Here is a 54,832-nt window from a genome sequence, read left to right as displayed (position 1 = left end):
TCTACGTTGCCGCTTTCTTTTCGTCGCCACTCTTTCCTCTTTGACCTGGACCGGTATCCGGGCGCTGCCCAGCTCCACAACCGCGCGCAAAACAGCAGAGTAAGCAGTATGAGCAGGCAGGCAAACATCAGCCCCTGCATACATAGCACGCTCACTGGACAAGGGGGACTCATCGGCCAGAAACAAAATTCCGACATTATCCAGCTGCCGCATCGCGGAAATAACGGCGTACACATCAAACGCGCTCTCGCCCTCCCCGTCAATAATCAGAATGCGCAAGCGCTTTCCGAAAGTGGCAAGGTCTGTAGGACTGGTTGCTACCGTCGTGCACACCCCGGAGCCGGCCAAATAATCATGCAGGGCCAGCATATCGCCCACACGCGATGATGCAGGCTGTGCAATCAGGAGAAAAACCACATCAAAATCATACATAGGGCGCGATACGCAGTCCTGTTATCACCGACCACCCTGCATCAATTTGATAATGGCCTGTGTATGCTGGGCGTTCTGGGTTCCGATCAGCAAACGTCCGTCGGAAATCGTTTCACTGATACGAGCCACACTGACCAACTGCCCCTGCACACTCAAGAGCAGATAATGCCCTCTTGCCTGAGCCGTGACACTGCGCAGTTTGCTAATGCCGTTCTGGTTCATCTCCAGTAGCAAAAACGTACCTTGATCCTGAGTGGTTACTGGCGTGACGCGGTGCAGATCGGATTGCGTCAAAACAGGCTGGGGCAGCGCATACAGCGAGGTCCCCCCCACATCCACGGCCACCAAGGGCGCTTCTGCTTTCTCTTGCGCCAAATGCAGGGTAATAACAGTTTGAGCTTGGGCACGTGAGGCCGTCGGTGCCGCCGTGCTGGCATTGGTCGAACCACCCGCGCCTTGCATGACAGGCGGTGCTGGATCTACAGGTTCGGAAATATGACGAGGCATTGTTTGCTGACAAGCAGCCAGGCCACCAGCCAGAATCAACACCGCTAATTTGTGCAGAATATTCATTGTTTTCTCGATCAAGGCACACACCCGGCCAAGACGGGTGTGTGCCTGGTTGCCGCATCCAACTTAACGTTGGCCTTGAACTTCGATATCGACCCGACGATTCGGTGCCAGGCAGGCAATCAAATCACTGCGATTGGGCTGATCACACTGCACAAGGGGGCGGTCCTGACCAAAGCCTTGCGTCACAATTGCGGCTGCTGGAATGCCCTGGGCGGACAAGGCCTGTCGTACCGTCTGGGCACGTTGTTGCGACAAACGCTGATTCGATGCCGCACTTCCAATCCGATCCGTATGGCCGGAAACCGTCACCCGTTCGATGTTGGACATTTGCTTGAGCTGGCCGGCAATATCACGAATCGTGCTCAGGCCTGCGCTGGTCAAGGTCGCGCTGCCAAACGCAAAGGCCACGTCCCCGGAAAGCGAAAACGGCTGAATGGTTGCAGTTTTCGGTGCCGCATCCAGAACAGAAGCACACTCACTGGGCTTCCAGTAAAAGCTGCGACCCAACTTGTCCTGATCAAACAGCACCTTGAACTGACAAGTCTTGATGCCCTGTGCCGTGTTGAAGTGAAACAGATAATCCCACTCGCGAACCTTGAAGCCTTCAGCAAAGTGCGGACGACCCAGCAAGTCATACAACTGATCGCGTGTCACGCCTTCCCGGACCTGACGCAGATTGTCGATATTCGGGTAAGAGCCCGTGTGAAAAGTTGCTTTGTCCACTTCTGGAAACACCGGGTTTTCCGTGTGGCCCTCCGAGTCCACCTGACTCAAGGTTCCGCAACCAGCAAGCACCAGACTGCCCAGCAAAGCAGCCCCAAACCAATTTTTCTTCATGATCTGAATTCCTTCAAAAGTGTGTGCTGTGCATCGGCGCCAATGCGCCGATGCACCATAGAGTCAGGGCCGACTTACCATTGATAACCAATGCCCACGGCACCACCGTAATCACCGCGCGAAGTGGTATTGCCCGAGAGCTTGTAAACCCACTTACCGTTATCGGTGATTCCGGAGAAGCCAATAGCCATACCGGACTCTCCACGCCAGGTACCGCCGGCCATGGACATCATGTGCTTGCCCGGCAAGTAAGCCTGAGGCAGAGACGCTGTTGCCATCGCGGCCGCCACACCTGCACTTAAGCGGTTATCCAGACGATTGATATCGTGGCGAATATTGTTGATCTGGCCTTGCAGATTGCCCGCCACCTGATTCAACTGGCTTACGTTGACCGCATCGGTATCATTGACGCCCGCGGCCACATTGGTGATGTGCTTGCCGGACATATTGATGCCGTTCTCGTTGATGATCGGACCACCGTTATTGATCTGAATTTCATCGGCCTGAACATTCACTGCCGTAATGGAATTGACCTTCAGATCCTGGGACACCGACACCTTGATATCAGCGCCAACGGTCTGGCCTGCATCATTGACCCGGTCCGTCTTGGAGATCACGATGTTGTCGCCTTCAACAAAGCCCACGGTGTTGCCATTGTGGATAGGCGTGCCGTCACCGGAGCCATTATTGCCACCACCTGTGGAGCCAGAGCCATTGCCATTGGAACCACCGTTATTGCCACCTTCCTTGCCATCCGTCGGTGCTTCAACATTCCAGTGCATGCTGTCCAGAACATCTTTCAGGGATGTGTGCTGGCCGCCGTTGTAGGCAAACGAGCCGTTTCCATCCAGACCAATGAAGGACTCGATAGGCTGGAGCTGACCATAATTGACGGCATCCGTCGGATTGCGACCGGCGGCAACATTGGTGATGCGCATATCACCTGCGTTGATGCCAGCCAGGGTGATGCTCGGGCCATTATTGATGGTCAGGCCGGTGTTACCCAGGTGTACGTCGTTTCCTACCGCAACCCCTGCGTTGTTGATGACGGTATCGCCGGTCTTCAGGCTGCCATCTGCTCCCAGATCAATGTCCTTGTTCAGCTTGACTTCAACCTTGCCGTCATTGCCGTCACCCGTTTGCGCAACCGTGATGTTCTCATCACCCACAAACGTCACGAATCCGTTCGGGCCAATATTGGCGCTATTGCCATCCGCATCAGTCACATTCCAGCCTGCGCTGGCGACATCACTGACTTGCTTAAGCTGATCTTCGGTGGCCGCCTGGCCACTGGTAAATTTGTTTGGATCAAAAGTCTTGTTAGCCAAGCCCCCAATCGTGCCATTCGCACCATTGATCGTGACCGGGTTCGCTCCGCCCACAACTACCTGCGTGCTGCTGATAGCCGTGTTGTAACCGTCCGCATCTACCACTGTGATCGAACCTGCGCCAACTGTGGTCTTGTCACCGGCGGCATTCGTCACCGTGGTGCCTGCAGCCGTCGTGGTGGTCTTGTTGCCAGCATCATCATCCACCGTCAGACCGTCATTGTTAACGACCGTGTTTCCAGCCTTCAGACTACCGTCTGCGCCCAGATCAATGTCTTTGGACAAGGCCACACGAATCACGCTGTTGCCAGACGCATCCTGCTCAATCTGAGTCATGATGTTCTGACCAGCGTCAAACTTCGTCCAATCGGTATTAGTCTGAGCCCCAGCAACCGTCACGGTAGAGCCCAGCTTAGAAGTAAATGGACCGCCATCATTGGCAACAAATACTAAGCCTTTATCCGTTAGGCCACCAGTTGCCGCTTGTAAGTCACCTACGTTTGTTACGTTCAGTAAGTCATCACCTGTGATATCAGCTAAGTTTTGACCACCTAAACCACTCGCCACATTCGTGATTTGTACGGCATTACCAGTTGGGTTTAACGTGAGGTTACCCGCCGCATCACCACCAAGCACCGGACCTGTGTCGCCACCAACTTGAACTGTGTTCAGACCTTTGACGTTTTCGGCCAACTGAATGCCCAAGCTACCATCGTCTTTCTGAACCACACCGATGTTGTTCTCGGTCAGAGCTGCCACATCAGCACCGCCAACCAGGCCCAAGGTCTCGTTCAGCTTGCGCTCAACCACCTTGCCGTCATCACCCACGAAGCGCAAACCGTCATTCAAGGTCGCCACTTCTTCGATGCTGCCATCGGACTTCTCGTACACGAGACGGGTCTTGCTCTTGCCATCAGCCCCATCATTACCGGCCAGGCCCGGGGCACCCATCGCCACCGTCAGATCGGCACCTGTACCGTCTTTACCGGTTATACCGATGGAGCCGTCCTTACCATTAAGACCCACGCCAGGCTGACCGTTCTCACCGTCTTTACCCGGTGTCCCGTTCTCACCCAGGATAATGGTTTCCAGACCCGTGATGTCCTTGGACAAGGCCACACGAATCGCACTGTTGCCATCAGCATCCTGCTCAATCTGAGTCATGATGTTCTGACCAGCATCAAACTTCGTCCAGTCGGTATTGCTCTGGGCACCCGCAACCGTCACGGTAGAACCCAGCTTGGAGGTCAAGGGGCCTCCATCATTAGCACTGAAATTTAAACCCTTAGCTGTCAGGTCACCACTTACTTTAGCCAGTTGATCTTCCGTTGCGGCTTGACCACTAGTAAAGCTATTCGGATCAAAGGTCTTGTTGGTTAATCCGCCAATCGTACCGGTATCGCCATTAACTACGACAGAGTTCGTGCCACCAACCGTCATCTGATTGCCCGCAATCACTGTCGTACCGGCATCATCCTTCACGCTAATATTGCCTGCACCCACAGTGCTGCTGTTGCTGCCGTCAACCACATTAAAACCGTCATTATTCATCACGGCATGACCAGTAGTCACGCTAGTCAGGTCTAGATCTTCTTGGGTCTTTACCGTAAAAATTGTCTGACCTTCGGTGCCTTTTGACTCCTCTACACCGATATTTTTACCTGCTTTAACAACAGTGCGAGCGGCCAAAAGGGCATCACCAACATTGTTGTAATTCGTATCACCAATATTGTAGGTGGGATTGCTAACCTCCCCTGTTTTCGGATCATAGGTTGAACCCCCGCCCAGGTTTTCAGCAAGATCACCACCAGTTTTATCGGTAATTGCTTTATGCATCTTCAGCTGAGATACATTTACGGCATCAGTGTCTGCACCACCAGCCGCTACATTTTGCAAACGCCTTTCATTTCCTGCGCCTGCAACAACGCTGCCCGCACCATTACCAATAGAAACGGCGCCTGTGGCGATTGCACCAGCAGCCCCGGACTCATACAAAAAGGCCTCGTGAGTTGTATAGTCATTGGTAGTAGACTCTGTACCGATTGCAATACTGTTTTTATGATCCACCGAAGATTTTGAACCAAGTGCGACACTATCGGCAAAATTAGCTTTAGCACCAACACCAACTGCAATCGAGTTCTTTTCATGAGCTTCCGACAAACTCCCTAAAGCCAATGCATTTTCACCAATAGCTTTAGCGTTTGGCCCCATAGCAAACGAACGGTCACCCAGACCTTCGGAATGCGCACCTAAAGCAAATGCATCCTTACCAGAGGCAATAGAACCTGCCCCCGAAGCAAAAGTATTCTCACCCGTTGCTTTTGCCTGATAGCCCATTGCCGTCGAATTCAAACCGCTGGCTTCAGAATGAGCACCAATTGCAAGCGAATAATTATTCTTGGCATTCGCGGCTGCCCCAAAAGCTATGGCATCTTGCCCTGTCGCCAGAGTCTGCTCACCCTCCATGTAGACAGTGCCATTTTGGGCTCCCGTACTACCTGCATTATCAATGTCTGCAGCACCAATAGCGATAGAACGCTTACCCGTAGCTGTTGCAGAGTGTCCTACAGCAAGAGACCCAAGACCAGTTGCTGCAGCAACATTCCCAATTGCTTGCGCAAAATCTGCTGTAGCAGCAGTCTGACGCCCCATCGCTAACGCTGTATTACCAGTAGCCAATGCTGCGGGGCCGATTGCCAACGAAGCAACATTTTGTGCCTTTGCTTGCGACCCAATAGCGACTGCAAGAGCGCTCTCACCATCCGCTGCTTGAGCGCCATGCCCTAAAGCAACAGAACCTTGTTTAGCTTTAGCGCCCGTTCCTATAGCAACAGACTGATATGTTCCTGATGTATCTAGATTCTTATTGTGTGGATTCTCTCTGTCAAAAAAGTGTGTGTTGCTATCATCTTTATCATCAGCTAAAGAGTTGCAGCCAATCGCAATTGAATTCTTCTTGCCTGCTTGAGCTTGGGTGCCGCCCTTACACTCCGAAATAGCAGTCCCAGCGCCCGTACCACCGCTAATGCCAGTGGCCGCCAAAGCGCTGCCCATGGCCAACGCACCAGTCGCCAAGACTGCGCCCGCAACCGCCGCCTTGACCGAGCCAGAACGCTTACCCCTGGCCCTTTTGTGTTCAGAAACGGCAACAAATGTTCCCGTTTGCTCATTCCAGATGGTTTTGTAGACGTGATTCATCTCTGTTCCTGATCCTTTAAAGAATACGTGTTGAGTGCTACGTGGGTGTGAGTAGGGTTGAAACTGTCTCGAACGCACAAAGGCTCCGCCCCCTCCCAAGGGGGCAGGACGCAGGGAGGTTCTATGAAGTAGCCTTGGACGGCGTGCGCGCCGGCATCGACGCTCAACTGGAAATCCAGGGCAGTCTCAATTCCTTCGGCGATGACGTATTGGCTGATGCCACTCGCGGCATGAACCCAAGAATGAAGGGTGGCAAGGCCATCCCTGTCCCGTGCCTGATGCACCAGGGACTTATCAATTTTTATGACCTGGGGACGGATCTGCCGAGCCAGATCCAAGGTGTTAAATCCGGTCCCAATATCATCAATGGCAACGTTGCAGCCCAGGCCGCGCAAGGTGCGCAGCAGGCTAATGGCGGCTTTCTGATCAAAGACAGAAGCCGTTTCGGTAATTTCCAGGGTCAAACGGCTGGCCAGCTGTGGCGCACCGCGCAGCACCGCAATCAGCAGCCGCCACCACGGCCCCTGTTGCAAAGACAAGGGGGAAATATTGCAGGCAAGGTGAACATCCGGATAACGCTCCAGCACCTGTACCACCGACCAAAGAACGCTGGCATCCAGGCGTTCGGTCACATGCAAGCGCTCTATGGCCTGAACAACCAGCGCACAAGAAACGGGCTCAGTACTGTTCTGCGCGTCATCCCAGCGCAACAGTACTTCGTAGTACAGAACCTGCTCACGATCCTGCACAAAGACCACAGGCTGAAATGACAGGGCAACCTTCTCGTCCCGCATATCTGCAAAGAAACGAGTCGCCAAAGCCATGTCGCGCCGAGTCTGCTCGCAAACGGGAGGCTGAAGCTCGGAGAAGGCAATGGTGCTGGCCAGAGACTGCAAATGAGACAGGCAAACCGGGCGGTCGCCCGATGCTTCAACCCAGGCCGGAACAACATTGACCAGGATGCGGTCCGAGCCGCAGCGAATGGGCTCATAGCACAGCGCCGCTTTGACTCGTTCCAGAAACAGGTCCTTGTCAAGCTGGGTGGGCAGACGACAATTCGTCAAGCCAATCAACACCACTTGATCAAGCACCAGGATGTCGCTGCGTGTTATGCCGTAGGGACGCAGACGCGCCGAAATAGCGGACAAGAAGGCTTGCTGGAACAGGCGTGCATCATAGGCCTGGGCAAGCGTTGCCAGTCTTCGCAAGCCTAAAAGCAAATAGCTGCTTGAAGGAGTAACTTGCTGCAACCAGCAGGACAATGACTCTACCGACTGGACGCCCATTACGCGCCCCGCATTGTCAGTTGGCACTTTGGACACTGAGCTTGGATCAGCGCCTGACTTTCAACCGGGCAGCGGTCAAAAAGCCTCCTTTATGTCAACATCCATTCCATAACAAATAGACACGTTTGTATGTGGAAATTACGCTGAAAAGGATCATTTCGATGCGCTATTCGGTTGGGACTAAAAGGAGGCTTCTTGTCAAAATCGCAAGCCTATTTACGCCTTTTCTTAACCATTGTTGACGCTTGCCTATGGCTGGCTACAACGTTCTTCAGAAAGTGCATCGGCCAGACCTGCTTCGTGTTGACACACATGTGGCCGCCGCTAACACTTAATCAGTATCTGCATCTGAAACACAGCGTTAATAAAAAATTACGTAATAGTTTTTATTGCAGTACGAGCTACCTCAATCGCCGTTTACGTGGCAGCAGGTTTGCATGCGGTTAGTAAAACTTGACATCGCGTGGCCAACATTCCACTAGACCATCTTGGGTTTACTAACATCGATTGCACTGGGATGCGGTCGGAGGGGGGGGAGAGAGGCTGCGCTTTGCGCTAGGAAGATGGGTACTATGAGTAAGAAATATGGATATGCACGCGTTTCAACACAGGATCAAAACCTGGACCTACAGATCGCGGCTTTAAAAAAGGTGAATTGTGATCATATCTATACGGATAGAGGGATATCCGGGGCTAAAGCAACACGTCCAGGATTGAATCATCTGCAGCGAAAACTGAAATCGGGTGACACGCTTATTGTCTGGCGTCTGGATAGGCTGGGCCGATCACTACGCTATTTGGTCGACACGATCGATCGTTTAGGCAAAGAGAATATCCATTTCATTTCCTTGACGGAAAATATAGACACGACAACATCGGGTGGTAGATTGCTGTTTCATATGATGGCCGCCCTGGCTGAGTTTGAGCGCTCGCTGATTAGCGAACGCACTCGCGCAGGAATGGCAGCAGCGCGTGCCAATGGCAGGCCACTAGGCAGACGTCCTGCCTTATCACCCGCCCAACATAAAGAAGCCCTTATTGCGTTGACCAATCAAGTTCCGCTGGACATCGTTGCCAAAAAATATGACGTGCATCCCAGGACGATACGCCGCATCAAGGCCATGGCCTCGACATAGCGGGCTCAACGCAAGTGACTTTATTAGTCAGCATTGCCGCCAGACAACTAGGTGGCGGCAATGATCTGTAGGGGAACAGGGCAAGCACCCTACCGCCTTTTACTGCACCAGCTGATTCATCTCGATAATTGGCAGCATCACGGCCAGAACAATCAACAGCACCAAACCACCCATCAGCAAAATCATCAAAGGTTCCAGCAAGGCGGTCATGGTCAGGGCTTTGCGCTCCAGCTCGGTTGATAAGGTCGTCGCGGCCCGATCCAGCATGGGTGCCAGTTCCCCGGTTTTTTCACCGCTGGCAATCAGTTGGACTAATAGCGGCGGGAACAAGGCACTGCGCTGCAAGGCGGTCGCCAAAGGCAGACCCTCGCGCACATGAATAGCGGCCTGATTCACGGCATCGCGCAAGGCCAGATTGGACACAGTACGCCCGGCCGCTTCCAATGCCGTTAGCAAGACCACATTGCTGCCAGCCAGAATGGCCAGCGTGGCGGCGAAGCGAGCGGTATCGACACCCAGCAAGTAGCCCCCCAGAACGGGTACGCTTAACAGACGCCGATGAAAGGCCAGCTTCAAGGTCGGCTGTCGCAGCAAAAAAGCCACCAGGCCAGCCGCCAGTAAGAACACAACAAATAACACCAGGCCCCATTCACGCAGCAGATCACTGGCGCTGATCATGACCCGAGTCAGCATGGGCAGTTGCTGTTTGGCTTGGGTGAAGGCCCCTACCACTTGCGGGACGACGTAGCTCAGCAAGAACACCACCATCGCCACCGAAATCAGACTGACAATGGCAGGGTAAATAAAGGCCGTCAGCACCTTGCCACGAAGGGCGCCGCTATCCTCGATAAAGCTGGCTAAACGATCCAGCACTTGCTCCAGCTCGCCCGACTGCTCCCCTGCTCGTACCAATGCCCGATAGATTTCCGGGAAGTCACGCGGGTGATTGGCCAAGGCATCACTCAAGCTTTGCCCTGCCCGAATATCCGCACGCAGGGCTGCCAGCAATTGCACCAGAGGCCGACGCGTCGCCTGCTCAATCACCACGCCCAGGCTGGCCTCCAGAGACAAACCCGCCGCCACCAGACTGGCTAACTGACGAGTCAGCCAGGATAACTCGGTACGACGCAGACCCGCACTGCGAGCACGGGCAGCGGCTCGGCTACGGCCAGCCTTCAAGGAAACCGTCAGCAGACCTCGGGACAGTAATTGCTGACGCGCCAGCCGTTCACTCTCGGCCTCCAGCACACCCCGCTCGCTGCGTCCGGCCTGATCCACCGCCTCATAGTGATAGGTACCCATGCTGTTTCACCCCTCTATAACTCGCGCGTGACGCGCAATACTTCTTCAGGGGTACTGATGCCCTGCTCTACCCAACGCTGGGCGTCCTCGCGCAAGCTGCGCATGCCCGACTCACGCGCGGCCTGACGCAAGGCAGGTTCGGCCCCGGCAGCATTCAACAAGTGCTGGGCACGTTCGTCGATGCGATACAGCTCGTGAATCCCGGTACGGCCTTGATAACCCGTGTGAGCGCATTGCTCGCAACCATCAGGACTGGCCCGGTACTGCCCGTGCTCGGCAGGCTGACGACAATGTCGGCACAGCTTGCGTATCAGCCGCTGGGCCAGCACGCCACGCAAGGTAGACGCCAGCAAAAAAGGCTCCACACCCATATCGACCAAGCGAGTCGCGGCGGACACGGCATCGTTGGTGTGCAAGGTGGCCAGCACCAGGTGACCTGTCAAAGAAGCCTGCACCGCAATCTGTGCGGTTTCCAGATCCCGAATTTCCCCGATCATGATGATGTCCGGGTCCTGTCGCAATATGGCACGCAAGGCACGTGCAAAGCTCAACTCAATACGGGGATTGACCTGCGTCTGGCCTACGCCGGGCAAGTCATATTCAATCGGATCTTCCACCGTCAGCACATTGCTGCGGGCTGTATCGACACGGCCCAGAGCGGCATACAAGGTGGTGGTTTTACCGCTGCCGGTAGGCCCGGTAACCAGCACAATGCCGTGTGGTTGATGAATCAGCTCATCGAGCTGAGCCAGGATGTCCGGGGCCATGCCCAGACGCTCCAGCTCCAGTTGCCCGGCTGACTTGTCCAGCAAACGCATCACGGCACGTTCGCCATGTCCGGTAGGCAGAATCGAGACACGCAGGTCCAAGGCCCTGCCCCCCACTTTCAGGGCAATACGGCCATCTTGGGGCAAGCGTTTTTCGGCAATATCCAGGCTGGCCATAATCTTGATGCGGGACACTAAAGCACCATGCAAGGCTCGACGCGGGCTGACGATATCGCGCAAACGGCCATCCACCCGGTAACGCACGACCGAATGGGTTTCATAAGGCTCCAGGTGTATATCACTGGCACCATCCCGCACCGCCTGGGTGAACAAGGCGTTGATCATGCGGATGACCGGCGCATCGTCCTGGTTTTCCAGCAAGTCGGTGACAGCGGGCAGTTCCTGCATCAGGCGATCCAGGTCCACCTCATTGGCAGCCGCATCCACCACGCTGGCGGCATCGTCGCCCTGTGCGTAACTGGCATCAATCAAGGTATCCAGTTCCGCATCAGGCACTTGGCGCTCGTCCAGCTCGGGGTAGCGTCGCCGCAATTCCACCAAGGCCCAATCCGGTGTGCGTTCGCTAATGACCAGCGTACCCACACCTTGCTGCTGCGTCAGCACCGCACGGTGCTGACGTGCCCAGGAGTACGGCAGGCGGGTCATAAGGTCTCTCGCAAGTCCACGGTTCCGGACGAGCCTGCGGCCTGCGGCAAGACCATGTGTCCCGCATCCGGGTGGAACCAGGTGGAGCGATCCGGCAAGCCTGTCTGCACGGCACGCATGTAGTTGTAGCGGTCCAAAGACAGGCTTTGGCTATCTTGGGCATTACGCACAATATGAGGGCGCAGGAACACCATCAAATTAGTTTTGGTACGCTTGCGTTTCTCGTATTTGAAGAGGTTGCCCACCAGCGGAATGTCGCCCAACAAAGGCACGGACTGTGTGCCGTCCTCGATCGAATCTTCCAGCAAACCACCCAGCACAATGATCTGGCCATCGTCCACCAGCACATTGGTACTTAGCGCACGTTTGCGCGTAACAGGCGAGTTGGCCGAGACCGACATGGCGGTATCAATGCTGCTGACCTCCTGGTACAGCGCCATCTTGACGGTGCCGCCTTCGGAAATCTGCGGGCGCACCTTCAGGGTCAAGCCCACGTCCTCACGCTGAATGGTCTGGAAGGGATTGCTGGCCCCATCACCCGTGGTGGTGTATTGCCCTGTCACAAAGGGGACGGTGCGGCCCACCATGATGCTGGCCTCTTCGTTATCCAGTGTCATCAGGTTTGGCGTGGATAGAATATTGGTGCCCCCTTGGCGTTCCAGCGCACGCGCCAGAACACCCAGATTGACCACCTGCTGGCCCAGCACATTCACCGTGCCTTTCACCACACCCAAACTTAAACCGGCGGCCAGCGAATCCAGTGTGGTTGCCCCGGCCTTGGTGATGCCGCTGCCGCCCAGATTGGCACCGCCCACAAAGCCCGAACCACCGTCCGCGATATTGCCGCCGCCCGTCATCCACTGAATACCGAACTCGGCAGCATCCTCCGCGTTCACTTCCACGATCAGGCTTTCCACCAGCACCTGAGCACGACGTTGATCCAGCTGATCAATCACTTCACGCAAGCTGCGGTAGACCGGATCGGGAGCGGAAATAATCAAAGTATTGGTGGATGGGTCGGCTTGCACGGTCGCACCACCCGCGCTGAAGGCCACAGTGCCGCTGGCATTGTTCGCAGCGCTCAAACCCAACTCCCCTTGGGGCTGCTGGCCCGTTGTCGCCGAGGTCGTCATGGCCTTGGCACCGCCCGTGGTGTTGGTATTGGTGTCAGGAGCCAGACTATTGTTGTTTTGCTGCTGATTCCCTGTGGACGCATTCCCCGAACCCGATTGCCCGGTCAAGGCCGCTCGCAACACTTCGGCCAGCTGCACGGCCTGGGCATTACGCAAATAGACCACATGCAAATTGCCCTTATTGCTTTCCGGGCTGTCGATACGGCGTATCAGATCGCGCGCCAGATCCAGACGGGCCGGACTGCCTGCCCGCACCAGCACGGAATTACTGCGCGGATCAGCCACTACGGTAATGCGCTGCGCCACATCGTTGCCGGGCGTGTCCAGCATTTGCGAAGCCAGTGCCGCCACGTCCAGAGCTACTCCGTAATCAATCGGGATGATGTCGGTATTCAAGCCTGCGGGGGTATCAATCCCGGCGATCACCTGGGCAATACGGTCCAGATTGTCGCCATAGTCCGTCACGACCAAGGTGTTATTGGAGGGGTAGGCATTGATAGGGTTGTTGGGCGAAATCATGGGACGCAACACAGGCACCAAGGCCGTGGCGTTTTCATAACGCAGGGTGAACACACGGGTTTCCAGCTCGCCACTGCCGCTGGCCCCCGCACCGGCGGCACGCACGGCACCACCTTGTTGACGCGCTTCGGCTTCGGGCACCACGCGGCTGACCTTGCCATTACGCAACACGGCAAACCCTTGCATGCGCAGGGCAGACAACAGCATCTCGTAGGCGGTACGGGCATCGACCGGTACTTCGGACACCAAAGTCAGTTGTCCTTTTACGCGAGGGTCCACGATGAAGTTCTGGCCGGTAAAACGGGCCAAGGCAGCCACAACCCCATCCAGCTCGGCATCCACAAAATTCAGCGTGATGTCGTTGCCTTGCGGGAACTCGGCCGGGTCGGGCAAGTCGATCGGGGCGGCACTGCCCCCGACACGTTGTGGAACCCGACGTGTCACGGCCGGAGGCGAGGTATTGCTATTGGCAAAGCGCGGGTCAGCCTGAGTGCTACGAACAGGCGTCTTGCCTACCGAGGCAAAAAACGAAGAAGGATCGGGGCCGGGCTCAGGTTTCTGACCATTGCTCGCACAGGCGCTCAACAGCACGGCTGCACCCAGGCCTAAAAGGAAGCGAGGCCGCAGCCCAGGAAGTCGTTTAGTCAAGGTACTCATAGTCAAAATATCGTTATTCCTGCTTGCTAGTCGTTGTGGCTATTCGCCATTGGGTCACACCCTGACGCTGAGGCCCCAAGGCCTCCAGTAACTCTTTGAATCGTTGATCGTCGGCTTGTCTGGCTTGGGCGCGTCCTTCAAACAGCCCGCCATCCGGCCCCCACTGACCTTGACCTGCCAAGGTCAAATCCCCCGCCAAGGTACGCAGGCTTAACTGCACGCCCTGACCCTTGCGGCTGACTGCCAATTGGTAATCACCCAACTCGGCCTGGGCCGCCAGCACGGAGCGTGCATTACGCCAATCCAGTTCCAGCAACGGCCCGTTTTCAGCGGCCAGAGCCTGACTGGGCCAGCGCAGCTGCAATTGCCCTTGCGGTTGCACGGTCTGCAACAAAGGATGCAAACGTCCTAACAGCGCGGCGGGAGCGGTCAGGCTTTGGCCCGAAACACGCCAACCTTGCAGGCTGGCTTGCAGGCGCACAGGCTGATCCAGCCAGCCATGGCTCAACTCCATTTGCGGCCAGGGTGCCAAACGCCAACGCCAGCTGACAGGGCCGGGAACAGTGCGGGCCAACAGACCCGAGCCCACGACCAGCAAGCCTTGACCGGAGGCCAGGCTGCCATGGGCGGTTTCCAGCCGTAGCGGCAACTGCTCGGGCTGCCAGGCCAGCATCATGCGGGCAGGCAGAAAGGGCACGGCGGCCAGCAGCAGACACAGCGCCAGCAAAACCCACCCCATGATCTTGGCCAGCTTTTTCATGAAGGCTCTCCTGCACGCAGCACAATGCGGCCATCCAGCAGACCGGCGCGTTCACGGCTATCGACCACAGAGCGACTCATGCTGACTTCCTGCACGGCAAAGCCCAGCACGCGGGGGGCGTGCATCAGCCAATCCATCAAGGCGGGAGCGGCCACAGCCTGACAGACCAGAACACGTTGCTCGGCCTGTGACTGCTCTGTCTGACACTGGGTACCCAAGGTCTGCAAGCTGCGCTGCAAGGCCTTGTCTTGCCCTTGTCCATCCACAGGCGCGACCAGCTCTTTATCCAGCACCTGAATTTGCGACAGCACGGTTTGCAGTTGCGCCATCTCGTACTGCAGACGAGGCAGCTCCTGTTTTGCCAAGGCCAGATCACGAATGGCAGGACGTAAAAGCAACAACCACAGAAACATCAAACCCAGCAAAGCGCCCAATACCGACAAGGCCAATTGATCCCGACGGCCCAAGGCTTGCCAGTACTGTCTTGCCAGGGCGAGCTTGCTTTGTACGGTCAGCCATACAGGCTGGAGTGCGGTGAATTTGCTCATTGCGGCACCCCCTTCTGGCTGGCTGCTTGCGCTGCTTTGCTGAAACCAATTTCCCATTGGCGGGCAGACTCGCCCTGCTTCCACTCCAGATCCGATTCAGCCGGCAAAGGCTGCGCGGCCAGTTCGCTGGCCAGCGTCAAATGCAATTGCTGATCTTTGAAACTCAATGCCCGCACCTGTCCTTGCAAAGCAGGCCACTGCACGGCGCTGGCCATCAATAAACGATCAAAGGGAGCCGAGGCCGGGCTTTTCTCGGTCAGCAAACCATCACGATGCTGTCTGGCCTGCGTCAAGGGTGCAACGATAACGGGCAGGTGTGGCAAGGCTTGCCGAACCGCCTGCTCCATCTGGGTCTGTACCTGTTTCATCTGTGATCGCAACGATTGCGCCTGCTGCTGCAAGACCAAGGTCCAGCTCAAGATGGCGGCCAAAGTCCACCACAGGCTTTGTCGTAGCACGCTGCTACCACCATTCGACGCCATCTCTGGCATCAGCAAGGAGCAGGCCGGCACCGTCAAGTTTTGGCCCTGGCCCTGCCTGTCTTGTTCATGGCCATCGGACCAGGCGTAAACCCCGCTCAAAGGCAGTCCCAACTGACGCGCCTGCTCCCCCAAAGCCAGCAAAGGCTGGCGCTCCGTCCAGGCCAATTGACTCATCCCGGACGGCCCCGGTGCCGAACAGGCCACCCACACCTGTTCGATAGGGCTCAAGCACATAGGCTCGACCGCACTACACGCCACAGCCTGCCGCCGCGAGGCGCTGACCGAGGGAATACGCGCTTCCGTCACCGTCGCCATCCCTGCAGGCAGGACCAGTTCCAAAGAGCGGGCCAGGCCCTTGAACTCCTGCACCTCTCCCCGTCCACGGCGCAATACCCTGGCGCGCTTGTCCCGCAGCACAAAGTCCACCGGCTGATCCAGCCTTGGCGGAGAGTCCAAATAAATACGCAGCACTTTGCTCATCACTTCAACGAATCCAGACAATCCGGCTGCGGTCCGCAGCCCTGTTGATCAGGGCCTGGGTTGCCACCCGGCTATGGTCAAGTCGTAACTCGCCACTTAATAAAAACCATTCACTGCGCACGCTCAGCGTTTGCCCCTCCAGCGCCTCCTGACGTTGGAGGCGGGCCTGCACATCGGCCTGATCCCGAAACCACTGGCCCCGGTCGCGCTGCTCCAAGAGGCCACGCCATTCCACCAGGCTGACGGAAGGCTGCACGGCCGCCAGCACCTGGGCACTGGCGGTATTCACATTCACGGATTTGGCTTGCGGCAAATAGCTCAGATATGGCTCCAGCTGCTTGGCCTGTTGCTCTGCATTGGGAAAGAAGTCCTGCAAATGAGAGGGCCAAGGCGCTTGCCCGGCCTGTGCCCGCTCCAATCGCTGGGCCAGCTCCAAAGCCAAAGAGGGTTCCTGCTGCACACTGCCCAGCAATTGCTCCAATGCCTGCACATAGCGGGCCTGAATGCGGCCATCGCGCAGCAATAAAGCCAGATTGAATTTGCCCTGCTCATCCTGGATATAGCCGGAGAAGTAAGCCGCACGGGTCTTGTCCGGAGTCTCTATCTTCAGCTCGCTCAGGGCCTGCGCCCACAGTCCACCTTTGTGCGTCACAGCGGAGCGCTGCGAGTCCAGACGCAAGACCAGCACAGCCCAATCCAGCGCGCCGCGCAGCAACCAGTTGGCCTGCATGTAATCGCGCTCGCTGGCCAACTGGGTTGCCAGCCCACTTTGACGCTGGACGATGCCCATGGTGGCAATGGACACCGCCATCACGACCACCAGCGCATTGATCACCGCCATGCCTTGTTGAGATGCCCGTTTCATAGCAGCATCACCACTTTGCGATACGGGTGCTCCTGCCCTTCCAACTGCACTGTCAGTTCTATGCCTGTAGCGGCTGCCCCGGCTTGATCGGGCCACGGCCAGCTTTGCCAGCCACGCGCCGGAATCCAGATACGCAAGTTCCAGGCGGTGACCTGCTCCAGCACATCTTGCAAGGGGCCCAACTCGGGCAAGGGGTAAACCGTTCCTGCCTGGGCAATAGCCCGTTGCAATACGCCTTGCTGCAAACGCCATTGAATCTGCTGGGTTCCCGCTCTGGCTTCGGCGCGACGTTCAATCATCAGGATGGCCGGGCCTTCGCCCTTGGCTTGCCAGCGAATACTGGCGGGCAACACCGCCATCGCCCCCGTCGGATCCACAGGACCTGGCGCGGTGGGCAGATGCAACTCCAGATCCCGGCCCATTTGGGATAAGACATTGAACAAGGCCTGGGTCTGACGCGCCTGTCGGCCAAGCTGCTCATCCGCGTGCAAGACCGCATCCAGGCCACGCCAGGACATCAGACTGATCAAGGCCATGATGGTCAGGGCCACCAACATTTCCACCAAAGTGAAGCCTTCCTGGCTCGCGTCTGTCATGGCAAGGACGCCAAGGTCGCGTGCAACTCGGCCAGCACGGGGCCTTGGGGCAAGAAAGCTTGTACCGTTACCTGACGAAAGAAGCGATTGGCCGTGGCCTGTACGGTTTGCTTGCACTGCAAGTTCAAGGAACCCTGACGACAAGGCACAACGGTTTCACCCGGATCGGGAAACAGGCGGCGCAGCCGCATCTCGGCCACCACACCATCGGCTGCCAACAGAGCCAGGCTGCGTTCATGCATGGCCTGGCTACCAGAGGCGCTAAGGCCCAGTGCGTGCAATCCGGCGGTCAAGGCCACCGAGACGATCGCCAGCGCAATCAATACTTCAATCAAACTCATCCCACGCTCTGTCATGACTGCACATCAAAACGGCCCGTCGGGTCGCTGCGTAAATGCAGGACCTCGTGACCATCATCCAGCTCCAGCTGACGCGGCGCGGACAACCATTCATTCACAAAAACCCACGGTCCCGCCGGCTCCAGGCGCACACGCACTGATTCCAAAGTCCAGGATCGTTGAGGAAACAACTGGGCAAAGCGGGCCTGATCGCGCAGCCAGCCCGGTGTGGGGCTGGCACCATCCGTAGCGTTCGGGATCAAGCTGAAGCGATAGCCCTGCTGATCCGCACTCCAGGCGACGCTACGCCCGCTTTCACGCACATAGCTTTGCAGTTCGGCCAGACGCAGAGCCAGTTGACGGGCTTCTCGCTGTATCCCCTGATCCCGGTCCAGCACCAGCACGCTTAAACCCGCACTGCTGACAATGCCCACGATCAGCAAGACCACCAAGGTCTCGATCAAGGAAAAGCCCCGCTGAGCCACATCAGTCCCAGTTGCCTATGTCGGCATCACTGCCCGACCCACCGGCCTGCCCATCCGCCCCCAGCGAGAACACATCAATCTCGCCATGAACGCCGGGTTGCAGATACTGGTACGGATTGCCCCAAGGGTCGTTGGGCAGGCGGTCCATATAAGGACGCCAGTTGCGTGGCTCGGGAGGCTGGGTGGGACGCTGGTGCAGTGCCGCCAAACCTTGAGCGGTACTGGGGTAACGGCCGTTATCCAGGCGATACAGCTTCAGGGCCTGTGTCAGGGCAGCTATGTCCTGACGAGCGGCGACGGCACGTGCCTGATCGGGACGGTCCATCAGACTGGGGACGACCAGGGCCGCCATAATGCCCATGATGACCACCACCACCATGACCTCAATCAGAGAAAAACCTTGTTGAGCGCGGGACTGAACAGAGCCGGCCAAACGGCGTGCCGGACGGCGAGATAAAGTAGATCGAGACATGAAGGAAATAAGCTACCCAAAAAAACCCAAGCTCTTGTCATACGGGCTTCATGCAGCACACGCACACTAAGAGCCCTTAAGACAGCCATCTCGGCCGTCTGCCAAAGCACTATGCGATGCAGTCTAAATGGGTATTATTTCCGCCATATTTCCGTCACATCTTTGGTTGCGTCTGTGTCAGGCCGGTATCGCTCTGGCCCTGATCAATTTGCTGATCAACCTGTTCCTGCCCTCGGATGGGACCATTGCGCCGGTACTGGAAGAAGACCACCGCGAGCAGATCAGCACGCAGCAAATTGCGCAGTGGTTTGGAGGCAGCACCGCGCTGCCCGAGTTGCGTTTGCATGGCATGATCGTAAGCGGCCAGGCGGGGGCAGCCCTGCTCAGCATCAATCAACAACCGGTACGTGCGTATCGCCCTGGGCAGGAGCTGGCACCGGGTGTGCTGCTGGATTCGCTGCAACGCGAACACATTGTGATTACGGTAGATGCCGTGCCTCAACAAATCGCCACCGAGCGCAAAGGCCCCGCCATCATTCCCGGTATCCAGCAAGGGGCTAAGCCCTGAATTGAAGAGTTAGCAGTATGATTTAAAGCTGTCTTTCTTCTTCACCCTGGTGGGTATGCCTGCTTTACTTCGTCACTGGTTTGACAGCCTGCGCCCCAAGTCGCTGGCCATTGCACGCCCTGAAATGCTGCGTGCCACGCTAGGCGCCACGCTTAGCGTGCTGTTGGTTTCCTCTCTTAGCCTGTACCTGTCGGATTTTGCACATACGCATCATTGGTTGGTGGCGTCCCTGGCTGCCAGCGCCTTGCTGATTTTTCTGGTGCCAAGCAGCCCGTTGGCACAGCCCTGGAACATATTGCTGGGCAATCTGGTGGGCGCACTCACAGGCATTACCTGCGCGGTGCTGCTCCCTCATCCGATTGCTGCCATTACGATGGCCGTCTGCGTTGCCATGCCCATCATGCTGGCCCTGCGCTGCGTGCATCCGCCCAGTCTGGCAATGGCGGTCTTTCCCGCTCTGAATGGTATTCAGAACTACGACTTCGTCCTGTTTCCGGTGCTGTTTGACTCCTGCGTGCTGATCCTTCTGGGCATGCTGTACAACCGCCTGACCGGCGTGGCTTATCCGCCGGTACATAAACCCGCAACACGCCCAGCCGCCACGCCAGCCCGCTTTACGGACCAGGATTACGATGCGGCTTTAAGCCACTACAACCAGACGCTGAACATCAGCCACGATGATCTGGAAAAGCTGGTCAGCTATGTGCACCAGTCTGCCTTCCGACGCAATCTGGGCACACGCCGCTGCTCCACCCTGATGAATGATGCGCCTCTGTCCTGCCTGGTCAGTACGCCCTTGCAGCAAGCCTGGGACATGATGCGCGAGCGCAAGATCAAGGCCTTGCCCGTGCTGGATCAGAACAAGCACGTGATTGGCATCCTGGCCCTGTCGGACTTCTTGCAACGCGCCGGACTGGATCAGCCGGATAATCTGCGCCAGCGACTCAAGCGCTTCTTGAGTCCCCGTCAGCATTCGGCTCCTACGGTGGCCGAGATCATGACAGCGCCTGCCGTCACCGCCAACGCAAACTGGTCGGTGGCAGAGCTGATTCCCTTGTTCAGCCAGGGCCGCCATCGTCACATGCCTGTGGTCAATGAGCACAAGGAGCTGGTGGGCATGATTACCCAGTCTGATCTGATGCTGGAGCTGTTCAGAATCCTGCAGCCACCACGCGGCAAGCAGGACTGAACATAAAGGTTCAGCAAAAAAAATCCCCACTGTTTGCCATCGCCAAACAGTGGGGACAGATCGGCCCCCGTGCGTCTAGCACAGGCGCAGAACCTTGTTACTCAGCCTGCAAGACACCACGGCGCAACTGATCGCGCTCAATGGATTCAAACAAGGCTTTGAAGTTGCCTTCACCAAAACCATCATCGCCCTTGCGCTGAATGAACTCGAAGAACACGGGGCCCATCAAGGTTTCAGAGAAAATCTGTAGCAAGAGACGGCGGTGGCCGCCTTCCGATGTGCCATCCAGCAAAATGCCACGGCTTTGCAGTTCTGCGGTGGGCTCTCCGTGCGCAGGCAAGCGGCCTTCCAGCATCTCGTAATAGGTTTGTGGCGGTGCGGTCATAAAGCGCATGCCCATGGCCTTGAGCTTGTCCCAGGAGGCGATCAGATCGTCGGTCAGGAAAGCCACATGCTGAATGCCTTCACCATTGAATTGCATCAGGAACTCTTCGATCTGGCCCGAGCCCTTGGCAGATTCCTCGTTCAGAGGAATACGGATTTTGCCATCGGGGGCGGTCATGGCCTTGGACGTCAGGCCGGTGTATTCGCCCTTGATGTCAAAGTAGCGAATCTCACGGAAATTGAACAGGTGCTCGTAAAACTGGGCCCAGTAAGCCATGCGGCCGCGATACACGTTATGGGTCAGGTGATCGATCTCTTTCAGGCCCGCGCCCACGGGATGGCGATCCACGCCGTCCAGGTAAACGAAGTCAATATCGTAGATGGAGTTGCCTTCGCCAAAACGATCGATCAGGTACAGAGGGGCGCCACCAATGCCCTTGATGGCGGGCAGACGCAGTTCCATCGGTCCGGTAGGAATATCGACAGGTTGGGCACCCAGTTCCAGCGCGCGCTCGTAGGCTTTTTGCGCATCACGCACCCGGAACGCCATGCCGCAGGCCGAAGGGCCATGCTCGGCGGCAAAGTAAGCAGCGTGGCTCTTGGGTTCTTCGTTCAGGATCAGATTGATCTCACCCTGGCGATACAGAGACACTTTCTTGGAGCGGTGTACCGCCACTTTGGTGAAACCCATCATCTCGAAGACGGGTTCCATCACGCCAGGCTGGGGAGCGGCAAATTCGATGAACTCAAAGCCCATCAGGCCCATTGGATTTTCAAACAAGTCAGTCATAGCAGACTCCAGTTGCAATCAGGTAATCAAAGATGGCGTAAAAACGCCTTGAAACTTGGGCTTAAGCCTTGCAGGGGGGCGCGCAGGATACCCCACGCACACTGCGTGCCAAGTGATCACCAAACAACAATTGAAATCCCAGAAACCTCACAGGCTCTGCTCCAGTGGGCGGGAAGCCGAAATGCATTCCCATCGCCGACTTTTATTATCAGGGAAACAGGCCTTTTTTCGATATAGAGCATTACCCTAGAGGCTTAAACCACCTGCTCTAGCGCGCCAGCAGCTGTGGTACGGACGAGACCTGCATGGCAATGCCTGACAGGGTGAGCAAACTTAAAACAAGGGCTCTAAAAGTACTTTGGCTGATGCCCACATACAGGCGCACGCCCGCCAGCACGGGAATCAGCACAGCCAGCATCACCAGTCCTATAGACGGCAACATGGACGGCAGAATAGAACCAGAAGCAATATAGGCCAGCAAAGTTACCGACAAGGTTGCCAGATTGAAGTTTTGTATAACGGCGCGCTGTTCGTCTTTGGGCAGCCCGGTCATAGTAGTCCACAAGGTAGGAATCACCCCCGTCATGCCACCGAGCCCACCCATGATGCCGCCTATCAAGCCCGACACGGCATTGGCCAGACGGCTGCGTACCCGTACATGGCCCAAACGGCTGGACATCAGCATGATCGGGCACCAGATCACCATCAAGGTCCCTAGAAACGCCTTGAATACGGCTGCATCCAGAAAAGGCAGCAAATAGGTTCCCAAAGGCACACCAATCAGGCCACCGGCCAGAAACGGCAACAGGATCTGCCAATAAGAGGTACGCCGCCGGGTAAAGGCGGCAATCATCTGCCCTGTCCAGGCACCGCATACCGCCAGCACCGCCGCCAGTTGAGGCTCCAGAAACCAGGCCCAGCAGGACATGGCCACCATGCCAAAGGCAAAGCCCGACAAACCCTGCACAAAACCCGCCACAATGGCGCCAACAGCCACCGCCCAGTAAACCGACTCCATCATCCCCCGCTGCTCCTTGCCTGTAGACAAGCGACAGTATCTCTCTTTACGAATCGAGCGGGCAGAAAAAAGCCTCCACAATGGAGGCTTCCCAAACTGTTACCGGCGTCGGCCAAGACTGGCCAATCAGGCCTGGTTCAGATTGGTTCAGGCTGGGTCAGCAGCACGCAGATCACGAGGTTGGATCAGCGATTCGGCACGCAACACGTCATTCAGGGTCTCGGCATCCATCAAACCACGCTTGAGAACCACGTCACGAATATTGCTACCTGTCTGGAAAGCTTCGGCGGCAACCGAGGTAGCGGCTTTGTAACCGATGAACGGATTCAAGGCAGTCACCAGGGAAATGGAACGCTCGATATTGCTTTCCAGGCATTCACGGTTGGCAGTGATACCCACCACGCAGAACTGGGTCAGCGTGTCGCAAGCATTGCTCAACAAAGCCATGCTACGCAGCAGGGAGTGAATAATCACAGGCTCAAACGCGTTCAGCTGCAATTGACCGGCTTCAGCAGCCATGGTCACGGTCATGTCGGCACCAATCACTTCAAAGGCAACCTGGTTGACCACTTCCGGGATCACGGGGTTGACCTTACCGGGCATGATGGACGAACCAGCTTGCACAGCGGGCAGACAAATCTCACCCATACCAGCACGAGGACCACTAGAGAGCAGACGCAAGTCGTTGGACAGCTTGGACAGCTTGACAGCAGCGCGCTTCAAAACGCCCGACAGGTGCAGAAAACCGCCGCAATCCTGAGTGGCTTCGATCAAATCGTCAGAGACACGCAGTTGAACACCGGACAGATCGGACAAGGCAGCTACAGCCAACTGAGCGTACTCAGGATGGGCCGTAATACCGGTACCAATAGCAGTACCACCCAGGTTCACATCACACATCAGTTTGCGCGATTCTTTCAAGCGCACGATGTCTTCATTGATCATGGTGGCAAAGGCGTTGAACTCCTGACCCAGGGTCATGGGCACCGCGTCTTGCAACTGAGTGCGGCCAATCTTCATGTACGAGGAGAATTCCTCGGACTTTTTCAGGAAGGCATCGCGCAGACGTTCCATGGCGGCAAACAGCGGGTCCAGCGAACGGTAGGCAGCCAGGTGCAAAGCCGTTGGATAGACGTCGTTGGTGCTTTGGGCCATGTTCACATCTTCATTGGGGTGAAGATATTGGTACTCGCCGCGCTTGTGACCCATATGTTCCAAGGCCAGGTTACAAATAACCTCGTTGGCATTCATATTGGTCGAGGTACCTGCGCCGCCCTGAATCATGTCTACCACGAAATGCTCATGGCACTTGCCTTCTTGTACGGCCTGACAGGCGGCCACAATGGCGTCGTGCTTATCCTGCTCCAGCAAACCCAGTTTGAAATTGGCCTGAGCAGCTGCCTGCTTGACCAGCGCCAGAGCATTAATCAGTTCCGGGTAAGTTGAAATAGGCGTACCGGTAATGTGGAAATTCTCCTTGGCACGCAAGGTATGAACACCATAATAGACTTCATCGGGGACTTGGCGGTCTCCCAGCAAATCATGTTCGATACGGAACTGACTCATAATTCCTTCGTTTCCTTAATAACGATAGCAAGACTTTTTTGATACGCCTCATACTCGATCCCGGAGTACAAACGGAACAAAGCCCTACCATTTCTTGCGAACTTGGCAGGGGCTCGGGGACATGCTGGCAAATACCGCTAATAAGCTTTGGATAATGCTTGTATCCAATTCCGGAAAGCAAAGGCCCGTAAAAAACGGGCCTCTATTGCAATCCGCCAAGCGGGGTGAATGATCCAACCGCCTTTTTTGAAGGCATCGTCGAGCTCGGGAAGCGCTTTGAACATTGTAAACGCCGAGCGCTCACATGCGCGCCGTTTTGCGGTTTTTCTTGAGTTGGGCCGCCTTATCTTCCTGACTGGCAGTTGAAAACCAGCTTAATTTAGCGGTGTATCTCTGATATAGCTCGCTCATCATGCCTGTAACAAGAGTCTGGCGCTTTGAGCACGAGCGTTGCGCGCTTGCATCATTTTGATGCGTTTAAGCCATAAGACTCACAACACAGGATCAAAAATCATCCTCATGCTGCCCGGATTGGAAGTCCCGAAACCTTGCAGTTTGAGAAAAAAAAGAAGGCTAAAGAGTATACACAGGCTTTACGACTATTCTGTAAACCCATAGCCGCTTATACTGAAAAAAACCGGTCTTATTTTACTAAATGAAAATTCCTAATCAATAAAAGATGTTTAAATCAGTAAAAATGGAATTAAAAAATAAGATAAATTTCCACATTAAAAGCAGCGGCTCAGTAATAAAAGAAAGCAAACCCGTTTTTATTGGGTTTTATTGATTCTTTCTAAATAACTACTGCTCTTTGCCGCGCACTCCTTAACGGCACAGCACTATGAAATTACTCGATCTGAAATATCAAACTATCCTGAGCGAATCCCAACGCCAGGCCCACCCTAAAACCGAGGATATCGAACTGTGTTTACGCGTTCTGTCGCTGGCCTCCAGCATTAATCGCGCTTCCAGCTCTGTTCTGAACGAATTTGGTCTGTCCGAAGGACGTCTGGTTCTACTGTTCTTGCTTAGCCGCCAACCCTCTGGCCTGAGCCCCGCGCTATTGGCAGAACAAGCTGGCGTGACCCGCGCCACCATCACCGGCCTGCTCGACGGGCTGGAACAGCAGCAATTGCTGGTACGCCAGAACAATACCTCGGACCGCCGCGTGCTCACTGTTAAACTCACCGAGGCCGGACAAGAGTTGTGCGAGCACCTGCTGCCCTATTACATCGAGTGGCTATCGGGCGTATTTAGTCATGTGCCCCAAGACGTGCGCGAACGCTTGTCCAATTTGTTATCCAAAGCCCTGCAAGGCAACGACACACCGGAAATCAAAGTTGAAAAGCCTCTTTCGCACACCATCCCCGGAACCATGCAGCGCAGTTATATGGCTTAAGGCACAAACTCGCCTTGCCCCAGGGTCGACCTTGTCGTCAACCCTACACCGTCAAGGGTGGCAACCGTATCGGTGCCACCCTTTGTTTTCGTCCCTGCAAGGCTGAAACTTATGGATGCTGCTGTTATGGATGCCATGAAAAAATGGCCCAATGTGCCCGCTGTCAGCGGGTATATCTCTTTAGATCAGTCTGGTCATTGGCGTCATCACCCGGCTGGCGATGCTAACCAGCACCCAGGGCAAGTGGGCGAGCGCATTGCCCACCAGGGTTTGTTGGCATTTTTCAACCGTAATTATCAGGCGGATGAACAAGGCCGCTGGTTTATCCAGAATGGTCCGCAACGTGTTTATGTCCGTCTGGACGCGGCCCCACTGATTGTTTCCCTGGCCCAAGATCAAGCCCATTTGCAAGACCATACTGGCCGTCCCGTTGAAACTATTCAGGCCTGGTACATCAGCGCTGAGGGCAGGCTCTATTTGCGCACCCCCGCAGGCCCCGCCTTGTTGGCGGGCCGTGATGTTCCTGCCCTGCTGGAACAGTTACGCACAGACCAACACGGCCTGGAGAGTCTGGATCTGGAGCAAGCCCAGCGCAGCGAAGGCTGGTCCTTGCCCGCGTACCCACAAGCCTGTTCCCTGACAGTCTGGTCTTCCTGCGTGTCGCCCGCCGAGGAATTGGCGTATATTGTTTTGCCAAAGCCCGATCCCATTTGAACCGCCATCACAGAATCTGCATGACCCAGCCATCCGCCTCTTTCTATTTCCCCGCCCCACGCACGCAAAACTTCTGCAATCAATGTGGCAGCAAATTGACACGCCTGGTGCCCCCGGACGATAACCGCATGCGTGATGTCTGCGAAAATTGCGGCGCGGTGCACTACCAGAATCCCCGCAATGTGGTCGGTATTGTGCCCATGTGGAAGGACGATCAGGTCTTGCTGTGCCGTCGCGCCATCGAGCCGCGCTACAACACCTGGACCTTGCCCGCCGGTTTCATGGAGCTGGGCGAAACGCTGGGGCAAGGCGCCTTGCGTGAAATGGGCGAGGAAGCGGGTGCGCAAGTCGAACCCGGCCCGCTCTTTACCGTTATCAGCGTGCCTTACGCTGAACAAGTTCACGTGTACTACCTGGCCAAAGTCATCAGCGACGTGCTGGACCCCGGTCCGGAGTCCCTGGAAGCCCGTTTCTTCCACCTGGACGACATCCCTTGGGACAACCTGGCTTTTCGCACCGTAACCGCCACCCTGGAGCGTTACGTCGAAGACCACAAGGCAGGCCGCTTCCAGATTCACGAATTTGATATCGCCCCCCGCGACCACGGCTGATCATGTCGCTTGTATGGGTCGCTCCTGATCAGGCCCTGCCCAGCCCTGAACACGCCAGCCCCGAAGGGCTGGTGGCTGCCGGTCTGGATTTAAGCGTTCCACGCCTCCTGGAAGCCTATAGCCAGGGCATATTTCCCTGGTACAGCCCTGGCGACCCGGTTCTGTGGTGGTCTCCTGATCCGCGCATGGTGCTGGAGGTCGATCAATTCAAGATTTCCCGCTCCCTGGGCAAAAAACTGCGCCAGATTGCACGGCAGCAAGATCAGGACGACGCCCCTATCCGAGTCACCTGCGATCTGGCCTTTGAGCAAGTCATCGGCCAATGCGCCGCCCAACGTAGTGCCACCGGCACCTGGATCAGCCCGGATATTGAGCAGGTCTATACAGATTTGCACCACAGTGGCTACGCCCACAGCGTAGAAACCTGGATGGACGGCAAGCTGGTCGGCGGTTTGTATGGGGTGAATCTGGGCCGCTTTTTCTTTGGCGAATCCATGTTTGCCTTGCAAACCGATGCCAGCAAGATCGCCCTGGCCCATCTGGTGGAGTTCCTGAAGTTCGCGGGCATCCCGTATATAGACTGCCAGCAGGAGACATCGCATCTGGCCAGTCTGGGTGCCAGCCCCATCCCCCGGAAAGACTTTATGGCCGCCCTGACCTGGGCCAAAGATCAACCCAGTCCAGTCTGGCCGCGCGGGGCGTTGCAACTAGGCCTGCCCCCAGCTTGCTAGGCTGGCGCGAGCATCCCATAATGGCTCTATCACGCTTGGCAGAGTCGCATGAATTATCCCAAAGCACCCACCAGTCCCCAAACGCTGCAATTCTATTCCACGGCCAGCTATCGTTGCAGTTACCTGCCAGAGCAACAGGCACGCTCGCTGGTTGCCGCTCCTGCCCACCTGATTAACGACACGGTTTACTCCAAGCTGGTCCAGCAAGGCTTTCGACGCAGCGGCACCTTTACCTATCGCCCCTATTGCGACCAGTGCCGCGCTTGCCTGCCCCTGCGTTGTGACACCCTGCATTTTCAGCCCGACCGAGCCCAGCGCCGTGCCAAAAAACGCCACGGCAATCTGGTCGTACAAGATCTGCCCCTGCACTGGAATGCCGAACACTACGAGCTGTACCGCCGTTACCAGGCCAGTCGACACCCCGGCGCCGGCATGGACGAGGACGATCAGTCCCAGTACGCCCAGTTTCTGCTGGCCAGCCATGTCACTTCGCGTCTGCTGGAGTTTCGTGAGCCCGACGGTACCTTGAAAATTGTGGCCGTCATCGACGTGCTGCAAGACGGGCTTTCCGCTGTTTATACCTTTTTTGATCCCGACGACACCGGCAGTCTGGGCACCTACGCCGTGCTCTGGCAGTTGGACTATTGCCGTCAACAATCCCTGCCCTGGCTCTATTTAGGCTACTGGATCGAAGAAAGCCGTAAAATGGCCTACAAAACCCGCTTTCGCCCCTACCAGCTCCTGATAAAAGGTCGTTGGGAATGGCTGGCTTAACGTCCTCTTTTATCGATCCCCATGTCTGCCCTATTCAGCCTTTATCCCTTGGCTCGCCGGGTGCTGTTCAGTCTGGATGCTGAACACGCTCACGAACTGACTCTAAAATCCCTGCATTGCGCCCACCAAACTCCTATTTTGGGCAGTTTGCTGAAAGACCTGCCCAGCAAGCCTCTGGAACTGATGGGTTTGAAGCTGCGCAATCCTGTGGGTCTGGCCGCAGGCCTGGATAAGAATGGCGCGCATATTGATGCCCTGGGCGCACTGGGCTTTGGCTTTGTCGAAGTTGGCACAGTGACCCCGAAAGCGCAGCCCGGCAATGCCAAACCACGCCTGTTCCGCTTGCCTGAAGCCAATAGCCTGATCAATCGTTTTGGCTTTAACAACCACGGCCTGGATACCTTTATTGATAATGTGCGCAAAAGCCAGTTCCGCTCGCAAGGCGGCATTCTGGGTCTGAACATTGGCAAAAACGCGACTACCCCCATTGAGCAGGCCGATCAGGACTATCTGACGTGTCTGCGTGCGGTCTACCCCCACGCCGATTACGTTACTGTGAATATCTCCTCACCCAACACGCAAAATCTGCGTGCGCTGCAGGCTCAGGATGAACTGGCCCGTCTGCTCGGTTCCTTGCAAGCGCTACGTACGGAATTGGCACAAGAGCACCAACGCTATGTGCCTATCGTGGTGAAAATCGCTCCTGACCTGGATCAATCGCAAATTGATGCCATTGCGGACACCGTTCCCTCGCAAGGTCTGGACGGCATTATTGCCACCAATACCACCTTGTCGCGCGATGCCGTACACGGTTTGCGTCACGGTCAGGAGCAAGGCGGTTTGTCCGGCCCACCCGTGCACGAATTATCCTTGAACGTCATTCGTCGTCTGCGCGAGCAACTAGGCCCCGACTTCCCGATTATTGGTGTGGGTGGTATTGAATCTGGCCGTCAGGCTCAGGAAAAGATCCAGGCCGGAGCCCAAGCAGTACAGCTATATACCGGCTTGATTTACAAAGGCCCCGCCCTGATCTCCGAGTGTATTCGCGCCCTGTAAAACGCATCGTGCCCGCGTGACGCGGGCACTAGCATTCTGAAGCAAGTTCACTACTGGCGCGGCAAGCAAGAAAAAGCCAGCTCGATGAGCTGGCTTTTTCTTTAGCGCCTGATTAAATCAGACCAGCAAAGACTTACTTCTTGCTGGTAGCAGCCGTTGCCGCAGCGGCAGCCGCTTCAACGGTTTTATTGCTGGCTTCGGTGACTTGAGCAGCAGCTTTCAGGCTGGCGTTAGTAGCAGCCTGGATGTTGCTTTCAGCAGCATCAGCAGCTTGGCGAGCAGCCTTGACAACGGTTTCAGCCGCGTTGGAAGCCGTGGCGAAGGAAGACTTCAGCAAAGCAACAGCGCTTTCGGTACCGGTAGGTGCGTTTTTGGCCAGCTGGTCGATAGCGTCAGCAGCGTGCTGTTGACCTTGAGCCAGTTGAGCTTCAGCGATGCGCGACAGGTTCAGTTGCAGATCGGAGAAGATGTCGTAAACGCTTTTGCCGTATTCCAGAGCCTGGGCAGCATTAGGCTTGGCCACGCTTTGCGACAGGGCCACAACGTCTTGCACGTCTTTGGCGTTGATAACTTGCTGGGATTGGCCAGCCGCTTGTTCCAGCGAGCTGCGCAGCAGATTCAGGTTCAGACCAACCAGCTTTTCAAAGCCTTGCAGCAATTGACCTTGAGCAGCGAACAGGTTGTTCAAAGTAGCTTGTTGGGATTCCAGTACGTTTTGTGGAATAGCACTCATGATGTTTTCCTTGGAGATACGTGGCCTGGGTCAAGCCAGCGTGAAATTAGTGTCAGTGTTACTAGACAAGGGTCTGAAGAAGGCCCGGCCCATTCGCAACTACGCAAGGCAAACCTTCTATGTTGCACCGCAACAATTCAACTTTAAGCGCTATCCAAAACAAAGTCAACGTAATTTGTTGCGCTGCAACAAAACCGTCATGGACTTGTAATCAAGACTGGAAAAACAACACTAAAACACAGACTTAACGCTGTTTGTCGTATCCCAGCGTTTCGGAAATTTTAGCGGCGGTATTCAGCAAAACGGGAATCCAGTCGTCGTGCAAACGCTCGGCCGGAGCAGATAAAGACAGACCGGCCAAAAGCTTGCCGGTGTCGTCATACACACCAGCCGCAATACAGCGCACACCCATCTCCAGCTCCTCGTTATCGCGGGCATAGCCCAGACGACGAACTTGCGCCAATTCGCGCTCCAGCAATTCCAGTTGAGTAATGCTGTTACGAGTCGCACCGGCCAGGCCAGTACGCATGACGTAGGCCCGCACCTGACGCGGTTCCCAGGAAGCCAGAAACAGCTTGCCGGTCGAGGTCAAATGCAAAGGTGCATGGCCACCAATGGCGCGCACCACCTGCATACCCGAGCTCTCGCTCCAGGAACGTTCCACATAGACAATTTCATCGCCCTGCTGCAAGGACAGATTCACCGTTTGTCCGGTGTACTTGTGCAGCTCGCGCATGGGGGCCAGGGAAGCCGCACGCACATTCAGACGGCCTTTAACCAGGGAGCCCAGCTCCAGCAAACGCATGCCCAGTCGGTATAAACCGCTGTCCACGCGCTCCACATAACGTCCCACCACCAGATCGTTCAGGATACGGTGAGTGGTTGAGGTATGCAGGCCAGTTGCAGCCGCCAGATTCTTCAATGCCACTGGCTCAGATTGCTTGGCCAGCTCGTCCAATAGAATCATGGCGCGTTCCAGAACCTGGATCGACATCTGACCACCATTGTTTGACGACGCGCCTGAAGGCGTAAAGGAATTTGTTGTCATTATTAGGAGAATTATGATGCAACGCAACAAATTCCATAATATGAAATGGTCGCGCGCTTGGCAAGCGCTATTTTAGCGCAGGGCTCAAGCTCCCGCCCAAGTCCAGCACCTGCTGGCGCAAATAGGCCAAGGCCTCTGCCGCCGGTTCCGGCTCCCCTTTAACGCCCAGATCAATATGTGGCTGTCCGCCCGCTTCCCCCACGCTGGGCAGGCTAAACGCTTTCACACCTGGCCAATTCAGCTCTACATGCTCCATGGCCGGCGTAATACGCGACTCTGGCAAGTTAAAGGCCAGGAAAGAGTGTTCGACTCGATGAGCCAGATGGTGCAGTTCCCGATAGCGAGTATCCAGCGTCCACTCCATCATGGGCCAGGCCATCACAGGAAAACCCGGCATGAAGGTGTGATTGTGAATGAAAAAACCGGGAATCTTGTTGTAGACGTTGGGCACAATTTCGGCACCCACCGGGAACACACCCATCTGCAGGCGCTGCTGGTTCTCGGGCAAGGACATATCTGCACTACCCACGCCATTACGCTCATTTTCAGCACAGCGCTCAGCAATCAAGGCTGCGGCCTCGGGATGCAGCTTCAGCTCCACACCCAAAGCCTTGGCCGCCGCCTGGCGGGTCTGATCATCCGGTGTCGCACCAATCCCACCACAGCAAAACACAATATCCGGCGTCGCAAAACTGCGCTGCAGGGTGGCGGCAATCGTATCCAGATCATCAGGGATGATCTGGGCGCCCCCCAGTTGCAAGCCCCTGGCCCCCAGCAGCTCGATCAGTTTTGAAAAGTGTTTATCGTAGCGACGTCCCGACAGGATTTCGTCGCCAATAATAATCAGACGAATAATGGCTTGATCCTTAGTTGTCATGGTCAATAAGCGTAGTAGAAGCCGCTGCTGCCTCGTGCTGGCGCAGGCGACGAAGATTTTCCAAAGAGAAGTGGGCAAATACCAGAGCCGAGAACACAGGCAAGACCAGCCAGGCCGGTGGAATCAGGTTCAAAAGGGCAAAGATCAGACCGATCAACCAGTACTGGCTATTCAGACGGGACCACAGATACTTGCGCTCTTGCACATTCGCGTGCTCAACCAGGGAATCCACCCGCAACATGCGCGTCAGGGCAAAAACCCACCACAGCACGGGCAAAATCAGCGCAAAAGGAGGAAAAATCCATAACGGCAAGGTGACCAGCCAACCCACTACAAACAAGGTTCCCACCCACACCGCGTTCCAGACGCTGTAGACCGTGGCATTGTGGCCTTGCTTGATCAGATCGGGATAGTCTTTCTGCTGCAAATGGCCCAGGACCAAAGGCATGACCAGCACAGCGGCAATAATCAGGCCCAACACACCGGCCAGAGGCAACAAAATGCCTAAAGCCAACAAGGGCGCCAGATACACTTTCAGCGAGAACAGGCCCAAGCCCACCAACCACTGATCCACGGATTCAAAGGCATTCCAGCCCCCCAGCAGCTCCAGCAACCAGGTCTGAATGGGGGTCCACAATAGCCAGCTCAGTAAAATCAGGCCCACAAACATGATCAGGAAAGGCATGACCAGGGCCACCAGCATGCGTGGCTGAAATTGCGACACCAAAGAACGCTTGAAGGCGATGGAGATGCTGGCCCAACCGCCAGCAGGGCCCGATCGCGATGGGGCAGACGAAGATACGGACATACTGCTCCTGCTAAGCAAAATCGATTACCCGAGTATCATAGACACAGTCGCTTCTTTTTGTCTGTATGAAATTATGGCCTTGTTCAACGCCCAACACGATCTGACCGCCCTGGCGGCCCACCTGCAAGCCGAACCCGATGCTTTGTTGATTGCCTGTTTCTGCGCCGAATGGTGCAAAACCTGTCAGCAATATCAACCCGCTTTTGAGGCTTTGGCCACACAGTTTCCCCAGGCTTGCCTGATCTGGGTTGATATTGAAGAGCAGCCCGAGCTAGTGGGCGATGAAGATATTGAAGATTTCCCCACGCTGCTGATCCAGAACGAAAATGGGACCGTTTTCTACGGTCCCATGCTGCCTCATATCGAACATCTGGAGCGTCTGGTGCACAGCATCTCCGAACGCAGCCCGGTCGTTGATGCCGGGCCTGGGGATTTGCGCGCCTTAGTAGCGGCCGCCGCCTAACAGCACACCCACCGAACGCTTGCGCGTTGTATTGGAAGGAGTCGTCACCGCTGGCTTGGGCGCAGCAGCGGTCGATGGCTCGTAAGGCTTGAGGAAAAACTCGTCCACGGGTGGCGTGTTCGACTGATACGAACGACGCTCACCACGCTCGTGACGGTTGGAACCGGAACGGGACGAAGCGGCAGCAGGCAGATCCAGCTTCAGACGTGGCACAGCCGTGCCAATCAGCTTCTCAATTTCTTGCAGCAAATGCTCTTCATCGGGAGCCATCAGGGCAATGGCTTCACCCGAGGCGCCAGCACGACCAGTACGGCCAATACGGTGCACGTAGTCTTCAGCGTTGTACGGCAAATCCACGTTGATCACGCAAGGCATACCGGCCACATCCAGACCGCGAGCGGCCACATCGGTTGCCACCAATACATCCACACTGCCGCTCTTGAAGGCGTCCAATACCTTCATGCGCTCCAGCTGGCTTTTATTGCCGTGGATGGATTCCGCCTTGATGCCTTCACGCTCCAGATAGCGGGCCAGTTGACCAGCACCAATCTTGGTATTGGAAAAGACGATAGTCTGGGTCAGCTTCTTGGTCTTGATCAGATGCGCCACGGCACGACGCTTCTCGTCCGCCGACATGGGGTACACCACCTGGGTGACTGTCGATGCGGTCGCGTTACGGGCAGCCACTTCGATCTCGACCGGATCATTCAGAAAGTTGCGGGCCAGCTTGCGGATTTCCTTGCTGAACGTCGCCGAGAACAACAGGCCCTGACGATTCTTGGGCAGCAAGGACACAATACGGTCCAGATCGGGCAGGAAGCCCATATCCAGCATGCGATCAGCTTCATCCAGCACCAGAATGCTGACCTGGCTCAAGTTGATCGTGCGCTGATCAATGTGATCAAGCAGACGGCCTGGGGTGGCGATGACAATTTCAACACCACGGCGCAGGGCCTCTTTTTGCGGACCAATATCCACACCACCGAACACTACCGTCGAGCGCAAGGGGACCGATTTGCTGTAGAGCGCAATGCTCTCGGCCACCTGGTCGGCCAGCTCGCGTGTTGGTGTCAATACCAAAGCCCGCACCGGGTGGCGGGCGGGCGAAGCGCTGGTCGTGGCGTGCGCCATCAGACGATTCAGGATAGGCAAGGAAAAGGCTGCCGTCTTACCTGTACCCGTCTGTGCTGCCCCCATGACATCACGGCCGGCCAGCACCACGGGAATTGCCTCGGCCTGAATAGGCGTAGGCTTGGAATATCCCGCCTCGGTAACGGCGCTTAATATTCCAGGGTGCAGACCGAAATCAGCAAACGTAAGGTCATTGGGGGTCGAAGGAGTTTTATCTGTCATGTACGCAAAAAGTCGGCTTGCCACCAGTGGCAAGCATTTGTAACAATCCTATTTTAACTTATGCCCGCCTGCCTCACAGCAGTCACGGGCATGTTAGTACTCGGTTCAGGATTTTATGGCATCACGGCACGTATCAGCCAGAACGCCACCATCCCGGCCACGATTACCCAAACAGCGTTACGGGTACGGATGAACACCAGCACAGCCACCAGGCTGGCCAGAGCTTTAATATCCAATCGGGGGGTGTCGCCGTAAGCCCAAGGCAAAAGTTCCGGGATAATGATTGCCGCCAGAGCAGCTACCGGAGCAAAGCGCAAGGCGCGCCGCATACGTTCGGTCAGGGGCAGCAAATCACCAAACATGAAATAGCCGGAGCGGGTGAGCAAGCTGCACAACACCAACAGGGCGATTGCACCCAAAACGTACCAATCATACTGCCAATCGCTCATCACCGTGCATCCCTATGCCGTTGCAGTTGTTCTGCCGCCACGCCAGCCAGCACTCCGCCAAGCACCGCTGCCACCAGCCCCAAACGCAGGGGCAGCGCCTGTCCGACCCATGCAATCACGCTGGCCGTAATCAAACAGGCCCACATGGCACGGTTGTTGACCAAGGGAATCAGGAGCGCCAGCAGGGCCAGAATGGCCGCAAACTCCAGCGACCAGGAAGGCGGCACATAGGCACTGAGCACAATGCCCGACAAGGAGGCAATCTGCCAGCTTAGCCAACCAGGCAGGATGATTCCCAGGTAATACCAAAGATGCTCGCGAGAGCCGCGCTCTTTGGAGTCGCCATACTTGGACATGAACAGCACAAACACCATATCACTGGTGATATAGCCCAGGCCCAGGCGTTTCTTCCAGCTCAGATGACGAAAAAAAGGCTGCAAGGCCGCTCCAAAAATAATGAAGCGAATATTGACGATGAACCCGGCAGTGAAAATCAACCACAAGGGCGCGTGGGACTCGATCAGCGGCAAGGCCGTCAGCTGGGCCGAGCCCGCATACACAAACAAGGTCATCAAGGTGGCTTCAAACCCGCTCAAGCCGGACTTGACCATGGCCACGCCCGTTACAAAGCCCCAGACCACAGTGGCAATCAAGGCGGGAATGAAGTCGATGAAACCGGCGCGCATGTGTACACGATCCTGTGCACTAGGCAACAAGGCCGATAATCTTGTGATGGCTGACACGCCGTCTCCTGATATGTGCTGCCCGCAAGCTGTAAACAGCGGCGGCAGCTTTGCTTATGATTTTTCTTATTCTAGAAGCAAAACCGAGGCACGAACATCTTGCTCTGTTGATAAGGTCAAGAAAAAACAGGCCGGGTCTTGCTACAATCGCTAGTCTACGCACGTAAAGTTCGGCACCGCCGTTGCGTGCACGGTATTTTTACCTCTCTCATTGTTATCAGGAACCTTATGAGCGCCGCTATCGAACCTAAAAAAGCAGATCACGAACTGATTATGGTCGGAGCCGACGATCTGCCCGTGCACTGCCCCCGTCCAGGTGGCACACTGTGGAACATGCACCCCCGCGTGTATATCGATATCAGCAAGACCGGCGAAGCCGCTTGCCCTTACTGTGGTGCCCGCTACCGCCTGAAAGAAGGCGAGAAGGTTCACGGTCATTAATTTCTGAATCTGGCTTCGTTGGACCCCACTGCTCCCCCCTCTGGCAATGCGATAGAGCCGGGCCCTGTGCCCGGAGCTGACGCGCAACCTTGGCGTCATGCCGATACGGTTGCCCGTCTGGATGCCAGCGCCTGCCCCCTGCCCGCCTGGTTGCCTGGCGGACACATACAGACCATTCACGGGGCATTTTTTGCCCGCCATCACCATATCGCTTTTGTTCGTCAAAGAATTGATACACCCGATGGCGACTTCCTGGACCTGGACTGGACCGGGCCTGGTCTGTTTGCCGACAAGCTGGCCAACGGTGCCACCGCCCAACCCGACGCCCACTTATCCCGCACCGCCGCCCGTCGCTGGATGCAACCCCAGGATTGGGACAGCCTGCCCAGCACGGCCGATACCCATGCCCTGGTTCTGTTTCATGGGCTGGAAGGCAGCAGCCGCAGCCATTACATCCAGGCAATCGCCCAGTACTTCCGCGCCCGTGGCTGGATTGTGGTGGTCGCCCATTTCCGGGGCTGCTCAGGCTTCCCGAATCGCATGGCACGCGCCTATTACTCGGGTGACTCGGAAGAAATCAGCTTTATCCTGAATACGGTTCGAGGCCACCTGCCCAATGTGCGCTGGCACGTAGCCGGCACCTCGCTGGGCGGCAATGCCATGCTCAAATATTTGGGGGAAGCGGGTGATGAAGTGTCCTGGTTGCAGGCATGTGCATCTATTTCGGTACCACTGGATCTGGTCGCTTGCGGCCGCTACCTGTCCGAATCCCGAATGGGCCGCTGGTTTTACTCGCCCTATTTTCTGAAAAGCATGCGCAGCAAGCTGCAGGACAAGGCCCACCGTTTTCCAGGCATGGTCGATACTGCCCGCTTGAATCAGGCCCGCACCATACGCGACTTCGACGACATTTATACCGCGCCCATGCACGGCTTCAGCCATGCGCTGGATTACTGGACGCGCGCATCCAGCAAGCCTTTGCTGCGCAATATCAAAATTCCTACGCTGGTTTTGAATGCTCGCAACGATCCTTTCGTGCCGCACACCAGTTTGCCGACCATTCAGGACTGCTCGGACTCCATCCTGCTGCATCAACCTGCCGAAGGCGGGCACGTCGGTTTCATCACGGGCAGTATTCCCGGCAATATGGGTTGGTTGCCTGCAAGGCTAGCCCGCTTCTTTGAAACCAATAGCTAAGATCAGCTAAAGCGGGCCTGCGGGCTCATCAGGAGCGGAAACGCTCCAGCAAGATACGCTCACTTTCCACACGTTCACGCAATTGACGAATCTGCGTATCCAGCTCGGATTGCTGATAGAAGTCCTGGGTCAAATTGCGCGCCTGCTGCAATTGCTCCACAGCGGTAGGCAGAGCCCCCACTAATTCATAGTACTCAGCCATGGCACGTCGGGCCTTTACACCGTCGCCCAAACGATCATAGGTTTGTGCCAGCAACTGATGCAGCTGGGGTTCATCAGGCCATTGCTTGATACGCTCCATCAAGAAAGCCTGCGCCTGATCGTTTTGCCCCAATTGCTGCAAGACCTGCACATAAGCCAAAGCCACCCCTTGGCTCTTGGGCCAACGCTGCCAGGCCTGCTTGGCCAAATTCAAAGCACCTTGCACATCTCGATCGGCAATCGCAATGCGTATACCCAGGGTATCCAGCTCCGGAGCCTGGAATTTGCCCTGTCCCCGCGCTTCGGTCAGATGCGCACGAGCCTGTTCATAATCCTGACGGCCTTGCGCAATATAGGCCAGACCGTACTGCGCCGCAGAGCGCTCCAGATCACTTTGTGACTGGTTCGTACTTTGCAGCGCCTGTTCCAGAACACGCAAGGACTGCCCACCCCCAGCCTGCATCACCATCAACTTCGCACGGATATACCAGAACGAAGGGGTGTCCTGATAATTACTGGCTGGCAGACCGCGCACCCGGTTACTGATGTCCGATTCACGCTGCTGAGACATGGGGTGAGTGCTGGCGTACTCATTGGCTGTCGCGCGCTCATTCAGACGCGAAGCCGCGGCCAGACGCTGAAACATCTGCACCATACCTTGTGGCTCATAACCAGCCTTGAGCAGCATCTCGAAACCGACGCGGTCAGCTTCTTGCTCGGCCTGACGAGAAAAACCCAGCTGCCTATCCACGGCCGCTGCTTGTCCGAAAGCAGCCGCCCCCATAGCCAGATCACCACTGCCCGCCAGGGCCCCCAACAAGGCTCCGGCCAGAGCAGCAATCAGCAAATGGTTGCTTTGCGCACTTTGGGTAATACCGCGAGCCACGTGACGTTGCGCTACGTGGGCAATTTCGTGAGCCAGCACCGAGGCCAATTCGGACTCGGACTGTGAAGCCGTGAACAGCCCGCTATGAATACCGATATAGCCACCGGGCAAGGCGAAGGCGTTGATGCTGCTATCACGCAGGGCAAATACCGTCACTGGCTGCGCCATGGCAGGACCGTACTGGGCCAGATTGCGGCCCATATCCGTCAAATACTGATTGATATCCGGGTCCGAGACATAGTCGGGTGAACGCCTGCCCTGCTCCATGATGGCATTGCCCAAAGTCCGCTCCAAAGCCGGAGACAACTCGGCACCCGAAGCTGCTCCCATTGAAGGGATGCCCACAGGCTGCGCCTGCACAGGCAACACTGAACCGAAAGCCAGCGACAAAGCCAGACATAGAGAAAGCGCGGAACGGGCGGGTTTAAACTGCATGGATACTCCCGACAAAATCAATTGGCCCTGACCATCATAGCGCTTGTCCGCTTGCGAGATTCTGGCAAACGGTGACGCGCTGACAGGCGCATCAAGGTGCCCAAGGCATACAAAAGGCCAAACACTTCAACCAGACCGGCCAGCACCCACATAATCAGGCCACCCATGACCTGATCAGCCAGCGCATCCATACCCGGAATGGCACGACCGCATAAATCGAAAATCGGATAAAGGTCGTATTCAGTAAATGTGATGATGGCGCCCACAATCATCTGTGGCACCATCGTAATAACCGGCGAAAGTATACGCCCACCCACCGACAGCCGGGCCGGTGGTGAAGGCCGACGATCCAGAATCAGGTTCCAGTACATGATCCCGCTGATGACCACAGACCAGTTCATCAAACGGTACAAACGCCAGTCCAGCATGGAATAGAACTGCACCGTAGGCAGCATCCAGATCAGGACCAGGAAAACAAACAGAAAGGCGACCAATATCGGGTTGGTCAGGACAGCCTGAACACGTCGGCCACTGGGTCGGCGCAACCATTGAGCCAAAGCCCGCCGCCAGCTCAACGGCAGCCCCGCACGCAAGGTTTGACCGGGATAGGCACCCATCAGGAACAAGGGGCCCAGATGATGCAAGATCAAATGCTGGGCCCGATGGATGAAGAACATGCGCTCGGCGTAATAGTCCAGGCGCGTGTGCAAGGAAAGGTAGAGGAGAATCAGGCCAATCCAGAAGAAGGACTGGCGTAAAAGATTGGGGCGGTGTACTTGCCGCCCCCGGACGTACAAAGCGATGACCAGCAAGAAGGTCAAAAGCAGAACAGGAGAAAACTCCCAAGGTGTCAGCCAGTCGAGCAAGGACATAGCAGCGCCATCCGCAACAAATCCAGTTGCGGTTTAGTTTATAGCAATACGCTCCCGCCCTGCCCACTTCACATTCAGCACACCGGGATAATCCCGAATCAGTCGGGCACGCTGCATCAGTTCTGCACGCAGTTCAGGCGGGCAAGTCAAGGTCACGCACGCGGTATCGTGCGTATCGGAATGGTCTACCTGCACATTGGCCACGCGGATGCCTGCGGTATTCAGGTCCGAGTAAATACGACGCCGGATCTGGGCCAGATCGCCACGAGGGCAGACAACCGTCAAACGGGAGACGGACAAAGGGGCACGAGCACGCAGGGCAGAAGCCTGGATGCCGGCACGGCGCAAAAAGAGATCAAAAATACGCATACATTCCCCCTATTGCACATAAAAGTTGCAACACATCAGGATTCGGAAAGCCAAAGGCCTTCTAGAGAATGAAATGGCGGGGAATTTAAGGCAGCAGAACAGCCGCCTGAGACACCACGCCCTGAAACTTCCAGGACGCGGCAAGCTGTGAAGGAATCAGCGGGCCTGAACGCGCCTGGACATAGATAGGTCGAACATAGATCGACTAGCACTGTCGCCGGGGTCGGGATTCACCACACAGCTCCTATAAAACCAAAGAACCCGTATTGTAACGTGCGCAAGGCAGCGCCACAAGGGCAGCCCTGTGAAAAACCTTTACTTTACAAGGCACTTGATGTGTTTAATACACAGACAAATCCAGCCAGCCCATGTAGCGATAAAAGGCCATGATGATATGTACCAGCCAGAACAGGCTGATGTTGGCAAAGGCAACCGTAGACACCACTGCCGTCAACACACTGGGCCAGCCATGCTGATTATGCTGATCGCTTTGCGGGTTGTAGAGGGCGTCAAACTTTTCGGGGCTACGCAGCGCCAGAATGACGGCCTCGATAATCCCGGCACTGACAGGCAAGATCAGCAAATTGGGAAATAACGAATCCAGCCCCTGCTGAAACACCAGCGTTCCCAGAATGGCCAGGCCAGTAAACACCAAAGGGACATACCAAAAGCGTCTGCCCAGATAGCGATGGTGCGCACCCACCATACCTAATAAAAGAGACAGCCACGCGGCGGTGACTTTATGGCGAAAAGGTTTGGTCTGTTCAAATGACAAAGTCTGCTGAGACATGCAGGGCATCCAATCCGGGCTTGTGCTGCCAGCCATTGCGCACAGCTGTCATTTGCTTAAAGCCAATTTGACAGCCACCTTCCCGTACAATACCTGAATTACTTCCTTGCCGTCATGAGGTCCCCCATGAATGCCACCGACTACGACATCGCCATTTGTGGCGCCGGTCCCGTAGGCGCATCTTTGGCGCTAATGCTGGCTGCCCAGCACCCAAGCCCGTCACGCATTGCCGTTCTGGGGAAAAACTTCGATCTGGCCAGCACCGAACATGCTCAGGGCGATCCACGCACGCTGGCCCTCAATCACGGCAGCCGTCGTCTGATTCTGAATCAGCTCAAAGCCTGGCCCGAGCGTGCCGCCCTGATGCGCACCGTGCATGTTTCCCAAAAAGGACGCCTGGGTCGCTGTCTGATTCAGGCCGACGAACTGGGCGTACCTGACCTGGGCGCCGTGGTTCATTACGATGATTTGCTCTGGACCTTGCACGCCCGGCTCCGGGACAGCGGCGTTACGCTACTGCCCGCTCAGCAAGCCCGCACCCACTCCGCCCCCAAACAGATTCTGGTCGACCACGATGCGGGTCAGGCCACAGCCTTGATTGCCGTACAGTGTGATGGCGTCCGCCCTACCGGCGTGCGACGCGATTATGGTCAACATGCCTTGTTGACGACGGTGCGCGCCAGCCAGCCTCAAACCGGCTGGGCCTACGAGCGCTTCACCGAGCACGGCCCCTTTGCAGCTCTGCCCCACCCTGACGCTCCCGATCTATATGCCATCGTCTGGTGCAATAGCCCGGAACGCAGCCAATCCTTGGCCGAGCTGCCTGTTCAAGAGTTCCAGGCCGCCATGCTGCAAGCCTTTGGAGAGCGCCTGGGACATCTGGAGCTGGTGTCCAAGCGTCACATCTTCCCGCTTGCCTTTCATGCTGGCCCCAGTCGCTTGTCCGAACGCCTGCTGGCAGTAGGCAATGCCGCCCAGACCTTGCACCCGGTTGCCGGTCAGGGTCTGAACCTGGGCTTGCGTGATGTCGCACAATTGTCACAGTGTCTGGCCGCCTGGCAAGCTGATTGCAGCCAGAACCCCGATCCCTTTTTGGCCCGCTATGCCCGTTTGCGTCGCCCGGATCGCTGGTTGACCGCTGCCATCACCGACACCTTGCCGCGTCTGTTCGCCACCAGGAATCCATTGATCCAGCATGCATGTGGTCTGGGACTGTTGGCCATGGACACCCTGCCCTTCGCCCGGCAGCCATTTGCCCGGCAGCTGCTGCAAGGAATGCGCGCCTAGGCCCACCTGCGTTACAGGCCCCGATGCGGGGCCACCCCTTATTCTTCTTGTAAGTCCTTGCCCACGAACCCGTGTCGCAGGGTTAAAATCTTCCCCATGCGTATCGGCCCCTGGACCCTTCCTAACCCTATTTTCATTGCCCCCATGGCTGGAGTCACAGACAGACCTTACCGTCGTCTGTGCAAGACGCTGGGCGCCGGTTATGCCGTCTCGGAAATGGCCGCCAGCAACAAGCGCTTGTGGGACAGCGTGAAAACGTCACGACGTCTGAATCACGAGGGTGAAGCGGATCCGGTGGCTGTACAGATTGCCGGTTCCGACCCTGAAATGATGGCCGAAGCCGCTGTGTTCAATATCAGCAAAGGCGCTCGCATCATTGATATCAATATGGGTTGTCCGGCCAAAAAAGTGTGTAACGTGGCCTCGGGTTCCGCCCTCTTGCGTGACGAGCCACGCATCATTGAAATCCTTGAACACGTTGTCAAGGCATGTACTCCCTACCAGGTTCCGGTTACACTCAAGACCCGCACCGGCTGGGATGCGCAATCGCGCAATGCTGTTCGTATTGCCCGCTTGGCCGAGGATATCGGCATCGCCGCTTTGACTCTGCATGGCCGCACCCGCTGCGACTTCTACCAGGGCCACGCCGAATACGACACCATACGCGAAGTCAAAAACAGCCTCTCTATTCCGGTCATCGCCAATGGGGATATCGATAGTCCCGAAAAGGCAAAATTCGTACTAGAGTACACCGGAGCGGATGCCGTCATGATCGGTCGAGCCGCGCAAGGACGACCCTGGATTTTCCGGGAAATCCTGCATTACCTCGAACATGGCGAACATCGTGCAGCCCCCACCTTCGGCGAACTGCGCGATTGCATGATCGAACACCTGCAAGACCATTACGCTTTCTATGGGCAGCACACTGGAGTACGTACTGCCCGCAAGCATATAGGCTGGTATTTGTCGGATATGCCGGACTCCCGACACTGGCTGGACCAGATTAATCGTATCGAAAACTGTGCAGATCAATTAGAAGCCATTACTCACTGGTTTCAAGAATGCGACCTGGACCAGCCCTACCTGCAATAACAGACAGCTGTGTGGCTCTTTTGTATTTAAGTACTACGTATACCTTCAGAAAAAAATGTCAACGACCAACCCACTAGAACAGTCCGTACGTGAACGCCTCGAACGCTACTTCGCCGATCTGGGCGAATCCGAGCCACGCGATCTGTTGTCGATGGTCATCTCCTGCGTGGAACGGCCTGTCCTGCAAGTTGCCCTGGAGAAATCCGCGGGCAACCAATCCAAGGCCGCAGAAATGCTGGGCATCACGCGTAGTACTTTGCGCAAGAAGCTCAGTGCCCACAATCTGCAACCCTGATTCCTAACTCTCACGTCTCACCTTCCATGAAAATCCAGACAGCTCTTCTCTCTGTCTCCGACAAAACCGGTATTGTCGAATTTGCCCAAGCACTCGCCCAACGCGGAGTGCGGCTTTTATCCACTGGTGGCACCGCCAAGCTGCTGGCCCAAGCTGGCCTGACAGTTACCGAGGTGGCCCAGCACACCGGTTCGCCAGAAATTCTGGATGGCCGTGTCAAAACACTGCATCCAAAAATTCACGGTGGCCTGCTGGCGCGTCGCGACAGCGCCGAACATTTGAAGACTCTGGAAGAGCACGGCATTGACCGTATCGATCTGCTGGTCGTCAACCTCTACCCTTTCCGTGAAACCATTGCCAAGCCGGGTTGCACCTTTGCCGATGCGGTAGAGAACATTGATATTGGTGGCCCCGCCATGTTGCGCGCTGCTGCCAAGAACCACGGTACGCCTGAAGGCGGCGCCTGTGTGGTGATTGACCCTGTCGATTACGAACGCGTACTGGCTGATATGGATGGCCCTGCTGGTCACCCTTCTTACGGCCTGCGTCTGGAACTGGCCGCCAAGGTTTACGCCCACACCGCCGCTTACGACGGTGCTATTGCGGCTTACCTCACCAGCCTGGCTCAGGCCGAGCCTGCCCAGGACAGCGCCCCCGAAGTGAACACCTGGCCCAATGTGCTGACCATTCAGCTCAAACAGGAACAGACTCTGCGCTACGGCGAGAATCCGCACCAAAGCGCGGCTTTCTACACAGACGGCACCATTGGCGAAGGTCTGCTGGGTCGCTACAAGCAGCTACAGGGCAAGGAACTGTCCTACAACAATATTGCTGACGCCGATGCCGCGTGGGAATGTGTCCGCAGCTTTGACGCGGGCGCTTGCGTCATCGTCAAGCACGCCAATCCTTGCGGTGTAGCTCTGGGCGAAACCGCCGAGGAATCCTATCGCAAAGCGTTCCAAACTGACCCAACGTCGGCCTTTGGCGGCATTATTGCCTTCAACCGTGAAGTGGACGAAGCCGCTGCCCAGGCGATCAGCAGCCAGTTTGTAGAAGTGCTGCTGGCACCTTCCTACACGCAAGGTGCTCTGGACGTGTTTGCCGCGAAAAAGAACGTGCGCGTGCTGAGCATTCAGCCCGGTCAGGCTCACAACGCTTTCGACGTGAAACGTGTCGGCGGCGGCTGGTTGGTGCAAACGCCCGACACCTTCCGCGACAACACCGAAGCCTTCAAGGTCGTGACACAAGTACAGCCCACCGCCCAGCAAATGCAAGACATGCTGTTTGCCTGGAACGTGGCCAAGTACGTGAAATCGAACGCCATCGTGTTCTGCGGTCAAGGCATGACCCTGGGTGTAGGCGCTGGCCAGATGAGCCGTGTGGACTCTGCCCGCATCGCCTCCATCAAGGCTGAAAACGCTGGCTTGACCCTGCAGGGTTCGGCGGTTGCGTCCGACGCTTTCTTCCCCTTCCGTGATGGTCTGGATGTAGTTGCCGAAGCAGGCGCCACCTGCGTGATTCAACCCGGCGGCAGCGTGCGTGATGACGAAGTCATTGCCGCCGCCAACGAGCGTGGTATTGCCATGGTCTTGACCGGCACACGCCACTTCCGTCACTAATATGCGAATCCTGGGCATAGACCCTGGCTTGCGTCGCACTGGTTTCGGAGTGATCGACGCCCAGGGGCCCAGCTTGCGCTATGTGGCCAGCGGGACCATCGTGGTCCCGCCTGATCTGCCTCTGGCAGAGCGGCTAAAGCTGATTCTGACTCACATCACCGAGGTGATTGAGCAAAGCAAGCCCGATACCTCTGCCATCGAAAAAGTCTTTGTAAACAGCAACCCTGCCTCTACCCTTTTGCTGGGGCAGGCACGGGGCGCCGCTTTGTGTGCGTTGGCCGTAGGCGGCCTGGATGTACATGAATACACAGCGTTGCAGATCAAGAAAACCGTCACCGGCAGCGGCCATGCTGCCAAAGAACAAATCCAGCTGATGGTCCAGCGGCTCTTGCAGCTGAACGGCCTGCCCGCACCGGACTCGGCCGACGCCCTGGCCTGCGCCATCAGTCATGCTCATCACAGCAGTGTGGTGGGCGGCCTGCAAAAAAGCGGAGCCATCACCACCGGGCCGCGCCGTCGCATTCGCGCTGGCCGGATCTTGGGTTAACTCTCCAGAAGGAATGTCATGATAGGTCGCATCCGGGGTACCTTGATCGAAAAACAACCGCCTACCATCTGTGTGGATGTGGGTGGGGTCGGTTATGAAATCGATGTACCTATGAGTACGCTCTACCAAATGCCAGAGCTGGGCGCACAGGTCAATCTGTTCACCCATCTGGCTATTCGTGAAGATGCTCACGTGCTGTTTGGCTTTTCCAGCCTGAACGAGCGCAGCACCTTCAAGGCACTGATCAAAGTCACGGGCATTGGTGCCCGCACCGCCCTGTCCTTGCTCTCGGGCATGAGTGCAGAAGAACTGGCTGATGCCATTACGCGCCAGGAAACGTCCCGTCTGGTCAAGATTCCAGGCATAGGCAAGAAAACAGCCGAGCGTCTTTTGCTGGAGTTGCGTGGCAAGCTGGGTGCAGACCTGGGCAGCGGCGGTACAGTCAGCGCCGTTCCCAATAGCCGTGATGATGTGCTGCACGCTTTGGAAGCATTGGGCTACTCCAACAAAGAAGCCAGTGTTGCTGTCAAAGCCTTGCCGGATGATATTGATGTGTCAGAAGGGATCAAACAGGCGTTGAAATCGCTGTCACGCGCTTGATACCAAGCTGCGATGTATAAGAAGCCGGGTCGCTCAGATGAACGACCCGGCTTTTTTAAACTATTCCATTTATCAAGCGAGCAGACGCCCCAAGGCGGATACATCCACATTCCCGCCACTGATCAGTACGCCAACCTTGCGGCCTTGCAAATCACCCTGACGCATTACCGCCGCGGCACCCAAGCAACCTGTAGGCTCCACAACCATCTTCATGCGTTCTGCAAAGAAACGCATGGCCTGAACCAGCTCGGTATCAGGCACCGTCAAAATATCTGTAATCATGCTGCGAATCAGCTCGAACGTCATGGGTGCCAAAGCTTGGGTCAGCGCCCCATCAGCAATCGATGCAGGCGGAGCAATCTTGACGATCTCCCCACTACGCAGGGACTGCTGGGCATCATCCCCAGCCTGCGGCTCAACACCAAAGACTTCACAAGCCGGTGCCATGGCCTTGGCGGCCAGCAAGCAGCCCGACAGCAAGCCACCGCCCCCTAATGGAACATAGAACTGCTGCAAGTCCGGCACGTCCTGAAACAGCTCCAGTGCCGCTGTCCCCTGCCCCGCGATCACATCAGGATGCGCAAAGGGAGGAATCAAGGTCAGCCCTTCACGCTCGACCAGCTCTTGGGCAATTTGGGCACGATCTTGGGTCAAGCGATCGTACTCGATCACTTTGGCACCGTAGCCACGCGTTGCCGCCAATTTGGCAGCCGGAGCATCCGAATTCATGATGATGGTGGCCGGTATCCCCAAGAGCTTGGCCGACAGGGCCACAGCTTGCGCATGATTGCCCGAGGAAAAAGCGACGACCCCTGCTTTCTTCTGCTGCTCGTTCAACTGCGCCAGCGCATTGAACCCACCGCGAAACTTGAAAGCACCAATACGCTGAAAGTTCTCGCACTTGAAGTAGACTTCGCCATTCAGGCGCTCGTTCAAGGTTGCGGAAGTCAAGACCGGTGTGCGGTGTGCCACAGGCGCCAAGCGTTCAGCGGCGGCTACAACATCAGCAAAATCAGGTAATTCCAGGGACATGGCTAAAATCTCGATTAAAAACTCCAACCCACATTATGCGCGATGCCATGCGAAGCAGCCTAGCGCTGGCCGGACAAATCCAGCCTGGCTGCTACGGATGACCGATTTGCCCACGCATTCCATGCACACTGCCATGTGCCCTGATACTCAGGCGGTGGGTGCTTGGTGTACCATACTGTATATTCAATCAGCGTAGTCATCATGGCCATACATTCCGATTCGCTCTCCAGCCTGCCTTCTGAACAGCGCATCATTACGCCCAAACCCTTGTCACCCAACGAAGAGTCCATCGAACGCGCCTTGCGACCCAAGATGCTGGAGGACTATGTCGGGCAAGCTCGGGCGCGCGAACAGCTGGAAATCTTTATTGCGGCTGCTCGCCAACGCCAGGAAGCGCTGGACCACGTCTTGCTGTTTGGCCCTCCCGGTTTGGGTAAAACCACGCTGGCCCACATCATTGCCCATGAAATGGGCGTGAACCTGCGCCAGACTTCCGGCCCCGTGCTGGAGCGCCCCGGTGATCTGGCCGCCTTGCTGACAAACCTGGAACCTAACGACGTCCTGTTTATTGACGAGATCCATCGCCTGTCTCCCGTCGTCGAAGAAATTCTGTATCCGGCACTGGAAGACTTTCAAATTGACATCCTGATTGGCGAAGGCCCGGCAGCACGCAGCGTCAAACTGGATTTGCAGCCCTTCACCCTGGTCGGTGCCACGACTCGTGCCGGCATGTTGACCAACCCCTTGCGTGACCGTTTTGGCATTGTGTCCCGTCTGGAGTTTTATGACGTCAAAGACCTGACGCATATCGTGGCGCGCAGTGCCGGGTTACTGAATGTCAGCACGACGGATGAAGGCACCTACGAAATTGCCCGCCGCTCGCGTGGCACCCCGCGTATTGCCAACCGACTTCTGCGCCGAGTACGCGATTACGCCGAAGTCAAAACCGGCGGCATCATCCATACCGAATGCGCACAGGCTGCCCTGTCCATGCTGGAAGTGGATCCACAAGGCCTGGATTTGATGGACAGAAAATTGCTGGAGGCCATCGTGCATAAATTCGACGGTGGCCCGGTTGGGGTAGACAGCCTGGCGGCTGCCATTGGTGAAGAACGCGACACGATCGAAGATGTGATCGAACCCTATCTGATCCAGCATGGCTTTTTGCAACGCACCCCAAGAGGCCGCATTGCTACCCTGAACACCTGGCGTCACCTGGGGCTCACGCCGCCACGCAACACGCAGGGTCAGGATCTGTTCGACGCAGAATAAGCGCTTAGCCCCGGCGAGCCCAGGGGCGGAACACCAACAGCAAGGTAATCGCAATCGACACGGCGGCAGCCAGCAGCAAGGCTGTCAGCCAATGTAAATGCGTGAAGGTCAACGCCAGCGTGGTGCAAAACCCTGCCAGACTGCCTGTTCCCCACAAGGCCGAACGCAAAGTCGCGACCAAGCTGGCTGCACCCAAGGTTTGGTGAATGGTCACAGCGACCACGGTATAGCCAATGGGAAAAGCCATGATCAGCCCCGACAAGCTCGGCCCCAGCAAAGAGCTGCTGGTGGTCACGATAGCAACCAGAAGTCCTGCCAAGGCCCCTCTGAATATCAGCAAGCCCCAACCCGCTTTTGCTTTGCTGGTCCCTTTCATGCCGGCCAGACGACGCGACACGCGCAAACTGAACGCAGTCACAGCAATAAACAAAGCCAGCCCCAACACAGGTTGCACGGGCATGAAGGACAAGAGCAAGGCGGCCACCGCCCAACCAGCGACCGCACACAATAAGGTACGCCAAGGCGACAAGGTGGGAGCACAAAGAATGATGAGCAGCAAAAACAGCTGAGTCGCACTAAGCGAATACACGGCATAGGTTGCCGCCTGCTGCACATAATCGGCGGGGAACTGCTGGGACAGAAAATAGAAGCCGGGGCCCAACACCATGGGCAAACCCGCCAGAGCACCACCAATCAATGGGCCAAATGCGCCCACTGACCACGACACCAGAACAACAACCAAAGCGGTGGCGGCCATGCGGACTGCCAAGGCAGACCACGCCACATCAAGAAAAGCAGTTTCCACGACGGTATCTCGCGGTGAAACCAGGTATCCAGAGCAGCCTGACTCAGCGCTAGTAAAGACGCTGGAGCCAGGCGGCTTCTGTCATCCTTAGCTCACCACACTCCAGTCCAGGGCTTGACCGGCAGCCAGAGGAATCAATGGCTCACCGGCCATCTCCACAGACTCGGGGATCGTGAACTGGCTGCGCTGCAAGGTCATTGTTCCTTCATTGACGGGCAGGCCGTAGAAAGCAGGGCCATTCAAGCTGGCAAAGGCTTCCAGGCGATCCAGACGGCCAGCCTTGTCAAAAGCCGATGCGTACAGCTCCATCGCGTGCAGTGCGGTATAACAGCCCGCACAGCCACAACTTTGTTCTTTGCGGCTACGCGAGTGTGGTGCACTGTCTGTACCCAGGAAGAAACGATTGCTGTCGCTGGTGGCAGCATCAACCAGAGCCTGGCGATGCTTCTCGCGCTTCAAGACAGGCAAACAGTACCAGTGTGGCTGCAAACCGCCTTGGAACAAAGCATTACGGTTATAGAGCAAGTGATGGGCGGTGATGGTTGCGGCAACCGGGCCTTCCGCCTGGCTCACATAGGCAGCGCCCTCTGCCGTGGTCAGGTGCTCAAACACCACTTTCAGTTCGGGGAAAGCCTTGCGCATGGGGATCATCACACGCTCGATGAATACGGCTTCCCGGTCGAACAAGTCGATGCTGGGGTCTGTGACCTCTCCGTGCATCAGCAAAGGCATACCCGATTCCTGCATCTGAGCCAGCACCTTGGAACAGTTCTTCAACAAATCTGTCACGCCCGCGTCGGAGTTGGTGGTGGCACCGGCAGGATACAGCTTGACGCCATGCACAACTCCGCTTTCCTTGGCGCGGACAATTTCCTCTGGCTGAGTATTGTCGGTCAGGTACAAGGTCATCAAAGGCTCAAACTTGCCTGCGTACTCAGTTTTGGCCAAAGCGGTCAGGATACGCTCGCGGTAAGCCAGAGCCTGTGCCGTTGCGGTAACGGGCGGCGTCAGGTTGGGCATGACGATAGCCCGGTCAAATTGTGCCGCGGTATGGCCCAAGACCGATTCCAACACAGCGCCATCGCGCAGGTGCAAATGCCAATCATCAGGACGACGAATGACCAGGGTATCCACAGTAGGGCTCATATCTTTACTCAATATCAAACAAAGGCCCGTGCTTTGAACCGTCAATAAAGCAACAGGTGCCACAATTGCCTTTCAGTAGGCCGAATCCATCATTATGCTACAGCTACCTGTGCTGCGCATGATTGGCACGGGAATCCCGAACCCAAATCCATAGTGCGTTGCAGCAGCCTGTAAACACTGGAAAATCTGCTTACAGACCCGCAAAGCTCTTGCTCACAAAGGACTTGGACGTATCGGGAGTATCACGGTATGCTGACAGACAAGTCGTGCCCTAGCGCATAACCCGCCCCTTCAACTCGTTTCTCAGGAGTTCCGTTCATGGCCAGCACTGAAAAAAAGCCTGCTACCCGCAAACCCAATGCAGCCTTCATGAAACCACTCACTCCTAGCCCAACACTGGCTGCGGTGATTGGCTCTGGCGCGCTGCCGCGTACTGAAGTTACGAAGAAAATCTGGGAATACATCAAGAAACACGATCTCCAGGATCCCAAGAACCGTCGCAACATCAATGCCGACGCCAAGCTGCGCCCCTTGTTCGGCAAGGACCAGGTCTCCATGTTTGAACTGACCAAGCTGGTCAGCGCTCACCTGAAATAAGCACGGGGTGCCCAGGCACCTCTGGCAATATCGGGCCGCGCCGCTGAGCTTTCAGCCGCGGCCCTTTTTTCATTTGGCGGCATCAAGTCCGCTGCTTTCTCGTCTTCATGTCGATTTCATTCTCTACCCCACCCGCTCAACCCCCACGCGCCTTGTGCTGGCTACGCCGTGATCTACGTTTGCACGATCATGCTGCCTTGCACCATGCCTTGAAAAGTGGTTTGCCTGTAGCCTGTGTGTTTGTCTTTGACAGCACCATCCTGCAATCCTTACCCGCCAATGATGTCCGACTGGCTTTTATCTACGACAGCCTGCTACAGGTTCAGGAGCAGCTGCGTCAAAATGGCAGTGATCTGATCACGGTTTATGGGGACCCTGTACAGAAAATTCCAGAATTGGCGATCAGCTTGAATGCAAAAACCGTCTATACAAACGAGGACTACGAGCCTGCGGCCATCACGCGGGATCGGGCTGTCAGCCATGCTCTATCCTCACAAGGCATGGAACTGCAGCTATTCAAGGACCAGGTGATCTTTGCGCAGGATGAAATCCTGACCCAACAGAAGCAGCCCTACACGGTTTTTACGCCCTACAAGCGCAATTGGCTGGCGCGTATCCAATCTGAACATGTGCAAGCATACGACTGCTCGCAAGGCCAATGGGCCGCGCTGCCCGAGCAAGCCTTGCCTGGCTTGGAGCAACTGGGCTTTCAAGACGAGTCTCGCGCAAAACTGCTGAACCCCGCCGGTTGGCAAGGCGCCCAAACTTTGCTGGAAGAATTCGAACCCAGAATCCACGCTTACCAGGAGCGCCGAGACTTTCCAGCCAAACGAGGGGTTTCCTATCTGGCCCCCCATCTGCGCTTTGGAACCCTCTCGATCCGCCAGGCGGTATCTTTAGCTTGGCCCAGCGACTCCGAGGGCGCAGCAACATGGCTGAGCGAATTGATCTGGCGCGAGTTCTATCAGCAGTTCCTGTGGCACCACCCTGAAACGGCCTCAGAGAGCTTCAAGCCCGCCTACAAGGATCTGCCCTTCCCTAATCGCGAAGACTGGTTCCAGGCCTGGAAAGAAGGCCAGACCGGCTACCCGATTGTGGATGCCGCCATGCGTCAATTGAACCAGTCAGGCTATATGCACAACCGGCTCCGTATGATCAGCGCTTCCTTTCTGGTGAAAGACTTGCTGATAGACTGGCGTTGGGGTGAACAATATTTCGCTCAGAAGCTGCTTGATTACGATATGGCTTCCAATGTGGGAGGCTGGCAATGGGCCGCTTCTACCGGATGTGATGCGCAGCCTTACTTTCGCATCTTTAATCCCATCACCCAATCGCGTAAATTTGATCCAGAGGGGCAATTCATACGACGCTATGTCCCTGAGCTTGCGTCCCTGGACAAGCAGGCCGTGCATGCCCCCTGGCAGGCCAAGCAGCTTCCTATCGAATTCAGGCTGGGACAGGATTACCCGGCCCCCATCGTGGATCACGACACACAACGGCATCTTGCTTTGGCGCTATTCAAGCAAGCAGGAGAGCAAGAGCAAACGGATTGAAATACCTTAAGGATATTTATGTCAGACAGCTCCCGACCACCACCTCCAGCCAGTACCCCGGTATTACTGCAAAACCTGCAAACCGCTCATCCTCAAGCACAAGTGGCTATCCTTGATTTCGGCTCCGATCACGCCGAAATAAGCATGGCTCATAAAGGTGTCCCTGTTCATACCGAGCACTTCCCGGAACTTAGTGGGGTCCAGCTCTTGGCAAGCTGTTTCGCAGACTCCAGCTCGCGCGCAGCGCAGTTGGAACATGCTATCGAGGTCGTGGAAGACGCGATCATGCCAGCCAGCCTGGATCTGCGTCAGTTCATGGTGTTTGCCGCTGGGGAGTTTGCTGAAGAGCTTGGCGTCTGGCTCACAGAAGCCCAAGGCAGCGAGCAGCACACTCTTAATCGGGACATGATTGACGACCTGTTCACCCTGTATGCAGCAGCCAGCCAAGGAGCGGTCAGCCTGAAAATGATCAACGCGGGCTCTTTGGAAAATATCCATCAGCTGGTCAATAATCAAAACCTGGGTATTTACCTCTTGCTGCTGCGTGAGTGCCTGCATCATATGCATGTCGAACAGATCCACCTGCTGGCACCTTAAAGTCTTCCTCAACAGGGATAAGCGAAACGCACCGACCAAGGGCCTGAACCGGGGTGCATAGCCAAGCAGATGCTGGCCAAATCTGAGCAAGCCCAAGCAAAGCAACATCAAATAAAAAAAGGTGCTCATCTGAGCACCTTTTAAATATTTCTTTCTGGGCTACGCCAGAACACTACTGAAATGGGATCGCGTTAGTAGTCGTGGCCCAGAGCCTGGCCACCTGCCAAAGCCAACCAGCCTTTAATCAGACGGTGGATGATCCATACCATGGCTACCAGAGCGGTTACCCAACCAATAAAGATGGTCGTCAGCAAAGCGCTCAACACCACCCACAACAGTCCCCACCAGAAAGTCTTGATGACCCAATCCAGATGGCTGGCATAAATAGTGCCCGATGCATCACCGCGTTTGACGTAAGCCAGAATCACAGCTGCTACAGCTGCAGCACCGAAGATACCTGCACTGATCATAGCCAAAGAAAACAAGCCATAGCAGATGTGCGTAATCTTGCGCAGCGACAAGCCTGGTTCAAGCTCGGGGCTAATGGGCTGATTCATTCGGTTCTCCTGAAACAAGCATTAACAATAACTATACCGAACTATTTTACCCATACTTTGAGCATTAACCGTATGACAGTGGCAGAGCTACCACCATCCAGGTAGAAGAAGCGGCGTATGAAACGCCGCTTCTATGATCCAGTCACGTTCTATGCAGTTACCGAAGAAACAAACGCTATGCAGGCCACTCATAGAACAGGCACCGCGCATGCCGATTAGAGTCACTACCCGGGGCAATCGGCAGCATAAACAGCAGCAGCAGCAGCAGCAGCAGAAGAAGAAGAAGAAGAAGAAGAAGAAGAGGTGGTCTGTCGCCGCGTCTCAACAACAAACCGTCAGTACAGCAAGAGTAGAACGACCGACCAGCCTACAGGTAAGCAGCGACGGATTGAACGTCAATTTTCTTGTGCAGGGGCAAGATGCCAGAACCGACCTACTAGGCTTAGGCCAAACGGCGTCGGTAAGAACACGGAATATAAACAGCCCGGAACGGGCCAGGAGGGGTGGC

The 54,832-nt window shown here is 56.3% G+C and carries 58 protein-coding genes (1 of these 58 cut by a window edge); 24 read left to right on the top strand and 34 right to left on the bottom strand.

Features of this window, described 5'->3' with window-relative positions; translation table 11 throughout:
• The 5 genes from ACLPGZ_RS17880 to ACLPGZ_RS17860 form a co-directional block, all read right to left on the bottom strand.
• Window positions 1-432 carry the 5' portion of a hypothetical protein gene (locus ACLPGZ_RS17880; RefSeq protein ID WP_429641784.1) on the bottom strand. It extends 45 nt beyond the left edge of the window, so 432 of the gene's 477 nt are visible here — the first part of the coding sequence; it begins with the start codon at window positions 430-432; the stop codon falls past the left edge of the window.
• A 24-nt stretch (window positions 433-456) separates the two neighbouring features.
• Window positions 457-1,005 (bottom strand): SecDF P1 head subdomain-containing protein, encoded by a 549-nt coding sequence (locus tag ACLPGZ_RS17875; RefSeq protein ID WP_035272160.1) that lies wholly within the window; start codon window positions 1,003-1,005, stop codon window positions 457-459.
• A gap of 63 nt (window positions 1,006-1,068) precedes the next feature.
• A complete protein-coding gene (locus ACLPGZ_RS17870; protein WP_429641782.1) occupies window positions 1,069-1,842 on the bottom strand; it encodes an OmpA family protein in 774 nt (257 codons plus the stop codon).
• A 74-nt stretch (window positions 1,843-1,916) separates the two neighbouring features.
• Entirely contained in the window at window positions 1,917-6,368 is a 4,452-nt protein-coding gene (locus ACLPGZ_RS17865) for a YadA-like family protein (RefSeq protein WP_429641780.1), read from the bottom strand.
• The gene (locus tag ACLPGZ_RS17860) at window positions 6,365-7,654 is read right to left on the bottom strand and encodes an EAL domain-containing protein (protein WP_429641778.1); all 1,290 of its coding nucleotides are present in this window, start codon (window positions 7,652-7,654) and stop codon (window positions 6,365-6,367) included. The genes ACLPGZ_RS17865 and ACLPGZ_RS17860 overlap by 4 nt, the downstream gene beginning before the upstream one ends.
• A 572-nt stretch (window positions 7,655-8,226) precedes the next feature.
• On the opposite strand from ACLPGZ_RS17860, the gene ACLPGZ_RS17855 reads away from it, so the two are divergent.
• On the top strand, window positions 8,227-8,790 hold the full coding sequence (locus ACLPGZ_RS17855) for a recombinase family protein (RefSeq protein WP_035271953.1): 564 nt from the start codon (window positions 8,227-8,229) through the stop codon (window positions 8,788-8,790).
• A 99-nt stretch (window positions 8,791-8,889) separates the two neighbouring features.
• Here ACLPGZ_RS17855 and gspF read toward each other — a convergent pair whose 3' ends face one another.
• The 11 genes from gspF to gspG are packed head-to-tail and all read right to left on the bottom strand — an operon-like array spanning window position 8,890 to window position 18,860.
• Window positions 8,890-10,092 (bottom strand): type II secretion system inner membrane protein GspF, encoded by a 1,203-nt coding sequence (gene gspF / locus ACLPGZ_RS17850; protein ID WP_429641776.1) that lies wholly within the window; start codon window positions 10,090-10,092, stop codon window positions 8,890-8,892.
• Between the two features lie 14 nt (window positions 10,093-10,106).
• Window positions 10,107-11,525: a type II secretion system ATPase GspE gene (gene gspE, locus ACLPGZ_RS17845; protein ID WP_115634007.1), complete on the bottom strand. Its 1,419-nt coding sequence runs from the start codon at window positions 11,523-11,525 to the stop codon at window positions 10,107-10,109.
• The gene (gspD, locus tag ACLPGZ_RS17840) at window positions 11,522-13,834 is read right to left on the bottom strand and encodes a type II secretion system secretin GspD (RefSeq protein WP_254002182.1); all 2,313 of its coding nucleotides are present in this window, start codon (window positions 13,832-13,834) and stop codon (window positions 11,522-11,524) included. Before gspD ends, gspE begins: the two co-directional genes overlap by 4 nt.
• 13 nt (window positions 13,835-13,847) lie before the next feature.
• Window positions 13,848-14,594, bottom strand: coding sequence for a type II secretion system protein N (gene gspN / locus ACLPGZ_RS17835; protein ID WP_429641774.1), 747 nt, complete (start codon window positions 14,592-14,594; stop codon window positions 13,848-13,850).
• Window positions 14,591-15,142, bottom strand: a complete 552-nt coding sequence (gene gspM, locus ACLPGZ_RS17830; protein ID WP_429641772.1) for a type II secretion system protein GspM — start codon at window positions 15,140-15,142, stop codon at window positions 14,591-14,593. Before gspM ends, gspN begins: the two co-directional genes overlap by 4 nt.
• Entirely contained in the window at window positions 15,139-16,104 is a 966-nt protein-coding gene (locus tag ACLPGZ_RS17825; protein WP_429641770.1) for a GspL/Epsl periplasmic domain-containing protein, read from the bottom strand. The genes gspM and ACLPGZ_RS17825 overlap by 4 nt, the downstream gene beginning before the upstream one ends.
• A gap of 4 nt (window positions 16,105-16,108) precedes the next feature.
• On the bottom strand, window positions 16,109-16,969 hold the full coding sequence (gspK, locus tag ACLPGZ_RS17820) for a type II secretion system minor pseudopilin GspK (RefSeq protein ID WP_035271940.1): 861 nt from the start codon (window positions 16,967-16,969) through the stop codon (window positions 16,109-16,111).
• Entirely contained in the window at window positions 16,966-17,565 is a 600-nt protein-coding gene (locus ACLPGZ_RS17815) for a PulJ/GspJ family protein (RefSeq protein ID WP_429641769.1), read from the bottom strand. Before ACLPGZ_RS17815 ends, gspK begins: the two co-directional genes overlap by 4 nt.
• On the bottom strand, window positions 17,562-17,921 hold the full coding sequence (gspI, locus tag ACLPGZ_RS17810; protein WP_429641767.1) for a type II secretion system minor pseudopilin GspI: 360 nt from the start codon (window positions 17,919-17,921) through the stop codon (window positions 17,562-17,564). Before gspI ends, ACLPGZ_RS17815 begins: the two co-directional genes overlap by 4 nt.
• Entirely contained in the window at window positions 17,918-18,388 is a 471-nt protein-coding gene (locus ACLPGZ_RS17805) for a prepilin-type N-terminal cleavage/methylation domain-containing protein (RefSeq protein ID WP_429641765.1), read from the bottom strand. The genes gspI and ACLPGZ_RS17805 overlap by 4 nt, the downstream gene beginning before the upstream one ends.
• 1 nt (window position 18,389) lies before the next feature.
• Window positions 18,390-18,860 carry a type II secretion system major pseudopilin GspG gene (gene gspG / locus ACLPGZ_RS17800; RefSeq protein WP_021446951.1) on the bottom strand — a complete coding sequence of 157 codons (471 nt, stop codon included), beginning with the start codon at window positions 18,858-18,860 and terminating at the stop codon, window positions 18,390-18,392.
• Between the two features lie 127 nt (window positions 18,861-18,987).
• Here gspG and ACLPGZ_RS17795 point away from each other — a divergent pair, with 127 nt between their 5' ends.
• Both ACLPGZ_RS17795 and ACLPGZ_RS17790 read left to right on the top strand, forming a co-directional pair.
• A complete protein-coding gene (locus ACLPGZ_RS17795; RefSeq protein WP_035271935.1) occupies window positions 18,988-19,428 on the top strand; it encodes a hypothetical protein in 441 nt (146 codons plus the stop codon).
• 55 nt (window positions 19,429-19,483) lie between these two features.
• Window positions 19,484-20,617 (top strand): HPP family protein, encoded by a 1,134-nt coding sequence (locus ACLPGZ_RS17790; RefSeq protein ID WP_429641764.1) that lies wholly within the window; start codon window positions 19,484-19,486, stop codon window positions 20,615-20,617.
• A gap of 97 nt (window positions 20,618-20,714) precedes the next feature.
• On the opposite strand, the gene hppD is transcribed toward ACLPGZ_RS17790, so the two are convergent.
• From hppD to aspA, 3 genes are all read right to left on the bottom strand, one after another.
• Complete coding sequence (gene hppD / locus ACLPGZ_RS17785; RefSeq protein WP_026484753.1) at window positions 20,715-21,791, bottom strand: 4-hydroxyphenylpyruvate dioxygenase; 1,077 nt, start codon at window positions 21,789-21,791, stop codon at window positions 20,715-20,717.
• Window positions 21,792-22,059: 268 nt separating this feature from the next.
• Window positions 22,060-22,809, bottom strand: coding sequence for a sulfite exporter TauE/SafE family protein (locus ACLPGZ_RS17780; RefSeq protein WP_429641788.1), 750 nt, complete (start codon window positions 22,807-22,809; stop codon window positions 22,060-22,062).
• A 147-nt stretch (window positions 22,810-22,956) separates the two neighbouring features.
• Window positions 22,957-24,375, bottom strand: a complete 1,419-nt coding sequence (aspA, locus tag ACLPGZ_RS17775) for an aspartate ammonia-lyase (RefSeq protein ID WP_429641762.1) — start codon at window positions 24,373-24,375, stop codon at window positions 22,957-22,959.
• Between the two features lie 841 nt (window positions 24,376-25,216).
• Here aspA and ACLPGZ_RS17770 point away from each other — a divergent pair.
• The 6 genes from ACLPGZ_RS17770 (at window position 25,217) to ACLPGZ_RS17745 (ending at window position 29,660) form a co-directional block, all read left to right on the top strand.
• The gene (locus ACLPGZ_RS17770; RefSeq protein ID WP_021446953.1) at window positions 25,217-25,774 is read left to right on the top strand and encodes a MarR family winged helix-turn-helix transcriptional regulator; all 558 of its coding nucleotides are present in this window, start codon (window positions 25,217-25,219) and stop codon (window positions 25,772-25,774) included.
• Window positions 25,775-25,885: 111 nt separating this feature from the next.
• On the top strand, window positions 25,886-26,488 hold the full coding sequence (locus ACLPGZ_RS17765) for a DUF2946 family protein (protein WP_239054579.1): 603 nt from the start codon (window positions 25,886-25,888) through the stop codon (window positions 26,486-26,488).
• A gap of 20 nt (window positions 26,489-26,508) precedes the next feature.
• Complete coding sequence (locus ACLPGZ_RS17760) at window positions 26,509-27,099, top strand: NUDIX hydrolase (RefSeq protein ID WP_009460085.1); 591 nt, start codon at window positions 26,509-26,511, stop codon at window positions 27,097-27,099.
• A gap of 2 nt (window positions 27,100-27,101) precedes the next feature.
• Window positions 27,102-27,830, top strand: coding sequence for a leucyl/phenylalanyl-tRNA--protein transferase (gene aat, locus ACLPGZ_RS17755; RefSeq protein ID WP_203145519.1), 729 nt, complete (start codon window positions 27,102-27,104; stop codon window positions 27,828-27,830).
• Between the two features lie 48 nt (window positions 27,831-27,878).
• Entirely contained in the window at window positions 27,879-28,604 is a 726-nt protein-coding gene (locus ACLPGZ_RS17750) for an arginyltransferase (protein ID WP_088450718.1), read from the top strand.
• A gap of 21 nt (window positions 28,605-28,625) precedes the next feature.
• Window positions 28,626-29,660, top strand: a complete 1,035-nt coding sequence (locus ACLPGZ_RS17745; protein WP_429641760.1) for a quinone-dependent dihydroorotate dehydrogenase — start codon at window positions 28,626-28,628, stop codon at window positions 29,658-29,660.
• A 133-nt stretch (window positions 29,661-29,793) separates the two neighbouring features.
• Here the strand turns inward: ACLPGZ_RS17745 and phaP are convergent, their stop codons facing one another.
• On the bottom strand, window positions 29,794-30,393 hold the full coding sequence (gene phaP, locus ACLPGZ_RS17740) for a TIGR01841 family phasin (RefSeq protein WP_009460089.1): 600 nt from the start codon (window positions 30,391-30,393) through the stop codon (window positions 29,794-29,796).
• Here phaP and ACLPGZ_RS17735 point away from each other — a divergent pair.
• Complete coding sequence (locus ACLPGZ_RS17735; protein WP_009460090.1) at window positions 30,392-30,604, top strand: hypothetical protein; 213 nt, start codon at window positions 30,392-30,394, stop codon at window positions 30,602-30,604. The genes phaP and ACLPGZ_RS17735 overlap by 2 nt on opposite strands.
• Window positions 30,605-30,637: 33 nt before the next feature.
• Here ACLPGZ_RS17735 and ACLPGZ_RS17730 read toward each other — a convergent pair whose 3' ends face one another.
• The 3 genes from ACLPGZ_RS17730 to ACLPGZ_RS17720 all read right to left on the bottom strand — a co-directional run bounded on the left by ACLPGZ_RS17730 (window position 30,638) and on the right by ACLPGZ_RS17720 (window position 33,126).
• The gene (locus tag ACLPGZ_RS17730) at window positions 30,638-31,387 is read right to left on the bottom strand and encodes an IclR family transcriptional regulator (RefSeq protein ID WP_035271925.1); all 750 of its coding nucleotides are present in this window, start codon (window positions 31,385-31,387) and stop codon (window positions 30,638-30,640) included.
• Between the two features lie 121 nt (window positions 31,388-31,508).
• Window positions 31,509-32,318: a competence/damage-inducible protein A gene (locus ACLPGZ_RS17725; protein ID WP_035271923.1), complete on the bottom strand. Its 810-nt coding sequence runs from the start codon at window positions 32,316-32,318 to the stop codon at window positions 31,509-31,511.
• Window positions 32,308-33,126 carry an EI24 domain-containing protein gene (locus tag ACLPGZ_RS17720; RefSeq protein ID WP_035271921.1) on the bottom strand — a complete coding sequence of 273 codons (819 nt, stop codon included), beginning with the start codon at window positions 33,124-33,126 and terminating at the stop codon, window positions 32,308-32,310. The genes ACLPGZ_RS17725 and ACLPGZ_RS17720 overlap by 11 nt, the downstream gene beginning before the upstream one ends.
• Before the next feature lie 73 nt (window positions 33,127-33,199).
• On the opposite strand from ACLPGZ_RS17720, the gene ACLPGZ_RS17715 reads away from it, so the two are divergent.
• On the top strand, window positions 33,200-33,589 hold the full coding sequence (locus ACLPGZ_RS17715; protein WP_429641758.1) for a thioredoxin family protein: 390 nt from the start codon (window positions 33,200-33,202) through the stop codon (window positions 33,587-33,589).
• On the opposite strand, the gene ACLPGZ_RS17710 is transcribed toward ACLPGZ_RS17715, so the two are convergent.
• From ACLPGZ_RS17710 to ACLPGZ_RS17700, 3 genes are all read right to left on the bottom strand, one after another.
• Window positions 33,569-34,942 carry a DEAD/DEAH box helicase gene (locus ACLPGZ_RS17710; protein WP_026484744.1) on the bottom strand — a complete coding sequence of 458 codons (1,374 nt, stop codon included), beginning with the start codon at window positions 34,940-34,942 and terminating at the stop codon, window positions 33,569-33,571. The two genes, ACLPGZ_RS17715 and ACLPGZ_RS17710, sit on opposite strands and share 21 nt — an antisense overlap.
• 113 nt (window positions 34,943-35,055) lie before the next feature.
• On the bottom strand, window positions 35,056-35,391 hold the full coding sequence (locus ACLPGZ_RS17705) for an AzlD domain-containing protein (protein ID WP_009460095.1): 336 nt from the start codon (window positions 35,389-35,391) through the stop codon (window positions 35,056-35,058).
• Window positions 35,391-36,077 (bottom strand): AzlC family ABC transporter permease, encoded by a 687-nt coding sequence (locus ACLPGZ_RS17700; protein ID WP_009460096.1) that lies wholly within the window; start codon window positions 36,075-36,077, stop codon window positions 35,391-35,393. Before ACLPGZ_RS17700 ends, ACLPGZ_RS17705 begins: the two co-directional genes overlap by 1 nt.
• A gap of 285 nt (window positions 36,078-36,362) precedes the next feature.
• On the opposite strand from ACLPGZ_RS17700, the gene ACLPGZ_RS17695 reads away from it, so the two are divergent.
• Window positions 36,363-36,575 carry a zinc-finger domain-containing protein gene (locus ACLPGZ_RS17695; protein WP_021446957.1) on the top strand — a complete coding sequence of 71 codons (213 nt, stop codon included), beginning with the start codon at window positions 36,363-36,365 and terminating at the stop codon, window positions 36,573-36,575.
• Window positions 36,576-36,641: 66 nt separating this feature from the next.
• Complete coding sequence (locus tag ACLPGZ_RS17690; RefSeq protein WP_052159400.1) at window positions 36,642-37,772, top strand: YheT family hydrolase; 1,131 nt, start codon at window positions 36,642-36,644, stop codon at window positions 37,770-37,772.
• A gap of 28 nt (window positions 37,773-37,800) precedes the next feature.
• On the opposite strand, the gene ACLPGZ_RS17685 is transcribed toward ACLPGZ_RS17690, so the two are convergent.
• The 4 genes from ACLPGZ_RS17685 to ACLPGZ_RS17670 form a co-directional block, all read right to left on the bottom strand.
• A complete protein-coding gene (locus tag ACLPGZ_RS17685) occupies window positions 37,801-39,294 on the bottom strand; it encodes a M48 family metalloprotease (protein ID WP_226349519.1) in 1,494 nt (497 codons plus the stop codon).
• Between the two features lie 17 nt (window positions 39,295-39,311).
• Window positions 39,312-40,166 (bottom strand): cytochrome c oxidase assembly protein, encoded by an 855-nt coding sequence (locus tag ACLPGZ_RS17680; protein ID WP_009460099.1) that lies wholly within the window; start codon window positions 40,164-40,166, stop codon window positions 39,312-39,314.
• Window positions 40,167-40,199: 33 nt separating this feature from the next.
• Window positions 40,200-40,535 carry a hypothetical protein gene (locus ACLPGZ_RS17675; protein ID WP_003803097.1) on the bottom strand — a complete coding sequence of 112 codons (336 nt, stop codon included), beginning with the start codon at window positions 40,533-40,535 and terminating at the stop codon, window positions 40,200-40,202.
• A 340-nt stretch (window positions 40,536-40,875) separates the two neighbouring features.
• A complete protein-coding gene (locus ACLPGZ_RS17670) occupies window positions 40,876-41,325 on the bottom strand; it encodes a TM2 domain-containing protein (protein ID WP_226349517.1) in 450 nt (149 codons plus the stop codon).
• 126 nt (window positions 41,326-41,451) lie between these two features.
• Between ACLPGZ_RS17670 and ACLPGZ_RS17665 the strand changes: the two genes are divergently transcribed.
• The 6 genes from ACLPGZ_RS17665 to ruvA all read left to right on the top strand — a co-directional run bounded on the left by ACLPGZ_RS17665 (window position 41,452) and on the right by ruvA (window position 46,765).
• Window positions 41,452-42,612, top strand: coding sequence for an FAD-dependent monooxygenase (locus ACLPGZ_RS17665; protein WP_035271914.1), 1,161 nt, complete (start codon window positions 41,452-41,454; stop codon window positions 42,610-42,612).
• 96 nt (window positions 42,613-42,708) lie between these two features.
• Window positions 42,709-43,704: a tRNA dihydrouridine synthase DusB gene (dusB, locus tag ACLPGZ_RS17660; protein ID WP_021446962.1), complete on the top strand. Its 996-nt coding sequence runs from the start codon at window positions 42,709-42,711 to the stop codon at window positions 43,702-43,704.
• 55 nt (window positions 43,705-43,759) lie between these two features.
• Entirely contained in the window at window positions 43,760-43,999 is a 240-nt protein-coding gene (locus ACLPGZ_RS17655; RefSeq protein ID WP_003803089.1) for a helix-turn-helix domain-containing protein, read from the top strand.
• Window positions 44,000-44,025: 26 nt separating this feature from the next.
• The gene (purH, locus tag ACLPGZ_RS17650; RefSeq protein ID WP_226349516.1) at window positions 44,026-45,618 is read left to right on the top strand and encodes a bifunctional phosphoribosylaminoimidazolecarboxamide formyltransferase/IMP cyclohydrolase; all 1,593 of its coding nucleotides are present in this window, start codon (window positions 44,026-44,028) and stop codon (window positions 45,616-45,618) included.
• Window position 45,619: 1 nt separating this feature from the next.
• Window positions 45,620-46,165, top strand: coding sequence for a crossover junction endodeoxyribonuclease RuvC (gene ruvC, locus ACLPGZ_RS17645; RefSeq protein ID WP_003803085.1), 546 nt, complete (start codon window positions 45,620-45,622; stop codon window positions 46,163-46,165).
• Window positions 46,166-46,183: 18 nt separating this feature from the next.
• Window positions 46,184-46,765 (top strand): Holliday junction branch migration protein RuvA, encoded by a 582-nt coding sequence (ruvA, locus tag ACLPGZ_RS17640; RefSeq protein ID WP_035271908.1) that lies wholly within the window; start codon window positions 46,184-46,186, stop codon window positions 46,763-46,765.
• A 72-nt stretch (window positions 46,766-46,837) separates the two neighbouring features.
• Here the strand turns inward: ruvA and ACLPGZ_RS17635 are convergent, their stop codons facing one another.
• Complete coding sequence (locus ACLPGZ_RS17635; protein ID WP_088450737.1) at window positions 46,838-47,797, bottom strand: threo-3-hydroxy-L-aspartate ammonia-lyase; 960 nt, start codon at window positions 47,795-47,797, stop codon at window positions 46,838-46,840.
• Window positions 47,798-47,998: 201 nt separating this feature from the next.
• Here ACLPGZ_RS17635 and ruvB point away from each other — a divergent pair, with 201 nt between their 5' ends.
• Entirely contained in the window at window positions 47,999-49,069 is a 1,071-nt protein-coding gene (ruvB, locus tag ACLPGZ_RS17630; RefSeq protein WP_003803078.1) for a Holliday junction branch migration DNA helicase RuvB, read from the top strand.
• 4 nt (window positions 49,070-49,073) lie between these two features.
• Here ruvB and ACLPGZ_RS17625 read toward each other — a convergent pair whose 3' ends face one another.
• On the bottom strand, window positions 49,074-49,874 hold the full coding sequence (locus tag ACLPGZ_RS17625) for a hypothetical protein (RefSeq protein WP_083053146.1): 801 nt from the start codon (window positions 49,872-49,874) through the stop codon (window positions 49,074-49,076).
• A gap of 87 nt (window positions 49,875-49,961) precedes the next feature.
• Window positions 49,962-51,020, bottom strand: a complete 1,059-nt coding sequence (gene pyrC, locus ACLPGZ_RS17620; protein ID WP_035271903.1) for a dihydroorotase — start codon at window positions 51,018-51,020, stop codon at window positions 49,962-49,964.
• Window positions 51,021-51,338: 318 nt separating this feature from the next.
• Between pyrC and ACLPGZ_RS17615 the strand changes: the two genes are divergently transcribed.
• The 3 genes from ACLPGZ_RS17615 (at window position 51,339) to ACLPGZ_RS17605 (ending at window position 53,767) form a co-directional block, all read left to right on the top strand.
• The gene (locus ACLPGZ_RS17615) at window positions 51,339-51,617 is read left to right on the top strand and encodes an SWIB/MDM2 domain-containing protein (RefSeq protein ID WP_009459783.1); all 279 of its coding nucleotides are present in this window, start codon (window positions 51,339-51,341) and stop codon (window positions 51,615-51,617) included.
• A gap of 107 nt (window positions 51,618-51,724) precedes the next feature.
• On the top strand, window positions 51,725-53,170 hold the full coding sequence (locus ACLPGZ_RS17610) for a cryptochrome/photolyase family protein (protein WP_239054588.1): 1,446 nt from the start codon (window positions 51,725-51,727) through the stop codon (window positions 53,168-53,170).
• An 18-nt stretch (window positions 53,171-53,188) separates the two neighbouring features.
• Complete coding sequence (locus tag ACLPGZ_RS17605) at window positions 53,189-53,767, top strand: hypothetical protein (protein WP_060186989.1); 579 nt, start codon at window positions 53,189-53,191, stop codon at window positions 53,765-53,767.
• Between the two features lie 191 nt (window positions 53,768-53,958).
• On the opposite strand, the gene ACLPGZ_RS17600 is transcribed toward ACLPGZ_RS17605, so the two are convergent.
• A complete protein-coding gene (locus ACLPGZ_RS17600; protein WP_009459779.1) occupies window positions 53,959-54,324 on the bottom strand; it encodes a DUF4870 family protein in 366 nt (121 codons plus the stop codon).
• Between the two features lie 133 nt (window positions 54,325-54,457).
• Here ACLPGZ_RS17600 and ACLPGZ_RS17595 point away from each other — a divergent pair.
• A partial coding sequence (locus tag ACLPGZ_RS17595; protein ID WP_429641754.1) for a hypothetical protein occupies window positions 54,458-54,832 on the top strand: 375 nt, incomplete at its 3' end.

The organism is Alcaligenes sp. Me129 (assembly GCF_050487245.1).
Classification (GTDB): domain Bacteria; phylum Pseudomonadota; class Gammaproteobacteria; order Burkholderiales; family Burkholderiaceae_B; genus Alcaligenes; species Alcaligenes phenolicus.
This window is presented reverse-complemented; position numbering and strand designations above follow the sequence as displayed.

What these genes read in the sequence shown, in the direction of transcription:
- ACLPGZ_RS17875 (WP_035272160.1), bottom strand. Translation starts at nt 1,005, where the DNA reads ATGAATATTCTGCACAAATTAGCGGTGTTGATTCTGGCTGGTGGCCTG.
- ACLPGZ_RS17870 (WP_429641782.1), bottom strand. Translation starts at nt 1,842, where the DNA reads ATGAAGAAAAATTGGTTTGGGGCTGCTTTGCTGGGCAGTCTGGTGCTT.
- ACLPGZ_RS17865 (WP_429641780.1), bottom strand. Translation starts at nt 6,368, where the DNA reads ATGAATCACGTCTACAAAACCATCTGGAATGAGCAAACGGGAACATTT.
- ACLPGZ_RS17860 (WP_429641778.1), bottom strand. Translation starts at nt 7,654, where the DNA reads ATGGGCGTCCAGTCGGTAGAGTCATTGTCCTGCTGGTTGCAGCAAGTT.
- ACLPGZ_RS17855 (WP_035271953.1), top strand. Translation starts at nt 8,227, where the DNA reads ATGAGTAAGAAATATGGATATGCACGCGTTTCAACACAGGATCAAAAC.
- gspF (WP_429641776.1), bottom strand. Translation starts at nt 10,092, where the DNA reads ATGGGTACCTATCACTATGAGGCGGTGGATCAGGCCGGACGCAGCGAG.
- gspE (WP_115634007.1), bottom strand. Translation starts at nt 11,525, where the DNA reads ATGACCCGCCTGCCGTACTCCTGGGCACGTCAGCACCGTGCGGTGCTG.
- gspD (WP_254002182.1), bottom strand. Translation starts at nt 13,834, where the DNA reads ATGAGTACCTTGACTAAACGACTTCCTGGGCTGCGGCCTCGCTTCCTT.
- gspN (WP_429641774.1), bottom strand. Translation starts at nt 14,594, where the DNA reads ATGAAAAAGCTGGCCAAGATCATGGGGTGGGTTTTGCTGGCGCTGTGT.
- gspM (WP_429641772.1), bottom strand. Translation starts at nt 15,142, where the DNA reads ATGAGCAAATTCACCGCACTCCAGCCTGTATGGCTGACCGTACAAAGC.
- ACLPGZ_RS17825 (WP_429641770.1), bottom strand. Translation starts at nt 16,104, where the DNA reads ATGAGCAAAGTGCTGCGTATTTATTTGGACTCTCCGCCAAGGCTGGAT.
- gspK (WP_035271940.1), bottom strand. Translation starts at nt 16,969, where the DNA reads ATGAAACGGGCATCTCAACAAGGCATGGCGGTGATCAATGCGCTGGTG.
- ACLPGZ_RS17815 (WP_429641769.1), bottom strand. Translation starts at nt 17,565, where the DNA reads ATGACAGACGCGAGCCAGGAAGGCTTCACTTTGGTGGAAATGTTGGTG.
- gspI (WP_429641767.1), bottom strand. Translation starts at nt 17,921, where the DNA reads ATGACAGAGCGTGGGATGAGTTTGATTGAAGTATTGATTGCGCTGGCG.
- gspG (WP_021446951.1), bottom strand. Translation starts at nt 18,860, where the DNA reads ATGTCTCGATCTACTTTATCTCGCCGTCCGGCACGCCGTTTGGCCGGC.
- ACLPGZ_RS17795 (WP_035271935.1), top strand. Translation starts at nt 18,988, where the DNA reads ATGGGTATTATTTCCGCCATATTTCCGTCACATCTTTGGTTGCGTCTG.
- ACLPGZ_RS17790 (WP_429641764.1), top strand. Translation starts at nt 19,484, where the DNA reads ATGCCTGCTTTACTTCGTCACTGGTTTGACAGCCTGCGCCCCAAGTCG.
- hppD (WP_026484753.1), bottom strand. Translation starts at nt 21,791, where the DNA reads ATGACTGACTTGTTTGAAAATCCAATGGGCCTGATGGGCTTTGAGTTC.
- ACLPGZ_RS17780 (WP_429641788.1), bottom strand. Translation starts at nt 22,809, where the DNA reads ATGGAGTCGGTTTACTGGGCGGTGGCTGTTGGCGCCATTGTGGCGGGT.
- aspA (WP_429641762.1), bottom strand. Translation starts at nt 24,375, where the DNA reads ATGAGTCAGTTCCGTATCGAACATGATTTGCTGGGAGACCGCCAAGTC.
- ACLPGZ_RS17770 (WP_021446953.1), top strand. Translation starts at nt 25,217, where the DNA reads ATGAAATTACTCGATCTGAAATATCAAACTATCCTGAGCGAATCCCAA.
- ACLPGZ_RS17765 (WP_239054579.1), top strand. Translation starts at nt 25,886, where the DNA reads ATGGATGCTGCTGTTATGGATGCCATGAAAAAATGGCCCAATGTGCCC.
- ACLPGZ_RS17760 (WP_009460085.1), top strand. Translation starts at nt 26,509, where the DNA reads ATGACCCAGCCATCCGCCTCTTTCTATTTCCCCGCCCCACGCACGCAA.
- aat (WP_203145519.1), top strand. Translation starts at nt 27,102, where the DNA reads ATGTCGCTTGTATGGGTCGCTCCTGATCAGGCCCTGCCCAGCCCTGAA.
- ACLPGZ_RS17750 (WP_088450718.1), top strand. Translation starts at nt 27,879, where the DNA reads ATGAATTATCCCAAAGCACCCACCAGTCCCCAAACGCTGCAATTCTAT.
- ACLPGZ_RS17745 (WP_429641760.1), top strand. Translation starts at nt 28,626, where the DNA reads ATGTCTGCCCTATTCAGCCTTTATCCCTTGGCTCGCCGGGTGCTGTTC.
- ACLPGZ_RS17735 (WP_009460090.1), top strand. Translation starts at nt 30,392, where the DNA reads ATGATGTTTTCCTTGGAGATACGTGGCCTGGGTCAAGCCAGCGTGAAA.
- phaP (WP_009460089.1), bottom strand. Translation starts at nt 30,393, where the DNA reads ATGAGTGCTATTCCACAAAACGTACTGGAATCCCAACAAGCTACTTTG.
- ACLPGZ_RS17730 (WP_035271925.1), bottom strand. Translation starts at nt 31,387, where the DNA reads ATGTCGATCCAGGTTCTGGAACGCGCCATGATTCTATTGGACGAGCTG.
- ACLPGZ_RS17725 (WP_035271923.1), bottom strand. Translation starts at nt 32,318, where the DNA reads ATGACAACTAAGGATCAAGCCATTATTCGTCTGATTATTATTGGCGAC.
- ACLPGZ_RS17720 (WP_035271921.1), bottom strand. Translation starts at nt 33,126, where the DNA reads ATGTCCGTATCTTCGTCTGCCCCATCGCGATCGGGCCCTGCTGGCGGT.
- ACLPGZ_RS17715 (WP_429641758.1), top strand. Translation starts at nt 33,200, where the DNA reads ATGGCCTTGTTCAACGCCCAACACGATCTGACCGCCCTGGCGGCCCAC.
- ACLPGZ_RS17710 (WP_026484744.1), bottom strand. Translation starts at nt 34,942, where the DNA reads ATGACAGATAAAACTCCTTCGACCCCCAATGACCTTACGTTTGCTGAT.
- ACLPGZ_RS17705 (WP_009460095.1), bottom strand. Translation starts at nt 35,391, where the DNA reads ATGAGCGATTGGCAGTATGATTGGTACGTTTTGGGTGCAATCGCCCTG.
- ACLPGZ_RS17700 (WP_009460096.1), bottom strand. Translation starts at nt 36,077, where the DNA reads ATGCGCGCCGGTTTCATCGACTTCATTCCCGCCTTGATTGCCACTGTG.
- ACLPGZ_RS17695 (WP_021446957.1), top strand. Translation starts at nt 36,363, where the DNA reads ATGAGCGCCGCTATCGAACCTAAAAAAGCAGATCACGAACTGATTATG.
- ACLPGZ_RS17685 (WP_226349519.1), bottom strand. Translation starts at nt 39,294, where the DNA reads ATGCAGTTTAAACCCGCCCGTTCCGCGCTTTCTCTATGTCTGGCTTTG.
- ACLPGZ_RS17680 (WP_009460099.1), bottom strand. Translation starts at nt 40,166, where the DNA reads ATGTCCTTGCTCGACTGGCTGACACCTTGGGAGTTTTCTCCTGTTCTG.
- ACLPGZ_RS17675 (WP_003803097.1), bottom strand. Translation starts at nt 40,535, where the DNA reads ATGCGTATTTTTGATCTCTTTTTGCGCCGTGCCGGCATCCAGGCTTCT.
- ACLPGZ_RS17670 (WP_226349517.1), bottom strand. Translation starts at nt 41,325, where the DNA reads ATGTCTCAGCAGACTTTGTCATTTGAACAGACCAAACCTTTTCGCCAT.
- ACLPGZ_RS17665 (WP_035271914.1), top strand. Translation starts at nt 41,452, where the DNA reads ATGAATGCCACCGACTACGACATCGCCATTTGTGGCGCCGGTCCCGTA.
- dusB (WP_021446962.1), top strand. Translation starts at nt 42,709, where the DNA reads ATGCGTATCGGCCCCTGGACCCTTCCTAACCCTATTTTCATTGCCCCC.
- ACLPGZ_RS17655 (WP_003803089.1), top strand. Translation starts at nt 43,760, where the DNA reads ATGTCAACGACCAACCCACTAGAACAGTCCGTACGTGAACGCCTCGAA.
- purH (WP_226349516.1), top strand. Translation starts at nt 44,026, where the DNA reads ATGAAAATCCAGACAGCTCTTCTCTCTGTCTCCGACAAAACCGGTATT.
- ruvC (WP_003803085.1), top strand. Translation starts at nt 45,620, where the DNA reads ATGCGAATCCTGGGCATAGACCCTGGCTTGCGTCGCACTGGTTTCGGA.
- ruvA (WP_035271908.1), top strand. Translation starts at nt 46,184, where the DNA reads ATGATAGGTCGCATCCGGGGTACCTTGATCGAAAAACAACCGCCTACC.
- ACLPGZ_RS17635 (WP_088450737.1), bottom strand. Translation starts at nt 47,797, where the DNA reads ATGTCCCTGGAATTACCTGATTTTGCTGATGTTGTAGCCGCCGCTGAA.
- ruvB (WP_003803078.1), top strand. Translation starts at nt 47,999, where the DNA reads ATGGCCATACATTCCGATTCGCTCTCCAGCCTGCCTTCTGAACAGCGC.
- pyrC (WP_035271903.1), bottom strand. Translation starts at nt 51,020, where the DNA reads ATGAGCCCTACTGTGGATACCCTGGTCATTCGTCGTCCTGATGATTGG.
- ACLPGZ_RS17615 (WP_009459783.1), top strand. Translation starts at nt 51,339, where the DNA reads ATGGCCAGCACTGAAAAAAAGCCTGCTACCCGCAAACCCAATGCAGCC.
- ACLPGZ_RS17610 (WP_239054588.1), top strand. Translation starts at nt 51,725, where the DNA reads ATGTCGATTTCATTCTCTACCCCACCCGCTCAACCCCCACGCGCCTTG.
- ACLPGZ_RS17605 (WP_060186989.1), top strand. Translation starts at nt 53,189, where the DNA reads ATGTCAGACAGCTCCCGACCACCACCTCCAGCCAGTACCCCGGTATTA.
- ACLPGZ_RS17600 (WP_009459779.1), bottom strand. Translation starts at nt 54,324, where the DNA reads ATGAATCAGCCCATTAGCCCCGAGCTTGAACCAGGCTTGTCGCTGCGC.